The sequence below is a fragment of the Rhodococcus sp. NPDC019647 genome (assembly GCF_044389235.1).
Lineage (GTDB): Bacteria > Actinomycetota > Actinomycetes > Mycobacteriales > Mycobacteriaceae > Rhodococcus_F > Rhodococcus_F oxybenzonivorans.
In genome coordinates this window covers 1-57,671 of record NZ_JBIRXS010000007.1, presented here as the reverse complement: position 1 = coordinate 57,671, position 57,671 = coordinate 1, and the positions used below count along the sequence as shown (strand labels likewise).

Below are 57,671 nucleotides of genomic sequence, written 5' to 3'. Positions count from 1 at the left end.
GCCAAGGACGTACCTCGACTGGCGGCGTACTTCGCCGAGCGCGCCCGCGGCGGTGTCGCCCTGATCGTCACCGGTGGGTACGCCCCCAACCGCACCGGCTGGCTGCTGCCTTTCGGGGCCAAGCTCACCAACCGGGTGGAGGCCCGGCGGCACCGTGCGATTACCCAGGCCGTGCACGACGAGGGCGGCATGATCGCCCTGCAGATCCTGCACACAGGCCGTTACAGCTATCAGCCGTTCAGCGTCTCCGCCTCCTCCATCAAGGCCCCGATCAACCCGTTCCGCCCCCGGAGACTCACCGGCCGCGGCGTCCGCTGGCAGATCCGCAACTTCGTACGGTGCGCGCGGCTGGCACAGCGGGCGAACTACGACGGCGTCGAAATCATGGCGGGTGAGGGCTACTTCATCAATCAGTTCCTGTGCGAACGCACCAACAAGCGGACCGACGAGTGGGGTGGTACGCCTGAGAACCGCCGCCGGATCGCCGTCGAGATAGTTCGCCGCACCCGGGCCGCCGTGGGCCGCGACTTCATCATCATCTTCCGCTTGTCGATGGCCGATCTCGTGGAAGGCGGTCAGACGTGGGACGACATCGTCGCTCTGGCCAAGGACGTGGAAGCTGCCGGTGCCACGATCATCAACACCGACATCGGCTGGCACGAATCCCGCGTCCCCACCATCGTCACGTCGGTGCCGCGTGCGGCGTTCGCCGACATCACCGGCAAGCTCGAGAAGCACGTGAACATTCCGGTGGCCGCGTCCAATCGGATCAACATGCCCGAGGTCGCGGAGGAAATACTCACCCGCGGTGATGCTCAGCTGATCTCGATGGCCCGCCCGATGCTCGCCGACCCCGACTGGGTCCGCAAGGCCGAAGCCGGAAACTCGGACGAGATCAACACCTGCATCGCGTGCAACCAGGCGTGCCTCGACCACGCCTTCGTCCGCAAGCACGTGTCCTGCCTGCTGAATCCACGTGCGGGCCGGGAGACGGAACTGACGCTCTCCCCCACCCGGACCGCGAAGCGCGTCGCGGTCGTGGGCGCCGGCCCCGCGGGATTGTCCGCGGCGCTCGGCCTAGCGCAGCGCGGCCACACGGTGACGCTGTTCGAGGCGGACTCCGAAATCGGGGGCCAGTTCGGCATCGCCCGCAAGATCCCCGGCAAGGAGGAGTTCGCGGAGACCATTCGCTACTACAACCGGCAACTCGCACTCGCCGGTGTGGATGTCCGGCTCGACACCCGCGTCGCAGCGGTCGATCTCGTCGGCCACTACGACGAGGTGGTGATCGCCACCGGCGTCACCCCGCGCCTCCCGTCGATTCCCGGCATCGACCATCCCACAGTGCTCACGTACCCCGAGGTGGTGCGCGGTGGGAAGTCGGTCGGAAAGTCGGTTGCCGTGATCGGTGCCGGCGGCATCGGCGTGGACGTCAGCGAGTTTCTCACCCACGAACACTCACCGACTCTCGACCTGAAGGAATGGAAGCAGGAGTGGGGGGTCACCGAACCCGAGGCCGCGGCCGGCGCCCTCACCACACCCATACCCGAGCCGTCGCCTCGTGAGGTGTACCTCCTCCAGCGTAAGAGCGGGCGTATCGGGGCGGGGCTCGCGAAAACGACGGGCTGGGTGCACCGCGCCGCCCTGAAGAACAAGGGCATGCACGAGTTGTCCGGCGTCAACTACGAGCGCATCGACGACGAGGGACTCCACATCACCTTCGGCGACAAACGCGAGAAGCCCCGCACCCTCGCCGTCGACAACGTGGTGATCTGCGCAGGTCAGGAGTCCGTGCGCGACCTGGTCGACGAGCTGACCGTCGCCGGGGTCAGCACCCATGTCATCGGCGGCGCCGACGTCGCAGCCGAACTCGATGCCAAACGCGCCATCGAACAGGGCACCCGGCTCGCGGCGCGCATCTGACGCACTACGCTGACTGACCGTGAGTTTGCCGAACCCCACCCCCAGTGCCCGCGCCGTCGTCACCGGCGCCTCGTCCGGTATCGGCGAGGCGCTGGCCAGGGATCTCGCCTCCCGTGGTCATTCCCTCATCCTCGTCGCCCGGCGCGGCGAGGTCATGGAGTCGTTGGCGGCGACGCTCCGTGCCGAACACGGTGTCGAGGTGGACGTGCGGGCGTGCGACCTGTCCGATCGTGACGCACGTTCCGCCCTGGTCGACGAGATCGCCGGCCGGGAGATCAGCGTGCTGTGCAACAACGCCGGCATAGCAACGTTCGGCGCGGTCGCCGACCTCGATCCCGCCTACGAACGGGCGCAGGTCGAACTGAATGCCGTTGCCGTTCATGATCTCACCCTCGCCGTGCTTCCGGGCATGCTGGAACGCAAGTCCGGCGCGATCCTGATGGTCGGATCGGCGGCAGGCAACATGCCCATCCCCCACAACGCCACCTACGCGGCTACGAAGGCCTTCGTCAACACCTTCTCCGAGTCGCTGCGCGGCGAACTCAAGGGCTCGGGGGTCGGCGTGACCCTGCTCGCCCCGGGACCGGTCCGCACCGAGGAACCCGACCCCGCGGACGCGTCCATCGTCGACAAGCTGGTCCCCGACTTCCTGTGGATCTCCAGCGAATACACCGCCAAGGTGTCGCTCGACGGCTTGGCCGACAACAAGATGCGTGTGGTGCCGGGCATCATCAGTAAGGCGATGTCCGTTGCGGGACAGTACAGTCCGCGCGCAGTCGTGGCGCCGATCGTGGGAAGTTTCTACAAGAAGTTGGGCAACTAGACGGCGGCGAATGTACCGTTCGACGCTTCCACCGCGCTGAACGGTACGTTCGCCCCGAGCGCAGCCGATGTCAGCGCCGCCGGCGGCGCCCGGTGCCGAAGATGCTGCGCGAGATCTCTCGTCCTGCGGCCGAGGCCGCCGACCTCAGGAAACTCTTGACCGCCGGATTGCCCAGAATCTGCTCGGCCATGTTCGGCCCGACGGGCTCCGCAGGCGCGGGCAGGTCCGGCAGCGATGGCAGATCGATGTCCTCATCGGTCGCAGGTGCTCCCGCGACCTTCGCGGTCAGCTTCTCGTACGCCGATTCGCGGTCGACGGTCCGACCGTATCTCTGCGCCAGCGGGCTCGACGCCGCCGCGCCCCGAATGGCGTCGTTGCCAATGGTGTCCATGAGTGAACGTGGTGGCCGCATCCTGGTCCACGCCACCGGCGTCGGCGCACCCTTCTCGGAGAGCACCGTCACGATCGCCTCGCCGATACCGAGGGATGTGAGCGCCTTCTCCAGATCATAGAATTGCGTCTTCGGGTACGTGCGTACCGTTTTGTTCAGCGCCTTCTGATCGTCCGGCGTGAACGCGCGCAACGCATGTTGGATGCGTGCACCCAGTTGTGACAGCACCGCATTGGGGACGTCCGTCGGTAATTGAGTGCAGAAGAAGACGCCGACACCTTTGGAGCGGATCAGCTTGACCGTCTGCTCCACCTGCTGCAGGAACGCCTTCGACGCGTCGGTGAACAGGAGATGCGCCTCGTCGAAGATGAAGACGAGCTTCGGCTTGTCCAGATCTCCTTCCTCGGGCAACGTTTGAAACAGATCGGCCAGTACCCACATCAGGAAGGTGGAGAAGAGGGCGGGACGGGCGGCCTGCGCGCCCAGTTCGAACAGCGTGATGACGCCTCGCCCGTCACTGTCGAATCGGAGCAGATCTTCGGTGGCGAACTCGGGTTCACCGAAGAAGGTGTCACCGCCCTCCGCCTCGAGATTGACCAGTGCCCTGAGGATCACACCCGCCGTGGCCGGCGACACTCCGCCGATGACCGCCAGGTCGGCCTTGCCGTCGTCGCTGGTGAGGTGAGCGATGACCGACCTCAGATCCTTCAGATCGAGCAGCGCCAGACCCCGAGTGTCGGCCCAGTGAAAGATGAGCCCGAGAGTCGACTCCTGAGTGGCGTTGAGGCCCAGCACCTTACTGAGCAGGATCGTGCCGAATGCAGTGATGGTGGCCCGCACGGGGATGCCGACACCCTCCGTACCCAAGGAAAGGAACTCCACTGGCGAACCCGCCGGCGCCCAGTCACCGTCGCCGGTTTCGGCGGCACGAGCGGTGATCTTCTCGTTCGTCTCTCCCGGCCTCGACAAGCCGGAGAGGTCGCCCTTCACATCGGCCATCACCACGGGAACACCTGCCGCCGACAGCTGCTCGGCCATTCCCTGCAGGGTCTTGGTCTTGCCGATCCCGGTGGCACCGGCCACTAAGCCGTGCCGGTTGATCGTCGCGAGCGGTATCCGGACCCACCCTGGCCGCGGGATCGACAACTCCGTCGACGAGGACGGTACCGAGCTCGAGCGCTACACCAGCCGACGAGTACCCCGTCGCGATTTCTGCGGCAGGCCCCGACAGAGGCGGTGCGGCAGTCGCGCCCTGCGGCTCCGCCTCCCGCGCTTCCTTCTCCGCCACCTCCGCGGCGGCCGCGGCCTCGGCGGCAATCCTCGCCGCTTCGACCGCGGCAGCTCTGGCCGCCTCCGCCTTCTGCGCGGGAGTCGGGGCGGCCCCGCCGTTCTGCGATTGCTGGGTCATCGAAGCCCTCCTCGGATCACGAACGTCGGGAGAAAGTGTCCACCGCAGACCTTAGCCCGTGACCCACGTGACTACTGTGTTCCTGGTGCAGGACAAACTTGTGTGGATCGACTGTGAAATGACGGGCCTCCGGCTCGGTACCGACAAGCTGATCGAGATCGCCGCTCTGGTCACGGACAGCGAGCTGAACGTTCTCGGTGAGGGTGTCGACATCGTCATCCACGCCGACGACGAAGCGCTCGCCGCCATGCCGGATGTCGTGACCAAGATGCATCAGACTTCGGGACTGACCGAGGAAGTCCGCAAGTCGACGGTCACGCTCGCCGACGCCGAGCAGCAGGTGCTGGCCTACATCCGCGAGCATGTTCCCGTGGCGGGCACCGCACCGCTCGCCGGTAACTCCATTGCAACGGATCGCGGATTCATCGCGCGCGACATGCCCGACCTCGACACCTACCTGCACTACCGGATGATAGATGTGAGCTCCATCAAGGAGCTGTGCCGTCGTTGGTATCCCCGGATCTACTTCGGGCAGCCCGAAAAGGGCCTCGCCCACCGGGCCCTCGCCGACATCAAGGAGTCGATCCGCGAACTGCGGTACTACCGAAAAACGGCCTTCGTGCCCGACCCCGGCCCGTCTACCAGCGACATCGCCGCCATCGTCGAAGAACTCGGGCCCGCCTGACATACCGATTGGCTTCTCGGGCATCGGACGCGCTAGTATCTTCCTCGCCGAAGTAACCGCCTCCGGGTGGCTGCCGAAAGCGCATGGTGAGTGTAGTTCAGTTGGTAGAGCACCAGGTTGTGATCCTGGCTGTCGCGGGTTCGAGTCCCGTCACTCACCCCAACAGAAAGCCCCCGGCCTCGGCCGGGGGCTTTCTTGTCTGCGTTCAGTCCCAGGGACTCAGTCGCTGGCGTTGCCCGCCTTCCACACGTTCCAGGGAATGTTCCAGTCGCCGAGGCCGTCGGTGCCCGACAGTGTGCCGCCGACCGTGTTCTTCACGACGACGATGTCTCCCCGCTTGGTGTTGTCGTACACCCACTTCGCGTTGGCGGGACTGAGGTTGAGGCAACCGTGACTGACGTTGGAATAGCCCTGCTGTCCCACCGACCACGGCGCCGAGTGGAAGAAGATGCCGCTGTAGGACATTCGCGTGGCCCAGTCGACGGGCGTCTTGTACCCCTGCGGAGAGTTGACGGGCACTCCGTAGGTGGACGAGTCCATCACGAGATTCGCGAACCGGTCGCCGATGATGTAGACGCCGTTGTCGGTGGGTGTGTCGTCCTTACCCATCGATGTGGGCATCGTCATGATCACTTCACCGTTGCGTTCGAACGTGACCTGCTTGGTGTTGTCGTCGGCCGTCGCGATGAGAGCGTCACCGATCGTGAACGTGGTGTGGACGTCTTCCTGTCCGAACAGTCCGTCTCCGAGATCTCGGCCGTACACGGCGACCTTGACATCGACGGTCGTGCCGGGCGCCCAGAAGTTCTGCGGACGCCACCGCACCTCACGGTTGTTGACCCAGAAGAACGCGCCCTCCACGGGCGGATTCGTCGTGACGGTGATGGCAGCCTCGGCAGCCCGTCGGTCGGGGATGTTTTCGTCGAACTGCACGGCGAGCGGCTGGCCGACGCCCACCACGTCACCATCGCCCGGCATCACGTAAGGCTTGGTGACGTTACCGGGCGCGCTGGTGGTGAACACCGACGACGACGTGGTCGCGCCGCCGAGTCCGTTCGCCTTGGCTTCGAGCCGGTATTCCTTGTCGTAGCCCAGCGGTTCCGTATTGACCCACGACAGACCGTCGGGTGCGATCGCGCCGTCGACCGGCACACCCTCGGGGTTGTACATCGTGACCTCGGCCAGCGTCCCGTCTGCGACCGACACGGTGACCGGCTGACCCGGCGAGAAGCCGACAGCTCCGTCGGTGGCCGATGCGGTCACCTTCGGTTTGATCAACTCGGTGACCGGATTGGAGTCGATCGGCGCCTCCCCTTCCGAGGTGACGGTGCCGGCGTCGGACACCGTGCATCCCGCGATCGACAATGCGAATACGAGTGATGCCGCCACAATCGTCGCGGTCTTCGAGACCGATCGCGCACGCATGCGCCTACCGCGCCCCACACCCATGGTTAACCCCACTTCACGTCCTCGCTCCGATGTCACGTTCAAGCCGGCACGCCCCTCGCCATCGCGAGACGAATCAGCACGTCGAGACCGTGTGGTCTCCAATGATGCCAGCCGCCGGAGACCGGTTCCAACCAAGCGCCGGGCGTGCCAGTAACGTTCGAATATCAATCGTGACCAGCGGTGCTGTTGTTACGGGTTGTATCTCGTGCCGGGGAGGTAAGCGAGGCGTCGACCAGGCGATTTGCATTCCCGAGAAGCGGTCCGCTACTGTTCTGTCTCGCAAGAGCGAGCGCCTATAGCTCAGTTGGTAGAGCAAGTGACTCTTAATCACTGGGTCCGGGGTTCGAGTCCCTGTGGGCGCACTTGCAGGAAAGGCCCTCACCTTCTTCGGAAGGTGAGGGCCTTTCTTCTTGCGCTTGTTGTTCCGCCCGAAAAGCGAACAGCCGCCGGGATGTGCGGTCACAGTCCCGGCGGCGTCACCACGAATCGGTCAGCGCAGCGCCTTGCGGAGCACCAGGAGCCCCACCACCGCACCTACGGCGATCAGTCCGTACTTGACCGCCGGCTCGTTGAACTTCGCGATCAGCGTCTGCTTCGTGTTCTCCACGAGACGCTTCGGGTTGGTGCGGACCGTCAATTCGTCGAGCGTGCTTGCGAGCTGATTGCGCGCGTTCTCGATTTCACGCTCGATGCTGTCGGTGTCCCTGGGCAACGTATCCTCCAACTTGTTCGAATGGTTCGATCAGCGAGAGCGACGCTATCGCGAAGATCCCACACTTGCGTCAACCGTAGACGAGAACACGCCACCCGCGACTCCGTCTCCCCCATTGGATGTACCGCCGGTGTCGGGCCGTCCCGGTAGCGTGACGTGTCGTGACCGACAACAGCAGACTCTCTCCCGGAGACACTCCACCCGCCTTCACCCTCCCCGATGCCGACGGCAACGAGGTGTCGCTCGCCGACTACCGCGGACGCAAGGTCGTCGTGTACTTCTACCCGGCCGCCAGCACCCCCGGTTGCACCAAGCAGGCGTGCGACTTCCGCGACAATCTGGTGGAACTCAACGGAGCCGGCATCGACGTGATCGGCATCTCCCCCGACAAGCCGGCCAAGCTGGCCAAGTTCCGTGACACCGAGGAACTGACGTTCCCGCTCCTGTCCGACCCGGACAAGTCCACACTCGAGGCGTGGGGCGCATTCGGGGAGAAGAAGATGTACGGCAAGACCGTTCAGGGCGTCATCCGTTCCACCTTCCTCGTCGACGAGGAGGGCAAGATCGAGGTCGCGCAGTACAACGTTCGCGCCACCGGCCATGTGGCCAAGCTGCGACGGGACCTTTCCGTCTGAGCGCATTCCGTCCCACCCGGCCTTCGGCGCAGTACGCCCGAACTCCTCCGCGGGCCGGGTGCGACTTTCAGGGGACGTTGAACGCCGCCAACCGACCGGTCTCAGTCGCTCTCGTCGCCGGGTGGTGATGTGGCGGAATTCCTGCCGTCGGCTATTTGTGGGCCATCACATTGTTCGCCCGGGAAACCACCCGATCGGTGGCCACGTCCTGGCAAAACCCGACGAGCCACCGGGACGGGTCTTCGGAATCCGGAGCAAAGACCGATAGCCTGGGGCGGTGGAGTCTTCAGCCAGCAAGCAAGCACCGCGCCGTGTGGACCCGGCGCTGGAGCTGCAGTCGGACCCGCAGGAGCTCCTGCCCCGCCGACGTCCGACCCAGGAACGTAGTCGCCGCAAGTTCGATGCGCTACTCGCAGCGTCGCGGGAATTGCTGGTGGATGTGGGATTCGAGTCGTTCACCTGCGAGGAGGTAGCAGCTCGTGCCGATGTGCCGATCGGCACGCTCTACCAGTTCTTCGCGAACAAGTATGTGATCGTGTGCGAGCTCAACAGGCAGGACCTCGTCGGCGTTCAACACGAACTCGCGCAGTTCAACGGTGAGGTTCCGTCTCTCGACTGGCTACGCTTCCTCAACGCCTTCGTCGACCACATGGCCGGTTTGTGGATGTCGGATCCGTCACGACGCGAGGTGTGGCTGGCGATGCAGTCGACCCCGTCGACCCGCGCCACGGGGGCCATCCATGAGAAGGCGTTCGCGGAGCAGGTCTCGCGGATGCTCGCGCCGCTCACCCCGCAAACCACTCGGGAGCGGCGCACGATGATGGCCGAGGTTCTCGTTCACGTCGTCTACTCGATGCTGAACTTCTCGGTGCAGGACGACCAGAGCCACGCCGATGCCGTCGCCGAGCTGAAACGGCTGATGGTGGCGTACCTGCTCGTCGCCGAAAAGGAATCTCGCACCACTACGACCACCGGCTAGGCCCTCCGGTCCCGTGCGCCTTTCTGGTTGCTCCTGCTACCAGAAAGGCGCACGGGCGCGGAGCGCCTACGCCGCTTCGATCACCGCGAATGCACCGGCGGTGTCGCCGTCGTGCGTGAGCGAGATATGAATCTTCACGTCCGTCAGATGCTCGGCGACGTCTCCGCGTAAGCGGATGCTCGGTCGTCCCCATGCATCCGTCACCACCTCGATCAGGTGGTGGATCATTTCGGGCAGCACCGGCGGGCTGGCGAAGTTGGCGGTGGACCATGCTTTGATCACTGCCTCCTTCGCCGCCCATCGGGCCGCGAAATGCCGAGCCGGATCGGAGCTCCGGGTCACGGCGTCTCGACGCTCACCCGGTGTGAAGTTGTCGAGCATGGCCGTACCTGGCCGGTCCAGCTGCTCGGCGAACTCCGACACCGTGACGAGGTCGAAGCCGATTCCCAGAACTCCCATCGATCCTGTTCCTACTTGCAGCCGGGCAGACCCGAGCTGTACACGTCGTCCGTTCCCAGGCGTGCTGCCTCGGTGAGCAGGACGTCCGCTTCCAGCTGACGGGACGCTGCGGCCGGCACACTGTCGCCGCCGAAGCGACGATCGGCAGGACGCTCGTACAGGCTGCCGCCACCGACCATGGCCTTCACCAGACGGCGCTGACCCTCGACGGAGCGCTTGCGTGCCTGCGCGAGGTACGCCTCCCGCCTGTCCGCCGGGACTGCCTCGACGAACGCCTGCGGGTGCACGACGGCGATCAGTCCGGAGACGTGACCGAAGCCCAGGCTCGTGAGCAGACCGGCCTTCAGGGGGAACTGCTCACCGAATCGGAGCGGCTCCCGAGCCCACACGAGGTGTTCGAACTCGGCCATCTTCTCGTCGACGCAGTCGAGGCTGCGGTTCGGCGGGACGACACCGTTGTCCAGCACCTGGCAGAGACCGATCAGCTGGAATGCTGCGGCACCACCCTTGGCGTGTCCGGTGAGGCTCTTCTGCGAGACGACGAACAGTGGCGCACCTTCGCTGCGGCCGAGGGCCCCGGCGAGACGCTCGTGCAGCTCCGCCTCGTTGGGATCGTTGGCCGCGGTGGACGTGTCGTGCTTGGAAATCACCGAGATGTCGTCGGCACCGAGACCGAGCTTGCCGAGGGACTGAGCGAGCTGCGAATTCGCTCCCCCACGACCCGCACCGAGCGCACCGATTCCGGGAGCCGGGATCGATGTGTGGACACCATCCGCGAACGAGCTGGCGTAGGCAACCACACCGAGGACGGGCAGGCCCATCTCGAGTGCCACGTCACCGCGAGCGAGAAGGATCGTGCCGCCGCCGGCCGACTCCACGAATCCGCCGCGTCGACGATCGTTGGCCCGCGAGAAGCGGCGATCCTCGATTCCCTTGGCGTGCATGTCGTCGGTCTTCGCGGTGGCGGACATGTCACCGAATCCGATGATGCCTTCCGTGCTCAGGTCGTCGAAGCCACCGGCAACGACCAACTGCGCCTTGCCGAGCTTGATCTTGTCGACGCCCTCTTCGACGGACACCGCAGCCGTGGCGCACGCCGCAACCGGGTGGACCATGGCGCCGTAACCGCCGACGTAGGACTGGACGACGTGCGCCGCAATAACATTCGGCAGAGCTTCCTGCAGGATGTCGTTCGGCCGGTTCTCACCGAGCAGCGTGTCGATGTACAGCGACCTCATCGAGCTCATGCCGCCCATGCCGGTGCCCTGGGTGTTGGCGACCAGCGAGGGGTGCACCCACCGCAGCAGTTCGCTGGGCGTGAACCCACCGGTGAGGAACGCGTCCACCGTGGCGACGATGTTCCACAGGCCCACGCGGTCGACGGAGTCGGCCATGTCGGCAGGGATGCCCCACTTCGTGACGTCGAATCCGGTCGGGATCTGACCACCCACGCTGCGCGTGAGCTTCATCTTGCGCGGCACGCGGATTTCGGTACCGGCCCGGCGGGTGACCTGCCAGTCCCCACTGTCCGGGACCGGAGTCGCGACCGTGTTGTCCGGATCGGCCTCGACGAAGGCCAGCGCCTCCGCCTCGGTGCTGACGACGAAGCTCAGGTCCTTGTCGAGGAAGACCGACGTGAGCAGCGGTGCGGTGTTATCGACCATCGCGCCTTCGTCCACGTAGCGGCGGATGCCGCACCGTTCGACGACGGTGTCGTGGTACCGGTCCGCGATCTCGGCTTCCGGAACCAGTTCCCCGGTCTCGGCGTCGTACCACCCGGGCGACGGTGTGGTCTCCCACACGATCAGTCCGGTGTTCCACGCGAGTTCGAGAACGCCTGCCGCCGAAAGTTCTTCGTCGACCTCCATCTCGAAGCGGGTACGTGAGGAGCCGAACGGTCCGAGCTCACCGGCACCAACGATGACCACGAGGTCCTGCGGGGCCGCAGTGACTCCCGACCAGGCCGGTGCCGCCGACTCCGAGACCCGCGGCGGGGCGGGCAGAGCCGCGATGGTGTCGAGCTCGGCCGTGTCCTCGTCGGCCTCGGCAGCAGCAGCTTCCTGAGCCTGCTTCGCCAGCGCGGGCAGGTCCAGGTTCGCCTGAGCGAGTCCACCGGTCAGATCGGCGGCGAGCGGCTCGGCGGACGCGAGGCGACGTGCCTCGGGCTCGCACAACTGCAGCAGCTCGGTGGCCATTTCCTGGGTGGACCAAGTACGGACTCCGGCACCTTCGACGGCCTCGACGAGCGGGTCGTTGCCGCCCATCAGTCCGGTTCCGCGGACCCAGCCGATGAGAGCGTGCACCAGGGTGACGCGTTCGGCCCAGTTGGGCTCGGCCTTCCAGCGGCCGACCACTGCGTCGAGCGCGGCCTTGGCCTCGCCGTACGCGCCGTCGCCACCGAACAGACCGCGGTTCGGGGAGCCGGGCAGAACCACGTGCAGGTGAGTGTCGACGTCACGGTCGTAGCCGATCTTCGACAGTCCACCGATCAGGCGTTCCACCGACCACAGGAGAACTCGCATCTCCATTTCGGCGCGGGCGCCGGCGTCGGCCAGGTCACCGGCCACGCGGGGCGCGGCGAACGGGAACAGCAAGGTCGGGGTGACCGCTTCCTTGATGAGCTTCTTCGATCCACCGGCCGTTTCGTACTGGGCCTCACCGATCCACTCGATGAGCGCGTCGATGTCCGTGTACGACGCCATGTTCGCGGGAACCACCCACAGGGCGGCACCGGCGCGAGCATTGCGGCGGTAGAGGTCGCGGTAGAAGCCGAGACGCTTGTCGTCGAGACGCGAGGTGGTCACGAAGACCGTCGCGCCGCCCGCGAGGAGCTTGCCTGCGACCGCGGCCGCGATGGACCCCTTGCTGGCACCGGTGACGACGGCGACCTGGTCTGCCCATTCCGGGGTCTCTTCGGTGACGACAGCTGCCGACTCCGAACCGATGGCGGCTGCCGCCGCGGCGATACGCCCGTACTTCTCGGCCAGAGCCGCGCGACCCTCGTCGGTAGCGCGGGCCTGCCACCATGCGGCCTGCGCCGCAACGGACTTGCCTGCACCGGCGAAGCTTTCGATCTCGAGCGATTCGGAGCCGGCCGCGTCGATCCACAGACGGGCCAGATCCTCCCGGGCGGATGCCCAGCGGTCGTCGAGCAGGACCGCCCGCTTTCCGTCGAATGCGGGAGCCACCAGTCGCGGCCAGTCCGAACCGAGTTCCGCGGACACGAGGTCGACGAGTTCGGTGTCGGTCGGCGCCGCTGCCGTCGCCGTGTCACCGGCGAAACCGAGCTGCTCGAGCACGAGGCGGGCGGCCGAGGCCAGCACGCCGTCGCGGCCCGTGATGTGCTCGGTGAACTCACCCAGTGCCGCGGCGTCGACGGTGCCACCGGCTCCGCCGCCCGTTGCCGGGAGCGAAACGCTGATCCCACGGCGCGAGGCCACCGCGGCGACTGCGCTGTCGATGACAGCGTCTACTGCGGCGCCGTCGGCGAGACCGCCGCCTGCGAGACCACCGAGGTCACCGCCGCGGATGCTGGAACCGTCGCGGGTTCCGAGCGCCACCTCCGCGGTGACGTGGTGCGCCCAGCCGTCACCCAGCTCCCAGACCTTCTTGACTCGGTCCGCGATGGCCGCGGGACGTCGACCCGACGGGCCGAAGACCTTGCGGAGGTGATCGTTGATCGAGTCGGACAGCACCGGGCCGAAGGGCTTGTACGTACGGGCCAGCGAGTCGACCGTGGCAGCCAGCGAGCCCATGTCGGCGTCGGCGGCACCGTCGATGGCGCCGAGCGAGAGCTCGGATCCGAGGTCGACGAGCAGCTGGTTACGCCGCGAGGACACGCCGTCGCACAGAGCCTCGATCGTGTCGACGGGGCCGACCTGGTCGGGACGCAGCTTGGTCCACAGGCTGATCAGAACCTTGGTGGCGTCGGCTGCCTTGAAGGCGATGTCGTCGGGACGCGGGCCACCCGAAGGGGCTGCCGCGGGGGCCGGAGCGGCAGCGGGGGCTGCCGACGCGGCGGGCGCCTCGGCTGCCGGTGCTGCCGGCTCGTCGTCTTCGACCGGCGCCGGATCCACGTCGGTGGAGTACACGATGGCGGCTTCACGCTCGATGTTGAGGACCTCGACCGGGTAGCCGAAGCGTCCCGGCAACTTGAGGGTCTGCGAGGCGAGGTTCGCGACGGTCGGGACGGAGCCCAGACCGATCTCGACGAAGCGCTCGACACCCAGTCCACCTTCGGACTCGTCGGCGAACAGCAGGTCCTGCGTCTCGATCCACCGGACCGGGCTCGCGAACTGCCAGGCTAGAAGCTCGGTGAGCACGATGCGCGTGAGCTGCGACGGCTGTGCCGCCCACGAGTCGAAGTCCTTCAGAACCTTCTGCAGCGGCTTCGACGGCACGAGGTCCGCGATCTCCTGCACGAACTCACGCTTCAGCGAGAACGGCTTCGGCACGAGGTTCGGAATGTAACGCCCGATCAGGATGGCCGGGTCGATGTCTTGCGGAAGCAGTTCTTCGAGGCGACCACGGAAGTCGTCGACACCGCCGCGCAGAACCGTCGAGTGGAACGGGACGTCGATGCCCGGAACCATGATGTAGGCGCGCTTGCCGCCGAAAGCCTCACGGCGGACGTCGATTTCCTTCTCGAGCGCGTTGAGTCCGGCCACCGTACCCGCGATGGCGTACTGCGAGCCACGCAGGTTCAGGTTCACAACCTGCAGGAATTCGCCTGTTGCCGCGGCGATCTCACCGATGAACGACTCGACGTCCTCGTCCGCGAGACCGATCTGCGACGGCCGGATAGCGGCCATCCGGTAGTCGGAGCGCCCGGCCTCGTCGCGCGGCACGAGGGCGTGCATGGCGGAACCACGCTGGAAGACCACCTCGAGAACGGCTTCCAGGGGAAGCACACCGGCGACCGCCGCGAGGGCGTTGTATTCACCGACCGAGTGGCCTGCGAGCAGGGCACCCTCGACGAAGGCACCGGACTCGCGGAGCTCGGCAACCTGAGCAACACCGAGCGTCGCCATCGCGACCTGGGTGAACTGGGTCAGGTGCAGGACACCGTCCGGGTGCTTGTGCTCGACACCCCGGGCCTTGACGACCGTCGGGTTGTCGCGGACCACGGCGAGGATCGAGAAGCCGAGAGCCTTGCGGGTGTGCTTGTCGGCGCGGTCCCAGATCTCGCGGGCGGCCTTGGAGCGGGCGCGGGCGTCGAGGCCCATGCCGGGACGCTGGATGCCCTGTCCGGGGAACGCGTAGACGGTTTTCGGAGCCGCGGTGCGACCCGTTGCGACCATCACCAGTTCACCGTCGATGCGGCACCCGACCTCGACGATCTCGGCGCCACGATCCACGGCGACGCGGTCCACGCGGACGTCGATCTCGGCGCCGGGGCGGACCATCCCGAGGAAGCGGGCGGTCCAGGCGGTGAGACGGCGCGGCGGCGTCTTGGTCTCGGCCGGGTCCACGGCGGTGACGACCTGCTGGGCTGCGGCCGAGAGCCACATGCCGTGCACGATCGGGCTGCCGAGGCCGGCGAGGAGCGCGGCGTTGTCGGAGGTGTGGATCGGGTTGTGGTCACCCGACACCTGAGCGAAGGAGCCCATGTTGCGGGGCGCGACGATGGTGGTGTCGCGGCGACGACGACGCGGGGTGTCCACGGCCTCGTCACTGAGCGAACCACCGGCGCGGGGCGGATCGGACAGCTCGCCCTTGCCGGTGCGGCCGCGGATGGCGAAGCGCTCCGAGAGGGTGACGACGGCGGGGGCGTCGAGGCCCTCACCGAGCATCGCGCCGACCTCCACCTTGACCTCGACGACGCGGCCCAGGTCGGTGTCGAGCACCGAGGCGACCTCGGCCTTGACGACGAGAATACTGGTCTCCGAGGGCAATTCACCCACGAAGTCGACGCTGTGATCGAGGTGGACCAGGTCGAGCATGCCTTCGATGACCGAGAGCGAGTCTTCGGTCTTCGCGGCACCGAGCACGGCGAACACGGCCGGCCAGCAGGCGCCGACGACCACGTCCGGGACCGCCTTGCCACTGACGCTCAGCGTCGTGGGCAGACCCGAACCGGTGACACCGGCGTGGTCGGCGATCAGATCCGGGGTCCAGGCCAGGTTGAGGCGAGCGACACCGTTCTTGACGGCCGGCAGTTCCTGACCGGCCGCGACCGCGAGGAGTGCGGTCATCGACTTCTCGGCATCGGCCTCGGTGACCAGGGGTGCGCCACCGTCCGCGACGGAGGCCGGAACGGTGATGGTGATCTGGACGGACTTGCCCGCCACCAGCGGAACAGTGAGGAGCACCTGCTCGTCGCCGATCACGGAGAGCTCGGCACCGGTGGTCTCGTGCACCGCGCGGGTGTCGGATTCGACCGACCACTTGTCGAGGTCGCCGAGCCGCCGAACCGGGTTCAGAGTCAGACGCGAGGCCCACTGGATGTCGGGAGCCGACAGGACGGTGTCGAGGAGGCCCCGCGCGATGTCGGCGTGACGGCGCGCGAGCAGCGACAGCGGTGACGCACCGGCGGTGACCAGCTCGTCGTAGGTGGCCTTCTCGAAGCGGTCGAGCAGCTCACCGACGGGCTCGTCGACGCGCGTGATGCCGGCGACGGCGACGGTGCCGGGGATGACGCAGACCTGGTCCGCGGTGTAGCGGGGGTCGTGTGCCTGCCACAGCGAATCGGAGCGCCACCAGCGGCGGACGTCGCCGTCCACCACGGGAACGAAGTTGACCGGCTTGCCGGGCGTCTTGCACAGCGAGACGAAGAACGACACGTCGGCGGGGTGCAGAACCGTGGTCGCGTAGTCCGGGTACTGAGCCTGCAGTGCGCAGATGGCAGCCTCGGGACGCTCCAGGATCGCGTCGTCGGCGAACAGGGTGGGGATCGGTCCGCGGTCGACCGGGTGCAGACGCGACTCGGTGCGCTGCAGCATCTCACCGAAACGCTTGCGCCAGGTGATGTCGAGCCAGGGGCTGGTGGTGGCCTCGTCGATGGCGTCCTGCAGGTCGGAACCGCAGTCGAATGCCTTCGCGGCGTCGATGCCGACGGCCAGTTCGAGGTAGCGGCGCAGCCACTGCTCGTACGTCATCGTCTCGACGTCGCCGAAGTACGGCTTCGCCGTAACGTTCAGTGCCTCGATGATCTCGTCGCGACGCGCGGCAACGGCGTCGGCGTCACCGGCGACCTCGTCCAGCAGGCGGCCCGTGCGGGACGCGGCGTTGTCGATCTCGTGGATGTCGGCGCCGAGCTGGCTACGACCGGAGGCCATACCGCCCTCGGCGGTGCCCGCACCGACCCAGTCCGCGGTACCGGGGGTGTCGACGAGGAGCTGCTTCACCTCGGGAGACGTGGTCGCCTCGAGGGTGGCCATGGCGGCGGTACCGACCAGGATGCCGTCCAGCGGCATCGCCGGGAAGCCGTGCGCGACGGACCAGCGGCCTGTCAGGTAGTCGGCAGCCTGCTCCGGCGTGCCGATGCCGCCACCGACGCACAGGACCAGGTTCGGTCGGGTACGCAGCTCGGCGTAGGTGTCGAGGAGCAGGTCGTCGAGGTCTTCCCACGAGTGGTGACCACCGGCGCGGCCGCCCTCGATGTGGGCGATGACGGGGAACGAGGGAACCTCGTTGGCGATGCGGATCACCGAACGGATCTGCGCGACCGTGCCCGGCTTGAACGCGACGTAGCTGAATCCGGCCTCGGTGAGGTCCTCGATGATCGAGACGGCATCCTCGAGTTCCGGGATGCCGGCGGTGACGACGACGCCGTCGAACGGGGCACCGGCGGCGCGGGCCTTGGGGACGAGGCGCTTGCCACCGACGTGGAGCTTCCACAGGTAGGGGTCGAGGAACATCGAGTTGAATTGCACGGCCCGACCCGGCTCGAGCAGCCCGGTGAGCTCCTCGACGTGGTCGGCGAAGATCTGCTCGGTCACCTGGCCACCACCGGCGAGCTCGGCCCAGTGACCTGCGTTGGCAGCTGCGGCGACAATCTTCGGGTCGACCGTGGTGGGGGTCATGCCGGCGAGCAGGATCGGCGAACGACCGGTCAGCTTGGTGAATGCAGTCTCGACGCCGATACGTCCGCCGGGCAGCGCGACCGGCTTCGGAAGGAATTCGGTCCACGCAGCGGGCACCTCGGGTGCCGCACCCGGAGTGAGCAAGTTGCGGTGGCCGCCGCGGGTGGCAGCGGCGACGATGCCGACGCCCTGCCCTCGCACGCTGGCCGACGTCATGCGGGTGAGGAGGTCACCGGGTCCGAGATCGAGGATCCAGGAGGCGCCGGCGTCGATGGTGCTGTCGACGGCCTCGACCCAGTCGACGGGGTCGACGAGGCAGGCACTCGTGAGGGCGCGAGCCTTGTCTTCATCGAGACCGCAACGGGCGGCCCACTGGCCGACGATATCGACGGCCTCCGCGAGAGCCGGGTGGTGGAAGCCGATCTCGACGGGGAGCGGCTCGAACACGGGCGAGAAGATGGAGCCGCCACGCTTCTTGGCGTCGCGCTCACGGGCTTCGTCCGCCTCGATCTGCTCGCAGCGCTGCTGCACCCGTGCCAGCTGGGCCGGCGGGCCGGACAGCACGACGCGGCGCCGGGCGTTACGGATGCCGAGTACAGCGGCGCGCTCGGGCTCGAGGCCCTCGGCGAGCTCTTCGACGATCTGACGCAGGCGCGCCGGGTCGACGTTGGACACGGCAAGCATCGGGGTGGAGTCGGCCGCAGAGATCACTCCGCGACGACGACCCACCAGTCCGGCAGCGGCACCGATCAGCTGAGCGAGGGCGAGAAGTTCGCCGTCCTTGTTGCCGGAGGTCGCAACGGCCTCCGCAGCGAGAAGTCCTTGGGAGTGGCCGATCACCGACACGGGTGCCGTCACGGTGGGATCGAGGCCCTGAGCCGCCAGCGCACGCAGCGCGGCGATCTGTGTCAGGAAGACACCGGGAAGGGAGACTGCTGCAGACGTGAGAGCAGCGGCTGAAGGTCCGGCCGCCGGGGCACCGTCTTCTTCGTCGGCGAGTTCCTGCTCGAGGATCCACGCGATGGGGTCGAATCCGACCGGACGCACGACGAGCAGCTCCTGCGCCACCGGGGCGAGGTACTCGGCGGCCTCGTTCACGAGCTTGGTCAAAGCCGGCTCGAGACCGTTGTCGCGGCTCAGCTCCTCGAGCGAGCTCAGCCAGGGCGCACCCTGGCCACCGAAGGCGAGGGCATACGATTCGCCGCCGACCAGACGGTCGGCGAGTGTGGTCTTGCTCGACGACCGAGTGTCGTCCCGGTCTACGCCGATGCGCCGCGAACCCTTCGAGTTTCTTCCATTTCCTGCGGGTGTCGTGTCGTCAATCGTCACGCGTAAGTCCTCTCCTGGTCACCCCTACGGGGAGGTGGGGATTGCTGGTCTGCCGCCCTCGGCATCGTGTGCCTGCTGCATCGGCTCTGATCAGCACTTCCGGGCTGTACAAGGTTGACACAGAATCATGAGGAATTCCTCACGTTCGCGGCGAGTGCAGCGCCATGAGCTCGACATGGCGCCACATACGCGTGATGTCGATCACAGAGCGTTCGAAAAGTGACTCTCGGGTAGGTCACGTCGTCGCTGGACGCGGCGGTGCAAGGACGTCCTAGAACCTGAGGAAAGCCTCATATTAATCGTTATCAATCTGTTACCACCTTGACGAAGTGCCTAGGTCGTGCCCATCCGCCGTGACGTCACCGTGTCCGGCCGGCTCGATCCTCGAGCGTGTCGGACCCTCGAACTAATGTTCGAGCCGATCGACGCACACACATCGTTCTCCGGGGGGAAACAATGAGCACTGCACACGTTCGTGACCTGATCGACTACATCGCCGCGGAACTACCTCCGGGCGCATGGCCACACTGGACGGAGGGCTGGCCGCGCGAGATCGAGGCCGGGCTGCTCGACGCGGCGTTCTCCGCCCGCGCCACCTACGGCACGCCGGCTTCCGGGGTGCGTGCCGTCATAGGGCGCTGGCGCGCGCACCGAGGCGTGCCGCTCGACGACCTCGAAGCCCTGTCCGAGTACGCCGACGACCCAGCGGAGCTGATCGCCGTGCTGGGCAACCGGCAGCGGGTCCCGGGCAACTACACCACCAAGGCGGAGGCCGTCGCACTTGCCGCCCGCTCGCTGGTCGCCGCCGGATGCAGGCAGTCCTCCGACTTGCGGGACGACGACGTGCTCCGCTCTGCACTCGTCCAGATCGCCGGTTTCGGCAGCGCCACATGGGAGTGCTTCGTGGTGCAACTCGGCCTACATACCCCCGAAAGCCGTTGCCTCCTACAGGATTTCGTCATCGACGCTGTTGCACCAGAGGTGGAGGTGACGAATGCGATGTCTGAGGAACTCCTCGCGGCCGCCGCCGTCCGTTTCGATGTCACCGCAGCCACCCTCTCCCACGCGATCTGGCGGTACCAGCGAGCTCAGCGACGGCTTACGGGTGCACGGTGAAGTACACCCGGGAGGTTCTCGAGCAGGCGGTCGCAGAATCGACGAGCGTGGCCGGCGTCATCCGTTTTCTCGGGCTACGCCCGTCCGGCGGAATGCAGGCACATTTGAGTCGCCGAATCCGGAAGTTCGGCATCGATACAACGCACTTTACGGGCCAGGCGCACACGAAAGGCAAACCGGCAAAGAACCGAATGACATGGGAGGAGATCCTGATTCGCCGCCCTCCCGGCAGCGCACGGGTTAAGCCACATCTTCTGCGCCGCGCCTTGATCGAAGCCGGAGTCCCCTACAAGTGCGCAATCTGCGGGCTGGACGCGGAGTGGTGCGGAAGCCCTTTAACTCTGCACGTCGACCACATCCGTGGAGACTCGCTCGACTCCCGTCCGGAGGAGGTCCGCTTCCTTTGTCCCAACTGTCACACACAGACTGCAACGTGGGCGGGACGCAACCGCAACTTCGGAAGCGCGTACCCCGACCTGTGAACCAGTGAAGTCTTCACCCGATGGCGTAGTCTGTCCTTCGCGCGCGAGTGGCGGAAGGGCAGACGCGCCACACTTAGGATGTGGTGTCCAATGGACGTGGGGGTTCGAATCCCCCCTCGCGCACGGTCCGGGTCGGTGTGGGCGTGTGACCGCGCCCATACCGCCCACCTCTCCTAGCAGGGCAATCACCGTTTCGGGTACCGTCGTCATCGTGTCCGGAAACCGTAGACGAAGCCGACCTGCACTCGTGCTGCTGGTGGTCGCCGGGGCTGTGACATGCCTCGCGCTGGGTTGGTGGCAGTGGGAGCGCTTCGAAGCGGTGGGGGGCAACGGTCAGAACCTCGGGTATGCGTTCCAGTGGCCTTTGTTCGCGGTGTTCTTCATCTACGCGTATCGGCGTTTCGTGCAGCTCGAGGACGCCGATTCGGCGGAGGCAGAGAAGGCAGCCGACGAGGTGCGGGAAATTCCGGCCGATGTGCTCCCCCCTCGTCCCACGGTCGACGCAGTCGCCGCCGAAGACGGTTCGGATGACCTCGAAATTCTCCAGGTTCAGCAGTACAACGAGTATCTCGCCGAGCTGGCAGCTCGCGAGAACGATAGGAGCACCACGTGAGCACGGGTCAGGACGAGACTGTGTCCGGTTCGGTCGTCGACGCGGACAAGCGTAAGAAGATCGCTCCCGCGCTGCTGCGCTACCGGGTTCTTGCCTATGCCACCGGTGTGTGGCTGCTCGTCCTCACAGCGGAAATGGTCGCCAAGTACATCTTCCAGGTCGAGAATCTGCCCACGTGGATTGCCGTAGTGCACGGTTGGGTGTACTTCGTCTACCTGCTGGTCACGCTGGATCTGGCAGTGAAGGTCCGCTGGCCCGCGGGTCGCACCGTCGGAACACTGCTCGCCGGGACCATTCCGTTCCTGTCGTTCTACGTGGAGCATCAGCGCACCAAGCAGGTCCGTTCCGACTTCGGGATCTGATCAGTGTTCGAATAGTCGGCGTTGATCAGCCGGTCACATGATGACCGGCTGACCTGTAATCACAGCGATCACGTAGACCAACCATCCGAGCGGTGTTTGCGGCACCATCATCGGAGACATGAAACCCTCCCGTCCACATTGGTCGTACCCGACGGGCGTCAGCTCTCGGCGAGCTTGGCCAGCGCGGGAATGAGCTGGGTCAGTGCGCGACCCCGATGTGAGGCCGCGTCCTTCTCCTCCGGCGACAACTGTGCTGCCGAGCGGCTGCTTCCTTCCGGCACGAACACCGGGTCGTAACCGAATCCTCCGTCACCGACCGGCTCGCGGGCAATAGTCCCCCGCCACTCACCGCGGACCACCGTCTCCTCCCCACCAGGCACCACCAGCGCGCACGCGGAGACGAACGCCGCTCCCCTACGGTCGTCGGGAACGTCACCGAGCTGCGCGAGGACCAGCGCCGTGTTGGCCTCGTCGCGGCCGTGCGTGCCGGACCACCGCGCCGACAACACGCCGGGCATGCCGTTCAGGGCATCCACTTCCAAGCCCGAATCATCTGCCACGCAAGCCAATCCGGTGGCCCGAGCCCCGTCGCGCGCCTTCGCCAGCGCGTTCTCCTCGAATGTCGCCCCTGTCTCGGGAGCTTCGGGATAAGAAGGTACGTCATCGAGACCGACCAATTCGACGCCCTGCACCCCCGCGGCGTCGAGTACTCGATGGAGCTCCCGGAGTTTCTTCGCGTTGCGGCTGGCCACGAGCACCCGTGTTCCCGGCACCGGACTAGCTCCCGAACTTTTTCTTCGGCACCACGACCTTGGGTTCGGGAAGGACGCCGGGATACGGCAGTTCCAGTGCCGTCTTCTGGATTTCGAACAATTGCTCGCAACCCGCCAGAGCCGAATCGAGAAGTTTGTCGAGGGTGCTGCGCGGGAAGGTGGCTCCTTCACCGGTGCCCTGGATCTCGACGAGAGTGCCCGTGTCGGTGGCCACCACGTTCATGTCGACCTCTGCTCTGGAATCCTCCTCGTAGGGCAGATCGAGTCGAACACGACCATCGACCACGCCGACACTCACCGCGGCGATTCCGCAGGAAATCGGTTGCGGATCTGCGAGCCGGCCTGCCGCCCGCAGATACGTGACTGCGTCGACCAGCGCGACATAGGCTCCGGTGACGGCGGCGGTGCGGGTTCCCCCGTCGGCTTGCAGGACATCGCAGTCGAGCGCGATGGTGTTCTCGCCGATGGCGGCGAGGTCGATGCACGCGCGGAGGGAACGGCCGATCAATCGGCTGATCTCCTGGGTCCGGCCACCCACCTTGCCCTTCACGGACTCACGTCCGCTGCGGGTGTGGGTGGCAGCGGGAAGCATCGCGTATTCAGCGGTCAGCCAGCCCAGCCCGGAGCCCTGACGCCACCGGGGCACGCCGTCCTCGACGCTTGCCGTGCACATCACTCTGGTGTTGCCGAATTCGACCAACACCGATCCTGCGGGGTGTGTGGTGAAGCCGCGGGTGATCTTGACCTCGCGGAGTTCGTCGTCCGCCCTACCGTCATCTCGTGTTGTCACAGCCGAAAGCCTAGTCGTCCGGTTCGAGAGCCCGGGCACACGGCTTCAGACGTCGTAGACGCCGCTCGCGGTCACCGCGTGAACGGGACCGGAGAACTCGGCCTTGGCCTCGGCGATCACATCTTCCCGCGAGGTCCAGGGTGGGATGTGGGTGAGCAGCAGTTCCCCGACCTCGGCGCGGCGGGCGACCTGGCCGGCTTCGGTGCCGGAGAGATGCACCCCCTTCGGCCGATCCGGGCTGTGCGTCCACGACGCCTCGGCGAGCAGGACGTCGGCCCCGCGGGCCAGTTCGACCACTTCTTCGCACATGCCGGTGTCACCGCTGTACACGAGAGTGCGGCCGATGCCGTCGGTCACGCGGAGTCCGTACGCCTCCGGCGGATGGTTCACGCGGCGGGCGGTGATGGTGAGGTCACCGAAGGTGACGGGAACGCCGTCCGCCCAGTGGCGCAGTTCGATCGTGTCGGAAATGTCGTCGATGTCGCCACCGCATTCCGCTGACGCCACTCCGATTCGGCGAGCGGTGTCAGACGGTCCGTAGACGAGGGCCCGACCTTCCGGCGGGTGCGGATGGTAGCGGCGCCAGACGAGCAGCCCGGGAAGGTCCAGGCAGTGATCGGCATGCAGGTGGGTGAGGAACACGGACACCTCACCGGGATCGGCGAATTTTTGGAGAGCACCGAGGACACCGGGCCCGAAGTCCATTACCAGCGGCGGAGTGTCCGGCGCCGTCAACAAATAGCCCGATGCGGGTGAGTCTGGTCCGGAGACGCTGCCTGAACACCCCAGGACGGTAATGCGCATACCCGCCATGCTGCCATGGCGACCCGTTGCCGAAAAAGCTTCCGGCGGAATTGGCGCGTCGACTTCACAACTGATGACCGACTGTGACCTAGCCGCGAGATTCGGGCGATGTTCGCCCAGGCAAGCCACCCTCGGTAGCCGCCTCCGACCGACTCTCGACTACTGCCGGGCCCGCCGTGGGCAACCGCCCGCTGCCGGGGGTGGTGACCCCGGCGGGCAACAGTCAGGTGAGGGAACGCGGCCCGACCGACTTCTGGGCGCGCTCCCTGCGGGCGTCCGCCGAGAGGGCCCAGGCGGCGAGCACTCCCCCGATCGCGCCGAAGAGGTGACCTTGCCAGGAGACGTGCGGCTGGCTGGGCAGTACGCCCCACAACATGCCGCCGTAGAAGACGAACACCACGACACCGAGCAGAATCTGGCCGAAATGCCGGGTGAACAGCCCGCGCACCAGGAGATACGCCAACCATCCGAAGATCAGAATGGAGGATCCGATGTGGTTGTCGAATGCGCCACCTGTCAGCCAGGTGCCGAGACCCCCGATCACCCAGATGATCCCGGTCGCCGCGAGTCCTCTGGCCACCCCGGACAGCAGCACGAGGAAACCGAGCACGATGAGGGGAATGGTATTGCCGATCAGATGATTCCAGTCGTCGTGTAAAACGGGCGCGAAGAGAATGCCCCACAGACCGTCTACCGATCGCGGCAGTACCCCGTTCCTCTCGAGGACCTCGCCCGAGACCACGTCGACGACCTCGATCGCGTACAGCAGGACGGTGAAGACGCCGATCACGACGGCCGACTGCAGCCACAGCGGCCGCTTCTGCTGCGGCTGCACCGGATCGATCGACGAAGTCATGCTCCACGCACCGTTCTCATCACGCCCACAGCTGCCCTTCCAGTGCTTCCTCGGCTTCTTCGACCGTACCGCCGTACGCGCCGGTGGACAGATATTTCCAGCCGCCGTCGGCCACGATGAAGGCGATGTCCGCGGCTCGTTCGGCCTTCACGGCCTTACGCGCGACTCCGAGTGCTGCGTGCAGGATGGCCCCGGTCGAGATACCGGCGAAAATCCCCTCCATCTCGATCAGCTCACGGGTCCGGCGTACCGCGTCGGCGGGGCCCACCGAGAATCGCGAGGTGAGCACCGCCTCGTCGTAGAGTTCGGGAACGAAACCCTCGTCGATGTTGCGGAGCCCGTACACCAGTTCTCCGTACCGCGGTTCCGCCGCGACGATTTCGATGCCGTCGACGTGTTCGCGTAGGAAGCGCCCGGTACCCATGAGCGTTCCAGTCGTGCCGAGCCCGGCCACGAAGTGAGTGATCTCGGGCAGGTCGCGCAGAATCTCGGGCCCGGTGGTGTCGTAATGCGCCTGTGCATTGGCGGGGTTGCCGTATTGGTAGAGCATCACCCACTCGGGATGCTCGGCGGCCAGTTCCTTGGCCACCGCGACGGCCTGGTTGGAGCCCCCGCGCGCGGGTGAGTCGATGATCTGTGCCCCGAACATGGTCAGAAGCTGACGGCGCTCCACGGACGTGTTCTCGGGCATCACGCAGATCAGTCGGTACCCCTTCAATTTCGCAGCCATTGCGAGGGAGATTCCGGTGTTGCCGCTGGTGGGTTCGAGGATGGTGGCGCCCGGCGCCAGCACCCCGTCCCGTTCGGCCTCTTCGATCATGCGCAGTGCAGGCCGGTCTTTCACCGAGCCCGTCGGGTTACGGTCCTCGAGTTTCGCCCACAACCGGACCGGGGCATCCCCGGTCCAGCGCGGCGACAACCGGGGCAGTCCGACGAGGGGTGTGTTCCCGAGCGTCTCGATCATCGACTCGAACCGGGCCATCGGCTGCGATCAACCTCCCGCGACGGCAGGGAGGATGGTGACCGAGTCTCCGTCGGCCACCTCGGTCTCGAGTCCGCCCGAGAATCGGACGTCCTCGTCGTTGACGTACACATTCACGAATCGGTGCAGACGTCCGTCGTTGATCAGGCGCTCCTTGATGCCGCCGTAGTTGACGTCGAGATCGTCGATGACGGCAGAGAGAGTGGGACCTGTTGCCTCTACTCGCTTTTCACCGCCGGTGTGCGCGCGGAGGATGGTAGGGATCGAAACGGTGACAGCCATGGTCAGCTCCTCGAGGTGTGGGATTTTCCGGCACGGACCCGTCCGTGGAGGACGGCGGGGTCACTTGTCGGGAACGTCTGCCACGGACGTGTGGGCGAACTTGTAACTTTGCACCACATCGACGGGTTCCTCGGTGACCTCGCCGTCGAGGATGCGGTAACTGCGGAGGTCGTGGCTGTCCGGGTTCCGCGTGGAGATCAGCACGTAGTGCGCATCCGGTTCGGACGCGAAGGAGATATCGGTTCTACTCGGATATGCCTCGGTGGCGGTATGCGAGTGGTAGATCACCACGGGAACCTCGTCGGCCTCCTCCATCGCCCGCCACACCCGAAGTTGCTCCCCCGAATCGAAGCGGTAGAACGTCGGAGACCGCTCCGCATTGATCATCGGAATGTGCCGTTCGGGGCGATCGGAGCCCTCGGGCCCCGCGATGACACCGCACGCCTCGTCCGGATGATCCGCCCGGGCATGCGCCACCATTGCGTCGACGAGATCCGCTCGAATCACCAACACGTCAGCCACCTCCGTGAGCGCCATCCTAAATGCGGACGGGCCGGTCGGCCACCGGCCCTCAGGAACGCAGTGCTGAGGGAAACAGTTCGCGGTAGGTGGGAATTCCCGCGACCGCGGTGGCACTCAGAACGGCATCGACGACGGCTCGCTCCACCACGTCTGCGGCGGCCGAACACACCGCGTCGAGAATGCGCAGGTCCGGCGGGAAGGCGTCCGGCACGCCCGCGAGGGGTCCGGTCCGGTGGTATCCCGTGGACACGGCGAAAATCGTGTCTCCGTCGAGGGGGGAATGCGCGGGACGAATCGCGCGGGCGAGCCCGTCGTGGCCCGCGACGGCGATGCGACGACACGCAGCCTTACCGAGGGCTGCGTCGGTGGCAACGACTCCGATGGTGGTGTTGAGGACCGTCCCCTTGGCCACGAGATCGTTGGCCGCAGACAGTTCGGCGGTGGCCGGTACGCGCAGCCCGAATGCGGCGGCGCCGGCGGTGGCGACTCCCCACGGAAGTCCGGTCCTGGGGTCGAAAACGGATCCGACGGGGTTCGCGACGATCAAGGCAGACACCGCGACGCCCTGGGCCGGGCCGTCGGTGATGACCACCCCGGCGGTGCCGACACCACCTTTCACAGCCCCCGCCCGCGCTCCCACCCCGGCGCCCACGGATCCGCAGAGCACCGACGACGAAGCGGAGTTCGATGCGAGGTAACCGAATTCGGCGGTGGGACGTCGAGTCCAGTCTCCCACCGGGAGGTCGAAGATGACCGCACCCGGCACTATCGGAACCACCTGACCCGGCTGACCCATGGCGATTCCGTGGCCGTGTTCCTCGAGCCAGCGCATGACGCCGTCCGCAGCGGCGAGACCGAAGGCGCTGCCGCCGGTCAGAAGGATCGCGTGAATCTTCTGCACGCTGTGACTGGGATCCAGGAGGTCCGTTTCCCGGGTGCCCGGCCCTCCGCCGCGGACGTCGACGGCCGCGGTGACGCCGTGCGGTGCCAGCATCACCGTGCATCCCGTCGCCGCACCGCGGCCGAGCGTGGCGTCGGAGTCCACTTCGTGGTGGTGGCCCACACGCAGTCCGACGACATCGACGAGAGAGTCGGTCCGTCCCGGCGTCGTCGAGGTCACGGAGCGAGTACCTGAACCAGCGAATCCTGCATCCACGTCAGCCAGTGATAGATGTCCAGATGGGGCGCGCGCGGATCGTCGGGATCCAGTTCGTCGGGCGTGTCCGCGTCGATGCCGAGGTTGGTACCCAATGCCAGCCGGACGTCGTTGAGCCCGCTCAGCCAGGCGTCGGCCTGTTCCGGCGTCAGCAGCACCTTGCCGCCGTTCTCCGGAACGGTGTGGAGGATGACGGAGCCGGCGGCCATCTTCGCGTCGATGATCTCCGGCTCGTGGAGTCCACGCAGCGCTCCGTTGATGTCCGCCTTCGCCTCCGCCCGCCCATCCGCGTCGTCCGGCGCGTCGGCACCGGGCCGATGGAAGTCCGGCAACAGCCGCGCGAGCACCTCCTCGTCGGGCGGTGTCGTGTGGCCGGTGCGCATCCCGGTGAGGGCGGCGAGTTCGTCCTCGGGAGCAGAACGGGCGCGTTCGTCGAGGAGGCCGAGGACGGAGGCGACCAGCGACCGCAACACCGTCGCCTCGTGGGCATCCATCTCCGACCGCAACTTCACGCCGCCGAGCGAGTTCTTCCTGGTCCACATCCGCACGTCGGGTACCGATTTCCTCACTGTCGAACGAATAGATCCCTGTCGAACGAATAGATCACTGTCGACTGGATACTTAGCTGCTGTCCCGCTGCATGGTGGCCCAGAGGCCCGCCGCATGCAGCTTGCGTACGTCGTTCTCGACCTTGTCCCGGGAACCGCTCGACACGACGGCCTTGCCTTCGGAGTGCACCTGCATCATCAGTTCCGTCGCCTTGGCCTTGCTGTATCCGAACAGCTTCTGGAATATGTAGGTGACGTAGTGCATGAGATTCACGGGGTCGTCCCACACCACGGTCACCCAGGGGCGATCGCTGACGTCCTCGACCTCGACGGCTTCCGATTCTGCAGGAGTGACCTGCGGCGATGCCGGCACGGCATCCACGAATGGTGCTGTCGTCGAGCGAGAAGCCATGACACCAGGGTACGACGAGCTCACATCCCGCGACACCGCGGCTTAGAGTGGCCGGGTGTCCCGAGACAGCAGCGCATTGTTCACCGATCAGTACGAGTTGACGATGCTGTCGGCGGCCCTCGCCGATGGTTCGGCGCATCGCCGGTGCAGTTTCGAGGTCTTCGCCCGGCGCCTGCCCGACGGTCGTCGGTACGGGGTGGTCGCCGGTACCTCGCGACTGCTCTCCGCCTTGGCGACCTTTCGTTTCGGGGACGCCGAGATCGATGTGGTCTCACGTTTCCTCGACGACGCGACCGTGGCGTGGCTGCGCACGTACCGCTTCACCGGGGACATCGACGGTTACCGCGAGGGCGAGCTCTATTTCCCCGGCTCGCCGATCCTCTCGGTGAGCGGAACGTTCGCCGAGTGCGTAGTGCTCGAAACGCTGATCCTGTCGATCCTCAACCACGACAGCGCGATAGCTTCGGCTGCCGCGCGGATGGTCAGCGCTGCAGACGGTCGCCCCATGATCGAGATGGGCTCGCGGCGCACACACGAGGAGTCTGCCGTCGCGGCGGCACGCGCCGCATACCTCGCGGGCTTCACCGCCACGTCCAATCTCGAGGCTGTACGCAGGCACGGTGTACCCGGCGCGGGTACCAGCGCACACGCGTTCACCCTGCTGCACACCACCGCGGACGGACCCGACGAGGCCGCCGCCTTCCGCGGTCAGGTGGCGGCGCTGGGTGTGGGAACCACCCTGCTCGTCGACACCTACGACATCACGAGTGGCGTGAAGACCGCCGTCGAGGTCGCGGGAACCGAATTGGGCGGCGTCCGGATCGACTCCGGCGACCTCGGTGTCCTGGCCCGTCAGGTTCGCCGACAACTCGACGACCTCGGCGCCACGAAGACCAAGATCGTCGTTTCCGGAGACCTCGACGAGTACGCCATCGCGGCGTTGCGCGCCGAACCGGTCGACGTGTACGGGGTGGGGACCGCGGTCGTCGTGGGCTCCGGTGCCCCCACCGCCGGAATGGTCTACAAGCTCGTCGAGGTGAACGGCATTCCCGTCGAGAAGCGAAGCAGTCTGAAAACGTCCCGGGGTGGCGCGAAGCGGGCGGTCCGCTTCGCCCGCGATACCGGGACCGTCGTGGAGGAAGTGATCTATCCGGCGCGCGCGCCCCGACCCGAACAGAACGGGCTCGAGGCCCGCGACCTGCTCGTTCCGCTGGTGCGCGGTGGCGAGGCCGTCGCGGACGCCGATACCCTGGAAGAGAGTCGATCGCTACTTGCGGCAGGCCTGGTAAGTCTGCCGTGGGAGGGGTTGAAGTTGTCCCACGGCGATCCGGCTGTCCCCACCCGGTTCGCCGACACCGACAGCCGCGCCATCCAGGGAAGGACGTTGTGAGCGACACCGAGAACATCCGAGCGCGCCGTGCGCTACTCGTCGTCGACGTGCAGAACGACTTCTGTGAGGGCGGGGCCCTTGCCGTCCAGGGCGGTTCCGCGGTCGCAGCCGCGATCAGCCGCTTCCTCGACACTGCCGTCTACGACGCTGTCGCCGCGACCATCGATCACCACATCGATCCGGGTCCCCACTTCGCCGACGAACCGGACTTCGTGGACACCTGGCCCGTGCACTGCAAAGTGGGTACGCCGGGAGTGGAATTTCATCCCGACCTGGACACGAGCCGTATCGCCACGGTTTTCTCCAAGGGAGAGTTCTCCGCGGCCTACTCCGGCTTCGAGGGCAGCAATCCCGAGGGCTGGGGACTCGAGAAGTGGTTGCACGACGCCGGGATCACCGACGTCGACATCGTCGGTATCGCCACCGATCACTGCGTGCGAGCCACGGCACTGGACGCAGCGAAGGCCGGGTTCACCACCCGGGTACTACTGCCCCTCACTGCGGGTGTCTCTCCGACGACCGTCGAGTTGGCGCTGACCGAGATGCGCGCCGCAGGCGTGCACCTGCAGGGCCGTGACCGAGACGCCTCTCGCGATGGCGGAGCGATTTCTGACGTAGGTCCCGAGTAACCTGCTCGGGTGCCCGAAAACCTTCCCAACGTCCCCGAGCTGTTGCGCATGGCGGTGCGATCGCTGGGTGGTGCAGAACGATCGAACCAGCTCACGATGGCGTCGGCCGTCGCGCATTCGATCGACACCGGGGAGCATCTGGCCGTGCAAGCCGGAACCGGCACCGGCAAGTCGCTGGCCTACCTGGTGCCGAGCGTGCGGTATGCGGTGCAGAGTGGGAAGACGGTGGTTGTCTCGACGGCCACCATCGCACTGCAACGCCAGCTGATCGATCGCGACATGCCGCGTCTCGCCGACGCCCTCGAGGACTCTCTCGGCAGGCGGCCGCACTTCGCGATCCTCAAGGGGCGCAACAACTATCTGTGCATGAACAAGATCCACACGGGAGCCGCCGACGAACCGCCGACGGACGAGCTGTTCGACCCCTTCGCGGTCTCACGCCTCGGCCGGGAGGTGCAGCGGCTCACCGAGTGGTCCTCGGAAACCGACACCGGTGACCGCGACGATCTGGCCCCCGGCGTCAGCGACAAAGCGTGGCGGCAGGTCAGCGTCACCGCGCGCGAATGCCTCGGCAAGTCCCGGTGCCCGGTCGGTGAGGACTGCTTCGCCGAGCGTGCCCGCTCGGAGGCGTCCCAGGTAGACGTCGTCGTCACCAATCACGCGCTGCTGGCCATCGACGCCATCACGGGAATTGCGATCCTCCCCGAGCACGACGTCGTGGTCATCGACGAGGCCCACGAGTTGGTGGATCGCGTCACGAATGTCGCCACCGCCGAACTCGCCGCATCGACGATCAGCGCCGCAGCCCGCCGGTGCACCAAACTGGTCGAGGAGCAGGACGCGGATCGCCTCGAAGCAGCAGGCGAGGGATGGGCGGCGCTTCTCGAGGAACTACGACCGGAGCGGTGGGAGGCGCTGCCACCGGGTGCGGCACCTGCGCTCGCTGCTGTCCGTGACGCCGCCTGGTCACTGCGCACAGCCATCGGTCCGTCACGTCCGGGCATGGCGCTGAGCGATCCCGAGGCCGCCGCCGCACGTAACACCGCCCTGGCAGCGGTGGAGGAAGTGCACGACAGCGCCGTCCGGGTGCTCAGCGCGTTCGACGAGCCGGATCCCGCCCAGCGACGGGACGTCGTCTGGCTGGCCGCGGACGACAATCGGGGTTCGGTCCGGCGGGTCGTGCGGATGGCTCCGTTGTCTGTGGGCGGCCTCCTACGGTCGCGGCTGTTCGCCGAGTCGACGGTGGTCCTCACGTCCGCCACTCTCACGGTCGGCGGCTCCTTCGACGGTCTGGCGGTCAACTGGGGACTTCCGGCCGAATCGTCCGTCGTCATCGATCCGGCATTGGCCACCGGCACCGAGGCACCGTCGGACGCGGGCACTCTGAAATGGAATGCGCTGGACGTCGGCTCGCCGTTCGATCACGCACGCGCCGGAATTCTCTACATCGCCAAGCACCTTCCGCCGCCGGGTCGCGACGGTCTGGTTCCCTCCTACCTCGACGAGATCGCCGAACTGGTCGCCGCTGCCGGCGGACGCACACTCGGCCTGTTCTCCTCGATGCGCGCGGCCAAGGCGGCCGCCGAGGCCATGCGTGAGCGTCTCGACACTCCCGTCCTCTGCCAAGGTGACGACTCCACCGGAGCCCTGGTCCGAGCCTTCGCCGGCGACGAACCGACATCCCTGTTCGGCACGCTGTCACTGTGGCAGGGCGTCGACGTGCCGGGCCCGTCCCTCAGTCTCGTCATCCTCGACCGCATTCCCTTCCCGCGCCCCGACGACCCCCTACTGGTGGCTCGGCAGAAGGCTGTGGAGTCTCGTGGAGGAAACGGATTTCTCTCGGTGGCGGCCAACCACGCCGCACTGCTCCTCGCCCAGGGAGTGGGCCGCTTGCTGCGCAGCGTCGACGACAAAGGTGTTGTCGCCGTGCTGGATCCACGTCTCGCGACTGCACGATACTCCGGGTATCTCCGCGCGTCGCTGCCGCCGTTCTGGGAGACGTCCGACCCCGAGGTCGTGCGCAAGGCCCTGGGCAGAATTCGGGACTCGCGTAGTTGATCGGCAGACCGGACTCGCGCAGACGCCGGGACCGTCCACACCTATGCTCGTCCGATGGCCTCAGCGATCTCCGTCCGAGCACTGACCAAAAAATTCGGTGACGTCCTCGCCCTCGACGGCCTCGATCTGACAGTGCAGCCCGGCGAGGTGCACGGTCTGCTGGGACCCGGCGGTTCCGGCAAGACCACCACGATCCGGATACTGCTCGGATTGCTCCGCCCCGGCGGTGGCACGGCCAGGGTGCTCGGTCGGGATCCGTGGCGGAACTCGGTCTCCTTACACAGGCGCGTCGCGTACGTGCCGGGCGAGGTGACGCTCTGGCCCGGCCTCACGGGCGGGCAAGCGATCGACGTCCTCGGCCGGCTCCGCGGCGGCCTCGACCCGACCCGATGTCGATCGCTGATCGAACGTTTCGGTCTCGACCCGACGCGCAAGAGCCGCACCTATTCGAAAGGTGATCGCCAGAAGATCGCACTCGTGGCGGCGCTCGCCGCCGAGGCCGAACTGCTCGTCCTCGACGAACCGACGTCCGCGCTGGATCCGATGCTCGCAGCGGTCTTTCGAGAGTGCGTCGCCGAGTTCGCGGCCTGCGGAGGCACGGTGTTGTTGTCGGGCCACAGCCTCGCCGAGATCGACACTCTGTGTAGCGCCGTCACCATTGTTCGCGCCGGCCGCACCGTGCAGGCGGGGAAGCTGTCGGATCTGCGCCGGTGTCACCGAACCACCGTCACCGCCACCACTCGAATTCGACCGCACCCCATCGGCCATGTGCCGGGAGTCCACAATCTGCGCGGCGGCGACGACCCCCACACGGTCACCTTCGACGTCGACCCGGAACAACTCGATCCGGTTCTCACCACCCTGACCGGGTTGGGGATCGTCTCGATCGTCGCGAACCCGCCGACACTCGAGGACGTGTTCCGTCGCGAGAACCGCGAGGAGGCCAAGGTACTGGCCGGCGGACAGTCCCGGTGAGCCGGCTGAGCGGCACCGGGGTTCTCGCCGAACTGGCGGTCCGAACCGACCGGGTTCGACTTCCCGTGTGGACGGTCGCCATCGTCGGGCTCACCGTCCTCGTTGCGTGGAGTTGCTCGACGACCTACCCGACCGCCGTTGCCCGGCAGGCCCGGGCCGCGCTATTCTCCTCCCCCGCCGCGACAGCCCTCGCCGGTCCCGGATACGGACTGGACCACTACACGCTCGGCGCGATGGTGGCCAACGAGGTCGCCGGGATGGCGATGGTGGCGGCAGCCGTCATGTCCGTGCTGCTCGTGACCCGACATCTACGCGGCGAAGAGGAGTGCGGACGCCTCGAGTTGGTGCATACCGGTGTCGTCGGACGCTATGCAAGTATCACGGCCGGTCTGATTTCCGCTGCGCTCGCCAACGTCTTCGTCGGTCTGCTTCTCGTGATCGGACTTCTGGCGGTGGGGCTTCCGCCGGTCGGGTCACTCACCATGTCGGCCGGGGTCCTGGTGGTGGGTCTCGTGTTCACGGCGTTCTCCGCGCTCGCATCCCAGTTCACCGAGCATGCCCGCACGGCGAGCGGTGCCGGCATCGCCGCGATCGGCGTCGCCGTTGCGCTCCGCGCAGTGGGCGATGTCCGGCACGAGCACAGTGGCAGCCTTCTCACCTGGGTGTCGCCGCTCGGATGGTCACAAGCAACCCGTGCCTACGTCGACGACCGATGGTGGCCACTGCTGATCGGACTCGCCGCCTCAGTGGTCTTCGCGGCGGGCGCGTACGCCGCCGTCGACCAGCGTGACGTCGGTTCCGGACTGTTCCCACCCCGGCGCGGTCACGCTCGAGCAGCCCCGTCCCGCGCGGCAATTACGGCTCTGGCAGCACGAGGTCTGCAAGCTCAGGCCCTCGTGTGGGGTCTGGGAGTATTCGCGCTGTCGCTCCCCCTGGGAATCCTCGGTCAACACGGGAAGGTGCTGCCCGCACGCACGACCGTCGACGAGGTATCGGCTCATCACCTGGTAATTCTGGCGGGACTGGCCGCGGCGTACGCCGTGGCTGCGTTCACATCGATATCCGTGCAGGAATCATCCGGCAGGACCGACGAGGCCGTGGCCGCAGCGGGGTCGCGCACGAGGTGGTTCGCGAGCCATGTGCTGATCATCGCCGGTGCGGCCGCCACGATCACTCTGGCCGCGGGCATCGGATCGAGCCTCACCTCGGCCGCTCCAATCGGGGCTGCTCTGAACGTCCTACCCGCACTGTTCCTGATGGTCGGCCTGGGCGCAGCCGTGTACGGGCTCGTCCCGCGGGCGTTGCCTCTGTTGTGGTCGTACCTCGGTTACGTTCTGGTCGCCGCACTGTTCACCCATGTGCTTCCGGAGAGGTTCGGGGTGCTGTCTCCGTTCCACCACACTCCGAACCTGCCGGCCGCGTCCTTGCTCCCGCCGTTCGTGCTTCTCGTGTCCGCGACTGTCCTGGTTCTCGCCGGCGCCGCCGGTTTCCGCCACCGGGACGTCGGCCGCCGCCAGCTACATACTCGGAACCGCCACCAGGCCTAGCTCTGAGGGGTCGACGAGCAGCCTGTGCTTCGGGAGCACTCGCACCGTGTAGCCGACGGACCCCGACAGCGGAAGGGGGGTGTCTGCGACGAACAATTCCGTGGCACCGTCGGACCCGTCGTGCGTCATCGGAACGGTGACGATGTCGCTGAGCTCCTCGTCCAGATCCGTCTTTCCGATGACGGCCTGCACGGTGACATCCTCGACGGACAACGCACCGAGTCGGATATGGGCGCGCAGCACCAGGTTGGCGCCGATCTCCGGGGTGTCGGGAAGTCCCTCGCCGTCCACCTGCAACACCGCAACCGACGGCCAGGCGGCCTCGACGCGATGCCGGAACTCGGCCAGCTCGCGGGCGCCCGCGTAACCGTCGGCCGCCACCGTACGCGCCGAATCCGCTGCAGGCGCGTAGTACTGGACGGCGTAGTCACGCACCATTCGCGAGGCCAGCACCTTGGGGCCCAAGTTCTGCAGGGTGTGCCGGACCATCTCTACCCAGTGCACGGGCAAACCGTCCGGACCGCGGTCGTAGAACCTCGGCAGCACTGCCCGCTCGAGCAGTTCGTACAGTGCGCTGGCTTCCAGGTCGTCCCGGCGCGCCTCGTCGACGACCCCGTCCGCGGTCGGGATGGCCCAGCCGTTCTCGCCGTCGAACATCTCGTCCCACCACCCGTCCCGGATCGACAGGTTCAGTCCACCGTTCAACGCAGATTTCATCCCCGACGTCCCGCAGGCCTCCAGTGGGCGCAGCGGATTGTTGAGCCACACGTCGCAACCCCAATACAGATACCGGGCCATCGACATGTCGTAGTCGGGCAGGAACACGATCCGATGCCGCACGTCCGCTGCGTCGGCGAACCGCACGATCTGCTGGATGAGAGCCTTGCCCCCGTCGTCAGCCGGGTGACTCTTCCCCGCGACCACCAGCTGGACCGGCCGCTTCTCGTCGAGGAGCAGTGCGCGCAGCCGGTCGGGATCGCGCAGCATCAGGGTGAGCCGCTTGTACGTGGGGACCCGGCGGGCGAAGCCGACGGTGAGGACACCCGGATCGAAGACTTGGTCGGTCCATCCCAATTCTGCGGAGGTTGCGCCGCGCTCGATCCAGGACGCCCGCACGCGTCGTCGTACCTCCTCGACCAGTTTGGTGCGGAGGCTGTTGCGCGTGGACCACAGCTCGTCGGCGGACAGTTCTTGCAATCGTTCCCACCCCTTGGCCTCCTCCACCAGCTCGGGTCCGAGGATGCGGGTGGCGAGATCGACCCATTCCGGTGCCGCCCAGGTGGGGGCGTGGACACCGTTGGTCACCGAACCGATCGGGACCTCGTCGGCGTCGAAGTTCGGCCACAGTGGCCGGAACATGGCGCGACTGACGATTCCGTGCAGTTTCGACACTCCGTTGGCACGCTGGCCGAGGCGCAGACCCATGTGCGCCATGTTGAATACCGACGGATCCGGCTCGCTGCCGAGGCCAATGATGCGATCCATCGTCAGCCCGGGGAGCAGCGCAGATTCGTTCTCGGCGTTGTCCCCGCCGAAGTAGTGCCGGACCAGGTCCGCGGGGAATCTGTCGATTCCGGCCGGAACAGGCGTATGCGTCGTGAAGACGGTGCCCGCGCGCACGGTGGCCAGTGCTTCGTCGAAAGCAAGTCCCGCACCGGTCACCAACTCGCGGATTCGCTCGAGTCCGAGGAACCCGGCGTGTCCTTCGTTCATGTGGAAGACCAAGGGATCGGGCAGACCGTACGCCTGAGTGTATGCCCGCACCGCGCGGACCCCTCCGATACCGGCCAGGATTTCCTGCTTGATCCGGTGATCCTGGTCGCCGCCGTACAGCCTGTCCGTGACCCCACGCATCTCGGCGTCGTTCTCGGCGATGTCGGAGTCGAGCAGCAGCAGCGGTACCCGGCCCACCTGAGCGATCCATACCCGGGCGCGCAACACTCGGCCACCGGGCACCGCAACGTGAACGAGGATGGGAGAGGCAGTTCCGGCGTCCGGACCCGACTCCGTCAGCAAACGCAGCGGCAATCCCTGCGGGTCGTAGGCCGGGTAGTGCTCGGACTGCCAGCCGTCCGCGGTCAGCGACTGCCGGAAGTACCCCGATCGGTACAGCAGGCCCACACCGATCAGCGGAAGACCCAGATCGGACGCCGCCTTCAGGTGATCACCGGCAAGAATGCCCAGCCCGCCGGAGTAATTGGGCAGCACTTCGCTGACACCGAACTCCATTGAGAAGTAGGCGATCCCACCACCGAGCGAAACGCCTTTCGCCTGCTGATTCTGGTACCAGCGCGGCCGGGACAGGTACTGGTCGAGATCGGCGGCGGCGGCGTCGAGGCGGGCGAGGAAGGGGACGTCCTCGGCCAGCTCGTCCAAGCGAGCCGGCTCGACTTCACCGAGCATCCGGATGGGGTCGTACTGCACGCGCCGCCACAGGTCCTCGTCCAGCAGCGAAAAGAGCTCTTGCGTGGCCGTATGCCACGACCAGCGGAGATTCGTCGACAGCGGGCCGAGCGCGGCGAGACGCTCGGGAAGGTGGGCTCGGACAGTGAACCGACGCAAGGCTTTCACTTCGCGAACAATAATGCACTTCCGGCCGGGTGGTGTCGTGTCGCGGGATGCGAGCGAGTTCGGCCGACCTGCCGCGGCGCGCGGCCCAGTCTCCAAGCCCCTCCCGCGGGGCGCTGTCGCCAACTGGGACAGGGACCGGTCTGCTCCATTACGGTTGAAACCGGCGGCGGAACGAAGCGTCGTCGGCAACTTCCGACTATGGAACGGAGCCCAGTGTGACAGGTCGACTCGGCATCGACGACGTGATGCCCGACATCTCGGGCGGGCGTTACCCTGCCAAGGCTGTTGTCGGTGAGGTATTTCCCGTGCGGGCGAAGGTGTGGCGGGAGGGGCACGATGCCGTGGCCGCCACTCTCGCGGTGCGAGGACCCCGTACTGCATCATCCGGCGGATCGGCGACCTTTCGCATTCCCATGAACCCTGGACCTGCGCCTGACACCGTCGACGGTTCCTTCACGCCCACCAGTGAAGGAATGTGGACCTTCCGTATCGAGGCGTGGAGCGACCCGATCACCACCTGGAAGCATGCCGTGGAGGCCAAGCTCTCGGTCGGGCAGGGGCCGTCCGAGCTGGCCAACGATCTGGAGAACGGCGCCCGGCTGTTCGAGCGTGCCGCCAAGGGTGTCCCGCGGAACGACCGTTCGCGGCTGATCGGTGTCGCCGCATCGTTGCGGTCCGAGCATCCGCTCGGCGAGCGGGTCGCCCCGGCATTCGGTTCGGACGTCGCCGAACTTTTGCGGGCGCATCCCTTACGTGATCTGGTGACCAGAAGTGAAGCGCACAGTGTCCTCGTCGACCGCACACGGGCGCTCTTCGGGTCGTGGTACGAATTCTTCCCCCGGTCGACGGGAGGCTGGGACGAGAACGGGAAGCCCCGGCACGGCACCTTCGCCACCTCGGCCGCCGCGCTGCCCCGGATCGCGGCCATGGGCTTCGACGTCGTGTACCTGCCGCCCATCCACCCGATCGGCGTGATCAACCGCAAGGGACCCAACAACACGCTGACTCCCGGGCCGGACGACCCGGGCTCGCCGTGGGCGATCGGATCGGCCGAAGGCGGTCACGACGCGATACATCCGGAGCTCGGAACGATGCAGGATTTCGAGGCGTTCGTCGCTGCGGCGCGCGCACTCGACCTCGAAGTCGCCATCGACCTCGCGCTGCAGTGCGCGCCCGACCATCCGTGGGCGCGGGACCATCCGGAATGGTTCACGGTCCTTCCGGACGGCACCATCGCCTACGCGGAGAACCCGCCGAAGAAATACCAGGACATCTATCCGGTCAACTTCGACAACGACAAGGACGGCATCTACGCGGAGGTCCTGCGTGTGGTGCGGCACTGGATCGCCGCGGGGGTGAAGATCTTCCGGGTCGACAATCCGCATACCAAGCCACCGGACTTCTGGGAGTGGCTGATCGCGGAGGTCAAGAAGACCGATCCGGACGTGTTGTTCCTGTCCGAGGCATTCACCCGGCCGGCGCGACTGTACGGACTGGCCCGGCGCGGGTTCACGCAGTCGTACACGTATTTCACGTGGCGAACGGCCAAATGGGAGTTGACCGAATTCGGCAAGGAGATCGCAGCGAAGGCCGACGAGGCGCGGCCCAACCTCTTCGTCAACACCCCGGACATCCTGCACGAGAGCCTGCAAACCGGTGGTCCCGGCATGTTCGCGTTGCGCGCCGCACTGGCCGCGACTCTGTCACCGACGTGGGGCGTCTACTCGGGTTACGAACTGTACGAGCACCTTCCGGTGCGTCCGGGGAGTGAGGAGTATCTCGACTCGGAGAAGTACCAGCTGCGCCCCCGGGATTTCGAAGGTGCCGCCGCCCGCGGTGAGTCCCTCGAACCATGGCTCACCGCGCTCAACCGCATCCGCCGTCAGCACCCGGCGTTGCAGCAGCTACGAAACCTGCACTTCCATCACGTCGACAACGATGCACTCATCGCATATTCGAAGTTCGACGCGACCACGGGTGACGCCGTGCTGACGGTGATCAACCTCAATCCGTTCGGCGCCGAGCAGGGAACGGTGTGGCTCGACATGCCGGCACTCGGACGTGACTGGCACGACCACCTACCCGTGCTCGACGAGGTCACCGGGGAGCAATACCACTGGGGGCAGGCGAACTTCGTACGTCTCGAGCCCTGGCGTTCGGTGGCCCATATTCTGGCTCTGCCGTCCATTCCCTATCCGGCCAGGACGAAGCTGGCATACCGCGGAGGTACATAGTGGCCGTCCAACCGCCCACTGCAATCGCACCCGACGACGCCGATCTGGATCTGCTGGCGCGGTGCATTCACCACAACCCGCATTCTGTCCTCGGGGCACACCCCCACCCCGACGGCACGGTCATCCGTGTTCTGCGCCCGCGGGCGGAGTCCGTCGAAGCGGTGATCGGCGGAAAGAGCTTCCCACTCGAGCACATCGCGCACGGTATGTGGGGAGCGCTGGTTCCCTACCGTGACCTGATCGATTACCGGGTGTCGACGACGTGGCCGGGCGGCCACACCGACCTCGCGGCGGACGGCTACCGCTTCCTGCCGACCCTCGGTGAGCTCGATCTGCACCTCTTCGGGGAGGGCAGGCACGAGCGCCTGTGGGAAGTTCTGGGGGCGCACCGACGCTCGTACGACACCCCGGACGGAACGGTGACCGGCACGTCGTTTGCCGTCTGGGCACCCGCTGCCCGTGGGGTCAGCGTGATCGGCAGCTTCGACGGCTGGGGCGGCGAGACCTTTCCCATGCGGGTGCTCGGCTCCACCGGTGTCTGGGAGCTGTTCATTCCCGGTATCGAGGTCGGCGAGCTGTACAAGTTCCGCGTCCACGGCCGTGACGGAAGCGTGCGGGACAAGGCGGACCCCATGGCGTTCGCCACCGAGGTGCCGCCGGCGACAGCGTCCCGCGTGGCGATCAGTACGCACGAATGGGATGACGCCGAGTGGCTCGAGCAGCGGGCGAGCACCGACCCGACACAATCGCCGATGAGTGTGTACGAAGTGCATCTCGGCTCGTGGCGTCCCGGGTTGAGCTACCGCGACATGGCCGAGGAATTGGCCACCTATGTCACCGAGTGCGGTTTCACCCACGTGGAGTTGCTGCCGGTCGCCGAGCACCCGTTCGGTGGATCCTGGGGTTACCAGGTGACGTCGTACTACGCGCCCACGTCGCGTTTCGGCTCCCCCGACGATTTCCGGTGGTTCGTCGACCGCCTCCACAAGTCGGGGATCGGCGTAATCGTCGACTGGGTACCTGCCCATTTCCCGAAGGACGAGTGGGCGCTCGCCCGTTTCGACGGCACCCCGCTGTACGAGCACGGCGATCCCCGGCGCGGTGAGCAGCTCGACTGGGGAACCTACGTCTTCGACTTCGGCAGACGCGAGGTCCGTAATTTCCTCGTTGCCAATGCCCTGTTCTGGCTCGACGAGTTCCACGTGGACGGGCTCCGCGTCGATGCGGTGGCGTCGATGCTCTACCTCGACTACTCGCGACCGGAAGGTGGCTGGACGCCCAACATCCACGGTGGCCGGGAGAATCTCGAAGCAGTCGACTTCCTTCAGGAAATGAACGCGACGGTCCACAAGCACCATTCTGGGGTCGTCACGATTGCCGAGGAGTCGACGGCGTGGCCCGGTGTCACCCGCCCGACGAACATCGGCGGTCTCGGATTCAACATGAAATGGAACATGGGCTGGATGCACGACACCCTCGGGTATCTCGGTCACGATCCCGTCCATCGGAGCTATCACCACCACGAGATCACCTTCTCGCTCGTCTATGCGTGGAGTGAGAATTATCTGTTGCCCATCAGCCACGACGAGGTTGTGCACGGCAAGGGCACGTTGTGGACTCGGATGCCAGGTGACGACTATGCGAAAGCTGCGGGTGTCCGGTCTCTGCTGGCGTACATGTGGGCGCACCCCGGCAAGCAACTGCTGTTCATGGGGCAGGAGTTCGGCCAGACGCGGGAGTGGTCGGAAGAGCGCAGCCTCGACTGGCACGAGATCGACGATCCCCACACCGGACGCTTGCACGGCGGTCTCCTGAAACTGATCAGCGATCTCAATGCCACTTACAGGGCGCATCCGGCGCTGTGGACGCTCGATACGTCCCCGGGCGGCTATTCGTGGATTGATGCCAATGACACCGCGAACAACGTTCTGAGCTTCCTCCGCTACGGCACCGACGGTTCGATCGTGGCGTGTCTGTTCAATTTCTCGGGTACGCCACACGGCAGTTATAGAGTGGGCTTGCCCGAACTGGGCACATGGCGTGAGATTCTCAATACCGACGCCGAAATCTATGGGGGGTCGGGTTGGGGAAATCTCGGGGCAGTGACGGCAACTTCGCAGCCATGGCACGGGCGGCCCGCCTCTGCCGAGGTGGCATTGCCGGCCAACGGCGCGATCTGGATGAGTCTGGAGCGTTGATGAGAGCACGGCGTTGTTGACCAGACGTCGGCAGTGGGTCGTGGGTATGGGTGTGCTCGCCCTGGTCGTACTGTGCGGCTGCGCGCGATCGATCGACGGTGACGCCGCCTCCATCTACGACGATCCTTTCAAGGTCGCCGGTCTGGACGCCACGTCCGGGCCGAGTGGCGCCCGGAAGGGGGTGCCGGACGCCGACCTTCCCGTCACCGGTACCGACGGCAGCGAGATCGACACGATGGTCGCCAATGCTGTCAGCGACATCGAGTCCTACTGGCGCACCCAGTTCCCCGCTCTGTTCCATCGCGACTTCGAACCAGTCGAAGAACTGATTTCTTGGGACCCCCGGGAATCGGACGGTCCGCGGTTCTGCGGGGACAGCACCGAAGAATTGCTCAATGCCGGGTATTGCAGCACCGACCACACCATCGGCTGGGACCGCGCGCTCCTCCTACCCGAGGTCGTGGAGAAGTTCGGTGTGGTGGCCGCGGTATTCGTCCTCGCCCACGAGTACGGGCATGCCGTTCAGACCAAGGCGGGAATCGCCGAGGTCGAGGTGGGCGGGGGCATCGTGCGCGAGCAGCAGGCCGACTGCTTCGGCGGGGCATTCATGCGGCACATCGCGGAAGACAAGTCACCCCACTTCACGTTGAACACCTCCGACGGGTTGAACAAGGTGCTGGCGTCGGCGGTCGCGATCGGCGATACCGATCCCAGCGACCCCGGCAATGTTCACGGTTCGGCGTTCGAGCGGGTCACCGCCACGCAGATCGGATTCACCGACGGCCCCGCACCCTGTACGCGCATCGACGAGAAGGAGATCGATTCTCGCCGTGCCGACCTCCCTCAGTTCTTCGCCGATGAATCCGACGACGGTGAACTACCCGTCACCGAGGAGTCGCTGGAGGCGTTCTTCACGTCGTTCCAGCAGATCTTCGACCTCAGCGATCCGCCGGAGCTGAACTTCGACGGCGCGGACCTCGGTTGCAGAGACGCCGAGGTCACCGAGCCGGTGTCGTTCTGTCCGGCGAGCAACACCATCGGCGTCAGTGTCGATGCCCTTGCCGAGCGTGGCACACCGGGCCGGCTGGGCCGGCGTGAGCTGTTCCAGACCGATCTGACCGGCGACTACAACGCATACGTTCTGCTGGCGTCGCGGTACACCCTGGCCCTGCAGAAGGACCGTGGAGACGACCTGCATTCACCGCAGACAGCTCTGCGCGCCGCCTGTTTGTCCGGCGTCATCACCACGGCGCTGAGTCCGGAAAATCCGGCCACCCTGGAGGAGGGCAGTGTGTGGCTTTCCCCCGGCGACCTCGACGAGGCAGTGTCGGGGCTGCTCACCGACGGACTCGCCGCCAGCGATGTCAACGGCGAGACCGTCCCGAGTGGGTTCTCCCGGGTCGACGCCTTCCGCACCGGGGTGCTGGGCGGCGAGCAGGCTTGCGAGGGACGCTACCGCTGACCGGCCCAGAGCACCGGTCAGTACAGCGCGGCCGCGAGTTTCCTGCGTGCCGCCATGACCACCGGTTCGGCAGGGTCGAACAATTCGAACAGCTCGACCAGGCGGGTACGGACCCTCGTCTTGTCGTCGCCGGCGCTCCGGGCAATCACACCGATCAACCGGGCGAAAGCAGCTTCCGGCGCCTGCGAGTAGAGCTCCACGTCGGCGGCCTGCAGCTGAGCATCGATATCGTCGGGCGCCGCATCCGCCGCCGCGACGGCAGAGGGATCCACCGATTGCACGCGGGCGAGGAAACGAACCTGCCGCAGCGCACCCTGCGCTTCGGCGTTGGCGGGTTCCTCGTCGAGGATGCGCTGGAATGCGGCTTCTGCGCCGGCCAAATCGCCTTCGTCGAGGGCTGCCTCGGCAGCAACGAAGCGGGGGTCCTCCGGTTCCGGCTGGTCGGCGTCTGCGCCATCCGACGGAGGGCCGCTGAGCTTTCCGGCGACTGCCTGCGCAATGGCGGCCAGCCACTGACGCAGTTGCGGTTCGGGCTGCACACCCTGGAAGTCCGCCAGGGGCTGCCCCGCCGCGATGGCGACGACCGTCGGGACCGACTGGACCCCGAATGCCTGGGCGATGCGCGGGTTGGCATCGACGTCGACCTTGGCAAGCACCCAGGTGCCACCCGCCTCGTGAGCCAACTTCTCGAGCAGCGGCGAGAGTTGCTTGCACGGCTCACACCAGGTGGCCCAGAGGTCGACAACGACCGGGACCTGCTGGGACCGGACGAGCACCTCGGCTTCGAAGTTGGCCTCGGTGACCTCGACGACCGGGGCGAGTCCGGAACCGGCGGCCGACGGCGCGGCTCCGTTTCCGGAGGGTGCAGGGGGCGGGGTGGTGGCGCGCTCCTTGAGTGCTGACAGATCGACTGCGCCGGTCATGGCGGCGGCCACTGCAGAGGAACGCGCGGGAGGACGAGAACCTGGTCGAGTCACGCACCCAGTTTGTCACGATTCGTGGGCGTACCGGAAAGCGGGCACACGACCCGAGGGAGGCGCGACCTCCTACGGCCTCAGACGAGCGAAGGCGTGTTCTTCGCTGCGCTCTCGTCGGACAGTTCAGCCATGCGACCGGCGCGAACGGCCCAGACCTCGAACACGACCGTGCCGAAGGGGGGAATGCTGGCAACGAGCGCCCAGAACGTGGTGAGCAGAGACCAGCTCAGCTTGCGTGCCGTCCACAGCGCGATCAAGACGTACAGGACGAATACACCCCCGTGGAGGGGGCCGAAGATCTTCACACCGATCTCGTTGCCGTCGGCGGGCAGATACTTGAAAGCCATACCGATGAGGAGGCCGAGCCAGGTGATTGCTTCCAGAATTGCGACAAATCGGAAGCGCTTGGCCGTGGTGCTGAGATCGAAGACGTTCGCCATGGCGACCATTGTGCCCGACTATCTACGACGGTCCGTAGTGGTGTGAGATACACCACCACGGCCCGTCGCCCATCTACTTCTTGGGGACGCGGACGATCAGGGCGTCACCCTGACCGCCGCCGCCGCACAGCGCGGCCACACCCACACCGCCGCCGCGGCGCTGCAGCTCGAGGGCCAGATGCAGGGTGATCCGCGCCCCGGACATGCCCAGCGGATGCCCCACAGCGATCGCCCCGCCATTGACGTTGACCTTCGCCGGATCCAGCCCCAGCTCACGGGTCGAGACGATCCCGACAGCCGCGAAGGCCTCGTTGATCTCGACGAGGTCGAGATCCTTCGGGTCGATGCCCTCCTTCGCGCACGCCTTCGCGATCGCCCGCGCCGGCTGCGACTGCAACGTCGAGTCCATACCCGCAACCACGCCGTGCGGGCCGATCTCGGCCAGCCACTCGAGACCCAACTCCTCGGCCTTGGCCTTGCTCATCACGACCACAGCCGCCGCACCGTCGGAAATTTGCGACGCGGACCCGGCCGTGACCGTCCCGTCCTTCGCGAAGGCCGGACGCAACTTTGCCAACGTGTCGATCGTGGTGTCGGCGCGCACCCCTTCGTCGGCAGCGAAGACCACCGGATCGCCCTTGCGCTGCGGGATCGACACCGGCACCACCTCGTCGTCGAACAACCCGTCCTTCCACGCCCGGGCCGCGTTCTGGTGCGACGCCGCCGCGAACGCGTCCTGATCTTCGCGGCTGACCGGGACACTGTCGGACTTGTTCCGCGCCTCCGTCAGATTTCCCATGGCCTGATCGGTGAAAATGTCGTGCAACCCGTCGAACGCCATGTGATCGCGCATCGTCACATCGCCGTACTTGAACCCCTCCCGCGACTTCTCCAGCAGATGCGGCGCCCGCGACATCGACTCCTGCCCACCGGCAACAACCACCTCGAACTCCCCCGCCCGGATCAACTGATCCGCCAACGCGATCGCATCGATCCCCGACAAACACACCTTGTTCACCGTCAACGCCGGCACATCCATCGGAATCCCGGCCGCGACCGCCGCCTGCCGCGCCGGCATCTGCCCCGCCCCCGCCGTCAGGACCTGACCCATGATCACGTACTCCACCTGATCCGGCGCCACCCCCGCCCTCTCCAGCGCACCCTTGATCGCGATCCCACCCAGATCCGAACCCGAGAAATCCTTCAACGAACCCATCAACCGACCCATCGGCGTACGGGCCCCGGCAACAATCACAGAACTGGTCACGTTTTCCTCCGCGGATCCTTCGATTTCTGTCGGCCGATCACGTCCGGGCGAACACGTCTGCGTGCACAGCACGACGGAAGTCACATCCCGACGAGAACTACAGAAACGGTAGCGCTAACGTCGAGGGTATGACACAGACCTCCCCCTCTCAGCCCCCGTCGCCGCTGTCTTCGGACCTGGTGACCGCCATCGACCACGTCGGTATCGCCGTTCCCGACCTCGATTCGGCCATCGCGTGGTACGCGGAGCATCTCGGCATGGTGTCGACCCATGAGGAAGTGAACGAGGAGCAGGGCGTGCGCGAGGCGATGCTCAGCGTCGTCGGCGCGCCTGAGGGCAGCACCGCGCTGCAGCTGCTCGCCCCGCTGAACGAGAGCTCGACCATCGCCAAGTTCATCGATCGGAGCGGTCCCGGTCTCCAGCAGTTGGCGTACCGCGTCACCGACATCGACGCCCTCTCCGCGCAGCTCCGCGATCGTGGCGTACGCCTCCTCTACGACGCTCCCCGCCGCGGGACCGCGGACTCGCGGATCAACTTCGTCCATCCCAAAGATGCCGGCGGAGTCCTCATCGAGCTCGTGGAGCCGTCGTCAGGCCACTGATGCTGTAGGCCCGGTGGCCTGCGCCGGAGCGGTGAAGGCCAGGTAGGCCGAGAGACAAGCATGGCTTTGCCCAGGTAGATTGGCGGCCATGGTAAACGAGCAGGACCGCGGTTCGATCCCCCTTCCGTTCTCCGTGGCGCGTAAGGGCTTCGACCGGGACGAGGTGCGCAACTACTTCGAGCGTTTCGATGCAGAGTTGCGCGTGACGGCGGCCGACCGGGACGCGGCGGCGGCGCAGGCACGCGATCTCGCGAAGCAGCTCGACGATGCGCGGGACGAGATCGACGAGCTCCGCAAGGACGTCGATCGCCTGTCCGTTCCCCCCACTACCGCGGAGGGTATGAGCGACCGCATCTCGCGGATGCTCCGCCTGGCGTCCGACGAAGCCTCGGAGGTGCGCGCCAAGGCGGAGGCCGATGCTGCGGAGATGATCTCGATCGCCGAGCAGGAGGCCGCTCAGCTTCGTGGCCAGTACGAGTCGCTGGTCGCCGAACTCGAGGACCGTCGTAGCGCCCTCGAGACCGAGCACACGCAGACCATGGCCAAAGCCCGCACCGAGGCGGCGCGCATCGTCGAGGCGGCGCAGGCCGAGCGTGACCGCCTCGCGGCCGAGGCCGATCTGCGCCGGGCGCAGGTGCAGGAAGATTTCGACCTCTCCATGTCCGAGCGCAGGCAGAAGACGATTGCCGCGGTCAACGAACTCGAGGCGACCAGCAAGGCCGAAGCTCAGCGACGGCTCGCCGACGCCACGCACGAGGCGGAGCGCAGGCTGCAGGCGGCCACCGACCAGTCGGAGCGCAAGATCGCCCACGCCAAGGAACTTGCCGAGGAGCTTCGCGTACTCCGCGGCCGAATCCTCGCTCAGCTGCTGGGCATTCGCGGTCAGCTCGATTCGGTTCCCGCCATGCTGGCGTCCGTCAACCGAGAGAGCGAACTACTGGACGCCCACCCCGAGACCGCCCCGCAGTCGAACGCACGCTCCAACGAGAGCAACGACTCCCGGTCTGCGCAGAAGAACGCTCCCGCGCGAAACGAGTCCACCTCAGCTCGGGTCGAGTCCGACGACAAGGCAGACGATCACTCGGATGCCGACGCCGACACCGCAGTCCTGTCGGCGGTCGACGAGGAATCGAACGCCGACTCGGCGGATCAGCGGACGGTCAAGACGGGCAGCTAGGACCACCGGCGCGTAAGGCCCCGGGTGCTGCGTCCCGACCAGCACCCGGTGTGCCAGTGCCGCCGGTCATCGGCCCCGCCGTATTCCGCGGGCCACGTCACGAGATGGGGTACCCCCGGCCGGATGTCGTGATCGCAGCCCGGGCACCGGTAGGTCTTGGTGGCGCGTGACCCCGGGATTGTGCGCACGACGTAGTCCTCCTCGCTGTACCCGCCGGGGCCCGATTCCCGGCGTGTCAGTGCATCGCCGAACCCGGCTTCGTCGCGGTTCGCATTGGACGCACCTCGGCGCGTGTTCCTGGGTTGGGGTTTGCGACGGGGCACGAATCCAGCCTAGGCCTCAGAAAAGCCGGAACTCGGTGCTCTCGGTGCCCCGGAGCGCTTCGTAGTCGAGCACCAAGCATCGGATCCCGCGGTCCGTGGCAAGAGTTTTCGCTTGAGGCTTGATCTGTTGGGCGGCGAAGACTCCGCTCACGGGCGCGAGCAAGGGGTCCCGGTTGAGAAGTTCGAGGTACCGCGTCAACTGTTCGACTCCGTCGATGTCACCTCTGCGCTTGATCTCGACGGCGACGGACGCGCCATCGGCGTTGCGGCACAGGAGGTCGACCGGGCCGATGGCCGTCATGTATTCCCGACGCACGAGGGTGTATCCGGTGCCGAGGGTTTCGACGTGTTCGGCAAGCAGTTCCTGCAGGTGCGCTTCGACGCCGTCCTTGACGAGCCCGGGATCGACCCCGAGCTCGTGGCTGGAATCGTGCTCGATGTCCTCGATCGTGATGCGTAGTTCCTCACCGGCCTTGTTGGTGACAACCCACAGTGCTCCGCCGTCGTCTGCGGCTCCTTCGACGAGCCAGCACGGCGGGCTCATCCAGTTGAGCGGCTTGTAGGCGCGGTCGTCGGCATGAATGCTCACCGATCCGTCGGCCTTGATCAGCAACAGACGACGCGCAGTGGGAAGATGTGCCGTCAAGCGGCCTACGTAGTCGACTCGGCATCTGGCAATCACTAGGCGCACTCGATCACCCTAAGGGATCGCGCCGACTAGTCTCGAATGACTATGCGCCGCCCTCGCAGATCTGTCGCCCCGCTGGGGTCGTGGTTGCTCGGATCGCCGGATGAAAGCCCGCGCCGCCGCCGCGTCCGCGTCCAATTACTGCTCACCGCTCCGTTGGTGGTCACCAACCTCATCGGGGCACTGATTGCGTGTCTGCTCATCAGCGTGGTCGTCCCAGGGCCGAGCGTGTGGTCCGGTGAATTCATGCTCGCCAATTTCGTCGCGGTCCCTGTATTCGTGCTGACAGCAGTGTTGATCGGGGTGACGTGGGGCACTCGGCGGATCGTCTCCGACCTTCGATGGTCCACAGTCGACCGGAACCCCACCGAGAGCGACCGTGCAGCTGCGTTCCGGGCACCGTGGCGGCTGACGCGAGTCCAGGCGGCCCTGTGGGGGCTGGGATGGGTGTTCTTCACCGCGCTGTACGGCATCATCAACCCGCAAACAATCCCCAAAGTGGCATTCACCGTTGCCTTTGCCGGAATAACCATCTGCGCGTTCTGCTATCTACTCACCGAATTCGCCCTGCGCCCCGTCGCGGCCCGGGCGCTGAGTTCAGGGGAACCGCGGACCCGCCGGACCCTGGGTATCACCGGTCGAACCGTGCTCGCCTGGGTCCTCGGAACCGGAGTGCCACTGCTCGGACTGATGCTCATCGCTGTGTTCAGTTTCATTCGCTACGCCAGTCCCACCAGCCTTGCGGTATCGATCCTCGCGCTCGGTGGTGTAATCCTCTGTTTCGGCCTGCTGCTCGTCGTGATCAGTGTGCGGGCCACCGAGGCTCCGATCCGTTCGGTGCAGTTGGGGATGGCCGAGGTCGCCGACGGGAAGCTGGACGCCGAGGTGATCGTGTACGACGGCACCGAACTGGGCGAGCTGCAGACCGGCTTCAACCGCATGGCCGAGGGCCTGCGCGAGCGCGAGAAGATCCGCGATCTCTTCGGGCGACACGTCGGGCAGGAGGTTGCGAGCAATGCGCTTCGCCACCGGCCGGAGCTGGGCGGTGAGGAGCGGGATGTATCCGTGCTCTTCGTCGACATCATCGGATCGACCACCTTGACCGCCACCCGCTCCCCCGCGGAGGTTGTCGAGTTACTCAATCGATTCTTCAATGTCGTGGTCGACGAGGTGGACCGCCGATGCGGGTTCGTCAACAAATTCGAAGGTGATGCCGCGCTTGCCATCTTCGGTGCACCGGTCGCGCTCGACGATCATGCGGGTGCAGCACTGTCCGCCGCTCGTGCTCTGCGCAAACGGCTCGCCGCCGAGGTCCGCGAGTGCGAGGCGGGCATCGGAGTTGCGACCGGGCGCGCGGTCGCGGGCAACATCGGCGCGCACGAACGATTCGAGTACACGGTGATCGGCGATCCCGTCAATGAAGCGGCGCGTCTGTCCGAGTTGGCCAAGAACGTCCCCGGACGGCTTGTGGCGTCCCAGCGTGCCACCGACGAAGCGGGCGAGGACGAACGGCGGCAGTGGACCCTCACCGACAGCGTGACTCTTCGTGGTCGCGTGGAACCCACCCGGCTGGCTGTTCCCACGGCGCTACTCGAGGGAGCGTCCACCGTTTCGGATCAGGGCGCCGATTCCGTCGAGTAGGCGGGCGAGACCGAATTCGAAGGCATGGTCGGGGGCGAAGGCGGCGTTGTGGTGTTCGCCGGCCGAGGCCCCGACTCGGGCGGCAAGCGGAAAGCGGTCGGGGTCGAACACCTTCTCGAAATGCGGCGCAACGCTGCGCCACCATTCGCTGTCGGCGTCTCCCCGAGCAGCCAGTGCTGCCGCTTCGGCGGCGGCCCGCGCGGCGCCTACCGCGAAACTGTCGACCAGGGTCACCACGGAGTCCATCTCGAGGTCTGAGAGTCCGAGCCCTTCGACCGCAGCCAGCTCGCGCTCGTACTTCGCCATAGCTCCGGGTCCCAGCACCGGCCGGCTGAGTGTGACGACGTTCAGCATCCACGGATGGGCGCGGAGAAGCTCGAAATAGCCGCGTGCTGCCGCGGCGAGCCGATTCCGCCACGCTGCGACCGGGTCGGCGCTGCCGTCAGGGGCGGCGTGGAGGGTGGACAGCACCCGGTCGGTCATCACATCGACCAGTTCCACCTTGCCGGGAACGTGCGTGTACAGCGACATCGCCCCGGCTCCGAGCTCAGCTGCGAGGCGGCGCATCGAGACAGCATCGAGTCCCTCCGCGTCGGCGAGGCCGATCGCGACGTCGACGATGCGGTCGAGGTTCAGCGCCGCATGTCCCCGACGGGGCCGCGACACGGGCGCACTGCCACCGCCCCACAGCAACTCCATGGTTCGAGCCGGGTCGCCGCCCTGTGGTGTCGCGATTCCAGCCATGCCGGAATCTTCCCATGACGTCTCGGGAACTCGAGGGATCACCGCGTCGTTGACGTACGACGTACCGCATGAGGCGCTGGTATGAGGGGCGATGTCGCCTGCACGCCGCTGGGAAGGGTGAAGTTGTGACAGTAGAACCGGCTCTCACGAGCTACGCGGCCACGTTCGTACCCGCCGAAGTTCCGCGGAACGCACACCTTGTCTTCTGGAACGACGAACCAAAGGGTGCCCCTCCCCCGAACTCGGACTCGTACACGCGCCTCGCCGTCGGCGAGCATGCGGTAGCCAGCCTTCCGACGCGGCGAGTGTCCCTGCGCGACGCGCTCCCCATTCTCTTGGCCCTGCCGGCCGAGGCCGAGGTCCACCGGTCGGTCGCCTTCTTCGCCGCCTGCGGTCGGACCGCCGTCGGGTATCTCGCGAAGGGTTCGATTCTTCCGTCCGTGACCGCGAGCGGACAGGACGTGTGGCGACTCGGCGTCCTCGACACGGACGAGCAACGCCACCTCAGCAGCCTTGCCGCTGCCCTTCCACCCGAGGCCCGCGCGATCCCCTCGGGTGAACTGTCCGAGGACGCGAGGGCGGTCCTGCTTCCGGCTGCGTCGGAGGTGGTGCGCGGCTTTGTGACGTCCGTCCTCGATGCGCTTCCCAGGGTGTGCGCCCCCGCCGAGTCCGACGCCTTACCGTATCTGGGATGGAACACTGTCGGCGTTCCCCGACTCAGGGCCTGGACCGCCTCCCACGCACCCACGACCGTGGCTCTGTCCCTGCGCATCGATCCTGTTCCGGCCATGGGAACCGTCGATCTGGTGGACAGCGATTTCGACGCCACTCTCCAGGTGCATGGGGTGGACAGGCCCGGAATCGTCTGCGACGCCGTGGATCTCTGGCGTCATCCGAGCATGGCGGAGTCCGCGTTCATGGTCGACCCGCGGATTGCGGTACTCGAAGCTCTCCGTCGTGCCGCGCTTCGGTGGACACCGCTCGAGGATCTCCTGCGTTCCGAGGCGCCGGATCGGATCAGGCTCGACGACAACGACGTCGCATCACTTGCCGGTGACGCCGGCGCTCGTCTGCGCGATGAAGGCATCGAGATCCACTGGCCGCGGGAGCTGATGACGCAGACATCGACCCGCATGGTTCTGGGCGAGTCCGCGGTGAGTGAGGGGCCCACCGCGTTCAGTGGTGACCACGCCTTCCGGTTCGACTGGCGGGTGGCGATCGGCGACGAGGTGCTCACCCGGGAGGACATGGAGAAGCTGGTTGCTTCCGAACGCGCCGTGGTGCGACTGCGTAATCGCTACGTCGTCGCCGACTCGGCGCTCGTGCGGAAGACCCTGCAGCGGCGAACCGGCACGATGCCGATGGTCGAGGCACTACGCGCCTCGTTGACAGGCCGAACCGGCCGCGGCGAGGGAGAGTGTCGTGTCGATACCTACGGATCACTCGCCCGCACGGCCCGAGAACTCACCGACAAGATCGCCCTCGACGTGCCGGTGCCGGCCGCGCTGCGCGCACAACTGCGGGACTACCAACTTGCCGGCTTCCGATGGCTTGCGGCGCTCACCTCCCGCGGGCTGGGGGCTTGCCTGGCCGACGACATGGGACTCGGTAAGACGTTGACCCTCATAGCACTTCACGTCCACCGTCAGCAGGAAGTCGAGACCTCGGGACCCTCCCTCGTCGTCTGCCCCGCATCCTTGTTGGGCAACTGGCGCCGCGAGATCGAACGCTTCGCCCCGGATACGAGAGTCTTCATCCATCACGGCCCGAGACGATCAGCGCCGAGTGAGTACGTCACGGACAGCGCCGACGCGGTCGTGCTGACCACGTATGCGACGATGCGGCTCGACGCCGGCGCCCTCGCCGCGACCGGGTGGGGACTCGTCGTCGCGGACGAGGCCCAGCATCTGAAGAATCGCAATGCCTCGGTCACGAGAGCTCTGCGCACTGTCACGGGCCGGGCTCGCGTCGCCCTCACCGGAACGCCGGTGGAGAACAGACTCAGCGATCTGTGGTCGATACTCGACGGCGTCACGCCCGGTCTCCTCGGCACATACGCACAATTTCAGCGGCGCTACGACAACCCGAGCGGCGGCGACGGAGTGGATCGTGCCAGCGAGCTGGCCGGCCTCATCGCACCGTTCGTCTACGCCGAAAGAAGTCGGATCCCGGCATAGCCCCGGAGCTTCCGCCGAAAACCGAAATCGACGTGGATGTCAGGCTCACTCCAGAGCAGGCTGCGTTGTACGAAGCGCTCGTCCGGGAGGCTCTCGAACAGATTCACAGCAGCGACGGCATACAGCGTCGCGGCGGTATCGTGTCCCTGCTGACCGGCCTCAAACAGATCTGCAACCACCCAGCGCAGTACCTCGGGCAACAGCCCACGTCCCTGGGGGGCCGCTCCCAGAAGATCGACCTCCTCGACGACCTGGTCGACACCACTCTGTCGGAGGACGGCCGATCGCTGGTCTTCACCCATTTCACTGCGATGGGGCGACTTCTGCGGCAGCACCTGAGCTCCCGCGGTATCGAGTGCGAATTCCTCCATGGCGGCACCTCGGTAGCTGCCAGGGAAGAACTGGTGGAACGGTTTCAGAATGGCGACGTTCCGGTCTTGATTCTGTCCCTCAAAGCCGCGGGGACCGGACTCAATCTGACCCGAGCGGATCACGTCGTCCACTTCGATCGCTGGTGGAATCCGGCCGTCGAAGACCAAGCAACCGATCGTGCCTACCGGATCGGCCAGCACCAGCCGGTCGTGGTCCATCGCTTCATCACCGCGGGCACCATCGAGGAACGTATTGCCGGCATGCTCGACAGCAAACGAGCGCTCGCGGACTCGGTCCTACTTCGTGGTGCCGCCGCCTTCACCGAACTGACCGACGGAGAACTCACCGAATTCGTGGCATTGAGCCCCGACTATCATTTCGGAGGCATTCTGTGACGACGACCGCGTTGACACTTCCCCCCTTCGGGGTCCAAAAGGGCAAACGTACTCGCGGTAGGACCTGGTGGGCCCAGCAGTGGGTGAACGATCTCGAGCAGTCTGCACTCGACTCTCACACGCTGAAGCAGGGACGCGCTCATGCCCGCGGCGGAATGGTCGGCCCGCTGACCTTCGCCGCCGGACTTCTTTCCGCCGACGTGCATTCCAGCGACGAGCTGCTGCACGTGCGCATTCGTGTCGATGTGCTCGACGATGCAGAGTGGGAGCGGGTATCTGCCGCGCTCAGATCGAGGAGTGGCCACATCGCCCAGTTGTCCAGCGGAACGCTTCCGCGCGAACTGCACGAAGATCTCGCGGCAGTCGGCATATCGCTCCTGCCTTCGATGTTCGATGCGGACGCGACATGCACGTGTGAGGAGTGGGACGCGCCTTGCCGACATGCCTCGGCGGTCCTGTACCAGGCCGCGTGGATACTCGACGACGACCCGCTGCTGGTGTTTCTGCTCCGCGGTCGCGAGGGTCGGCAACTGCTCGACTTGCGGCACGAATCGCACCAGGAGAACCTTTCGGACTCCTCGTTCGCCGCCACGTCGAGGCCTACGCCGGCCGCCGACGCCTACGCTGACGTCCCCGGTGACTTGCCGACGATGCCCACTACCGAGGGGGCCGCCCCACTGCGCCCAGGTTGGCTGGACGATGCGCCGCCCGAAGTTCACGCAGACGCCATCTGGTCGACGATGCTCACTGCGATTTCGCGATACGGAGATCCTGTCTGACGCCGTTCGTCAGTCCCGGCACGACGCTCGGGTCGACGACCCTCGCCCCGGTCGCCGGATACGGCGTACAGATCTTCACGTCATGCACGAAGCACCAGCGCCAGTTGTCCCCGGGATGCAGAGACTGTGCGATCGGATGCCCGCTGGTCTGTGCGTGGTGTCTGGCATGGCGCATTGGTGACGAGTCACTACAGCCGACGTACCCACACGTCAGGCACAGCATCAGGTGTGCCCACCGGGTGCCGAGTTCGAGACAGCCCTCGCACCCGTCCGACGTATGCGCGACGACGTCGCGAATCATGTTCAGATCAGGATCGTGCCAGGTATCGGATTGGATCATGTCGCCACCCCTCATCCCCAAGATTGACGCCTGCGGGCGCGCACCACATGGTCACGGCGGAACGAAAGAGTCTGACGGGAATCGGCACGGATGCACACCCTTGGGGGTTTCGACCCTGGATATCCGGGGTAGATCAAGGCATGGATCTGGAAGCATCCCCAGACCCCAGGGTGGTCGACACTCCTCGGGCATCCGACCTCTGTTCCGTTCTGGCACTCACAGCGGACATGCATGACTCCGGTGATCGGGACATTATCCTCGGCGTGATGCGGGAGGCCCTTGGTCACTTGGGACCGTTCACAGTGGAACCGGTGGCAGGAGATGCGGACGGATTCTGGCGTCAGCGCATTCTGTTCGACGACCCTTCGGTCGACACCATCGCGCTGATGATCAGGGCCGCTCGTCCACCAACCCAGAGGGAAGTCACTCTTCTCGAACTGCTGATTCAGCACACCATGTCTGCCCTGCGTTCCGCCTCCCGCGCCTTGCGCGCAGAAGCGCAGGCACGCAGTGTGCGAGAAGCTTCCGACAAAGTGGCCGCAGTGACGGATCAGCTGGCCGCAGTGTCGGAGCAGCTCGAGCGACTCCAGTCCGAAGCGAGGATCCGTGAAACGCTCGATCGGCTTTCTCTCGCGGGCGCGTCCGAAGCGGTCATCGCGGATACCCTCCATCAGCTGACCGGACTACCCGTGGGGGTCGAGGACCAATTCGGCAACCTCCGAGTCTGGGCCGGTCCTGGAAAGATGCCGCGATATCGTCGGATTGGGGGCCGGAATCGAGTCGACGTCGTGCGCCGAGCCACTATGGAGGGCAAACCGCTGCGGGATGACAACCGGATCCTGCAGATCGTACGACCCCGTCAAGCTCTGCTGGGGATCGTGTACCTCTACGACCCAGAACACGAGGCGACGGACTTGGACACGTTCGCGCTGGAACACGCCGCGACGGTCCTCGCCATCGAGATGGCGCACGAACGGTCGTTGGCGGAGACCGAGGCACGGTTGAGCCGCGACCTCGGGGACGATATTCTCTCTGGAACCGACGACGACAGTGCCTACTCGCGTGCCGAAGCACTTGGCTACGACCTTCACGAACCGCAGCGCGTTCTGGTGGTCGAGTGGGGTTCGGAGACGAATGCCGATACCGTGTCCGACGCCCTACACCGATACTTCGCCTCGACCGATTCCGCGGCCCTTCTCATGCACCGCAGCGACCACGGTTCGGGGGTCGTCGCCGCGATTACACAGTCGAAAACCGATGCGGTTGAAGCGTTCCGAACTGTGGAGAAGACCCTCGGGCCGGCGAGCGGAGTGATGGGTGTCGGATCAGAATGTTCGTCACCCAGTGAGATACCTCAGTCGTACAGCAACGCGGTACGAGCTCTGGAAATACGAAAGCAATCACTGTCGCCCTGGGGCGTGGCACATTTCGACGAATTGGGCGTGTACCGCATCCTCGACGCGCACGCGACGACACGCGACGTCGAAAATTTCGTTCAGGAATGGCTCGGGCCGCTCCTCGACTACGACCGGGACCACCACAGCACCATGACAGCCACCTTGGCCCAGTATCTGGACTGCGGTGGCAAGTACGACGAAACCGCTCGCGCTCTCCGAATTCACCGCAGTACCTTGCGATACCGCATGTCCCGTATACACGAACTCACCGATCGTGATCTCCGGAGCGTCGATACCCGGTTGAACCTTCATCTCGCCACGCGGGCTTTGCAGGTACTCGCCGGCGCTACCCGATCATGAGGGTCACGGGACCATAATTTTGTGGTGGAATGCCGGAAGCCCCCCAACAGGTGTTGGGGGGCTTCCGGTAACGGATGTTCGGCGGTGTCCTACTCTCCCACACCCTGTCGAGTGCAGTACCATCGGCGCTGGAGGGCTTAGCTTCCGGGTTCGGAATGGGGCCGGGCGTTTCCCCTCCGCTATGGCCGCCGTAACTCTATGAAACTGTCACACCCATCGTCCTCCGGAGGGAAAAATTTTCGAGTGCACGCGGAACCCATCCACAAAAGCGTGGGGGGCTTCGCCCGCACCCGATTCCCCGAAGAACATGGTGAATCGTGTGTGTTGTTTCAGATACTGCACAGTGGACGCGTAGCTTCTTTGTGGTAAGTCCTCGGCCTATTAGTACCAGTCACCTACACCCATTACTGGGC

General features: G+C 66.3%; 46 protein-coding genes, 3 tRNA genes, 1 rRNA gene and 1 pseudogene (1 of these 51 running past the window's edge). 27 read left to right on the top strand and 24 right to left on the bottom strand.

Translation table 11 applies throughout. From position 1 onward, the window contains the following. Both ACH49N_RS16035 and cmrA read left to right on the top strand, forming a co-directional pair. Positions 1–1,923: the 3' portion of an NADPH-dependent 2,4-dienoyl-CoA reductase gene (locus ACH49N_RS16035; RefSeq protein ID WP_358274563.1), read on the top strand. It extends 102 nt beyond the left edge of the window; the window shows 1,923 of its 2,025 coding nt (coding positions 103–2,025); the start codon falls outside the window, past its left edge; its stop codon occupies positions 1,921–1,923. A gap of 19 nt (positions 1,924–1,942) precedes the next feature. Continuing rightward, positions 1,943–2,746 (top strand): mycolate reductase, encoded by an 804-nt coding sequence (gene cmrA / locus ACH49N_RS16030; protein ID WP_159921274.1) that lies wholly within the window; start codon positions 1,943–1,945, stop codon positions 2,744–2,746. Between the two features lie 70 nt (positions 2,747–2,816). Here cmrA and ACH49N_RS16025 read toward each other — a convergent pair. Beyond that, positions 2,817–4,545: pseudogene (locus ACH49N_RS16025) on the bottom strand (helicase HerA-like domain-containing protein). An 85-nt stretch (positions 4,546–4,630) separates the two neighbouring features. Here ACH49N_RS16025 and orn point away from each other — a divergent pair. Continuing rightward, positions 4,631–5,230, top strand: a complete 600-nt coding sequence (orn, locus tag ACH49N_RS16020; protein ID WP_109334998.1) for an oligoribonuclease — start codon at positions 4,631–4,633, stop codon at positions 5,228–5,230. Between the two features lie 86 nt (positions 5,231–5,316). Beyond that, positions 5,317–5,392 (top strand) — tRNA-His (locus tag ACH49N_RS16015). A 57-nt stretch (positions 5,393–5,449) separates the two neighbouring features. On the opposite strand, the gene ACH49N_RS16010 is transcribed toward ACH49N_RS16015, so the two are convergent. Next, positions 5,450–6,679 carry an Ig-like domain-containing protein gene (locus ACH49N_RS16010; RefSeq protein WP_358274625.1) on the bottom strand — a complete coding sequence of 410 codons (1,230 nt, stop codon included), beginning with the start codon at positions 6,677–6,679 and terminating at the stop codon, positions 5,450–5,452. A gap of 289 nt (positions 6,680–6,968) precedes the next feature. Here ACH49N_RS16010 and ACH49N_RS16005 point away from each other — a divergent pair. Then, positions 6,969–7,041, top strand: a tRNA-Lys gene (locus ACH49N_RS16005). A gap of 128 nt (positions 7,042–7,169) precedes the next feature. On the opposite strand, the gene ACH49N_RS16000 is transcribed toward ACH49N_RS16005, so the two are convergent. After that, positions 7,170–7,391, bottom strand: a complete 222-nt coding sequence (locus ACH49N_RS16000; RefSeq protein WP_109334997.1) for a DUF3618 domain-containing protein — start codon at positions 7,389–7,391, stop codon at positions 7,170–7,172. Positions 7,392–7,552: 161 nt separating this feature from the next. Between ACH49N_RS16000 and bcp the strand changes: the two genes are divergently transcribed. Then, on the top strand, positions 7,553–8,026 hold the full coding sequence (gene bcp / locus ACH49N_RS15995; protein WP_159921272.1) for a thioredoxin-dependent thiol peroxidase: 474 nt from the start codon (positions 7,553–7,555) through the stop codon (positions 8,024–8,026). Between the two features lie 277 nt (positions 8,027–8,303). Continuing rightward, positions 8,304–9,005, top strand: coding sequence for a TetR family transcriptional regulator (locus ACH49N_RS15990; protein WP_109328783.1), 702 nt, complete (start codon positions 8,304–8,306; stop codon positions 9,003–9,005). Between the two features lie 66 nt (positions 9,006–9,071). Here the strand turns inward: ACH49N_RS15990 and ACH49N_RS15985 are convergent, their stop codons facing one another. Next, on the bottom strand, positions 9,072–9,464 hold the full coding sequence (locus ACH49N_RS15985; protein ID WP_109328781.1) for a holo-ACP synthase: 393 nt from the start codon (positions 9,462–9,464) through the stop codon (positions 9,072–9,074). Positions 9,465–9,475: 11 nt separating this feature from the next. Next, positions 9,476–18,817, bottom strand: coding sequence for a fatty acid synthase subunit beta domain-containing protein (locus tag ACH49N_RS15980; RefSeq protein WP_358277807.1), 9,342 nt, complete (start codon positions 18,815–18,817; stop codon positions 9,476–9,478). A 456-nt stretch (positions 18,818–19,273) separates the two neighbouring features. Here ACH49N_RS15980 and ACH49N_RS15975 point away from each other — a divergent pair, with 456 nt between their 5' ends. The 5 genes from ACH49N_RS15975 to ACH49N_RS15955 all read left to right on the top strand — a co-directional run bounded on the left by ACH49N_RS15975 (position 19,274) and on the right by ACH49N_RS15955 (position 21,390). Next, positions 19,274–19,933, top strand: coding sequence for a hypothetical protein (locus ACH49N_RS15975; RefSeq protein WP_358277805.1), 660 nt, complete (start codon positions 19,274–19,276; stop codon positions 19,931–19,933). Beyond that, positions 19,930–20,415: an HNH endonuclease gene (locus ACH49N_RS15970; protein ID WP_249353841.1), complete on the top strand. Its 486-nt coding sequence runs from the start codon at positions 19,930–19,932 to the stop codon at positions 20,413–20,415. Before ACH49N_RS15975 ends, ACH49N_RS15970 begins: the two co-directional genes overlap by 4 nt. A 41-nt stretch (positions 20,416–20,456) precedes the next feature. Then, positions 20,457–20,538 (top strand) — tRNA-Leu (locus ACH49N_RS15965). 88 nt (positions 20,539–20,626) lie between these two features. Further along, positions 20,627–21,028 carry a transcriptional regulator gene (locus tag ACH49N_RS15960; RefSeq protein ID WP_358277803.1) on the top strand — a complete coding sequence of 134 codons (402 nt, stop codon included), beginning with the start codon at positions 20,627–20,629 and terminating at the stop codon, positions 21,026–21,028. Then, positions 21,025–21,390, top strand: coding sequence for a DUF3817 domain-containing protein (locus ACH49N_RS15955; protein ID WP_109328772.1), 366 nt, complete (start codon positions 21,025–21,027; stop codon positions 21,388–21,390). Before ACH49N_RS15960 ends, ACH49N_RS15955 begins: the two co-directional genes overlap by 4 nt. Positions 21,391–21,548: 158 nt before the next feature. Here ACH49N_RS15955 and rdgB read toward each other — a convergent pair whose 3' ends face one another. The 10 genes from rdgB to clpS all read right to left on the bottom strand — a co-directional run bounded on the left by rdgB (position 21,549) and on the right by clpS (position 28,515). After that, positions 21,549–22,163 carry an RdgB/HAM1 family non-canonical purine NTP pyrophosphatase gene (gene rdgB, locus ACH49N_RS15950; protein WP_358277801.1) on the bottom strand — a complete coding sequence of 205 codons (615 nt, stop codon included), beginning with the start codon at positions 22,161–22,163 and terminating at the stop codon, positions 21,549–21,551. A gap of 4 nt (positions 22,164–22,167) precedes the next feature. Then, a complete protein-coding gene (gene rph / locus ACH49N_RS15945; protein ID WP_159921260.1) occupies positions 22,168–22,953 on the bottom strand; it encodes a ribonuclease PH in 786 nt (261 codons plus the stop codon). A 45-nt stretch (positions 22,954–22,998) separates the two neighbouring features. Then, entirely contained in the window at positions 22,999–23,757 is a 759-nt protein-coding gene (locus ACH49N_RS15940) for a cyclic nucleotide-degrading phosphodiesterase (protein WP_358277799.1), read from the bottom strand. Between the two features lie 223 nt (positions 23,758–23,980). After that, complete coding sequence (locus tag ACH49N_RS15935) at positions 23,981–24,613, bottom strand: rhomboid family intramembrane serine protease (RefSeq protein WP_159921256.1); 633 nt, start codon at positions 24,611–24,613, stop codon at positions 23,981–23,983. A gap of 19 nt (positions 24,614–24,632) precedes the next feature. Then, entirely contained in the window at positions 24,633–25,595 is a 963-nt protein-coding gene (locus ACH49N_RS15930; protein ID WP_358277797.1) for a cysteine synthase, read from the bottom strand. A 9-nt stretch (positions 25,596–25,604) separates the two neighbouring features. Next, positions 25,605–25,877: a MoaD family protein gene (locus ACH49N_RS15925; protein ID WP_109328760.1), complete on the bottom strand. Its 273-nt coding sequence runs from the start codon at positions 25,875–25,877 to the stop codon at positions 25,605–25,607. 60 nt (positions 25,878–25,937) lie between these two features. Beyond that, complete coding sequence (locus tag ACH49N_RS15920) at positions 25,938–26,414, bottom strand: Mov34/MPN/PAD-1 family protein (RefSeq protein ID WP_201453551.1); 477 nt, start codon at positions 26,412–26,414, stop codon at positions 25,938–25,940. Positions 26,415–26,448: 34 nt separating this feature from the next. After that, positions 26,449–27,519, bottom strand: coding sequence for a P1 family peptidase (locus ACH49N_RS15915; protein ID WP_358277794.1), 1,071 nt, complete (start codon positions 27,517–27,519; stop codon positions 26,449–26,451). Next, positions 27,516–28,103 carry a DUF2017 domain-containing protein gene (locus tag ACH49N_RS15910; protein WP_109328756.1) on the bottom strand — a complete coding sequence of 196 codons (588 nt, stop codon included), beginning with the start codon at positions 28,101–28,103 and terminating at the stop codon, positions 27,516–27,518. Before ACH49N_RS15910 ends, ACH49N_RS15915 begins: the two co-directional genes overlap by 4 nt. Positions 28,104–28,176: 73 nt before the next feature. Then, the gene (gene clpS / locus ACH49N_RS15905) at positions 28,177–28,515 is read right to left on the bottom strand and encodes an ATP-dependent Clp protease adapter ClpS (RefSeq protein WP_159921250.1); all 339 of its coding nucleotides are present in this window, start codon (positions 28,513–28,515) and stop codon (positions 28,177–28,179) included. Positions 28,516–28,570: 55 nt separating this feature from the next. Between clpS and ACH49N_RS15900 the strand changes: the two genes are divergently transcribed. The 5 genes from ACH49N_RS15900 to ACH49N_RS15880 are packed head-to-tail and all read left to right on the top strand — an operon-like array spanning position 28,571 to position 35,114. Next, on the top strand, positions 28,571–29,905 hold the full coding sequence (locus ACH49N_RS15900) for a nicotinate phosphoribosyltransferase (protein WP_358277792.1): 1,335 nt from the start codon (positions 28,571–28,573) through the stop codon (positions 29,903–29,905). Further along, positions 29,902–30,534: a nicotinamidase gene (locus ACH49N_RS15895; RefSeq protein ID WP_358277790.1), complete on the top strand. Its 633-nt coding sequence runs from the start codon at positions 29,902–29,904 to the stop codon at positions 30,532–30,534. The genes ACH49N_RS15900 and ACH49N_RS15895 overlap by 4 nt, the downstream gene beginning before the upstream one ends. A 9-nt stretch (positions 30,535–30,543) precedes the next feature. Then, complete coding sequence (locus ACH49N_RS15890) at positions 30,544–32,592, top strand: ATP-dependent DNA helicase (RefSeq protein WP_358277788.1); 2,049 nt, start codon at positions 30,544–30,546, stop codon at positions 32,590–32,592. A 54-nt stretch (positions 32,593–32,646) separates the two neighbouring features. Continuing rightward, entirely contained in the window at positions 32,647–33,567 is a 921-nt protein-coding gene (locus ACH49N_RS15885) for an ABC transporter ATP-binding protein (RefSeq protein WP_358277786.1), read from the top strand. Beyond that, positions 33,564–35,114 (top strand): anibiotic ABC transporter, encoded by a 1,551-nt coding sequence (locus tag ACH49N_RS15880; protein WP_358277784.1) that lies wholly within the window; start codon positions 33,564–33,566, stop codon positions 35,112–35,114. The genes ACH49N_RS15885 and ACH49N_RS15880 overlap by 4 nt, the downstream gene beginning before the upstream one ends. Here the strand turns inward: ACH49N_RS15880 and glgP are convergent. Beyond that, the gene (gene glgP, locus ACH49N_RS15875; RefSeq protein WP_358277782.1) at positions 35,085–37,685 is read right to left on the bottom strand and encodes an alpha-glucan family phosphorylase; all 2,601 of its coding nucleotides are present in this window, start codon (positions 37,683–37,685) and stop codon (positions 35,085–35,087) included. The genes ACH49N_RS15880 and glgP overlap by 30 nt on opposite strands. Positions 37,686–37,900: 215 nt before the next feature. Between glgP and ACH49N_RS15870 the strand changes: the two genes are divergently transcribed. From ACH49N_RS15870 to ACH49N_RS15860, 3 genes are read left to right on the top strand one after another with little or no spacing between them, the layout of a single operon-like run. Beyond that, entirely contained in the window at positions 37,901–39,919 is a 2,019-nt protein-coding gene (locus tag ACH49N_RS15870; protein WP_159921240.1) for an alpha-1,4-glucan--maltose-1-phosphate maltosyltransferase, read from the top strand. Further along, positions 39,919–42,117: a 1,4-alpha-glucan branching protein GlgB gene (gene glgB / locus ACH49N_RS15865; RefSeq protein ID WP_358277780.1), complete on the top strand. Its 2,199-nt coding sequence runs from the start codon at positions 39,919–39,921 to the stop codon at positions 42,115–42,117. Before ACH49N_RS15870 ends, glgB begins: the two co-directional genes overlap by 1 nt. Positions 42,118–42,163: 46 nt before the next feature. Continuing rightward, positions 42,164–43,579: a neutral zinc metallopeptidase gene (locus tag ACH49N_RS15860; protein ID WP_358277813.1), complete on the top strand. Its 1,416-nt coding sequence runs from the start codon at positions 42,164–42,166 to the stop codon at positions 43,577–43,579. A gap of 17 nt (positions 43,580–43,596) precedes the next feature. Here ACH49N_RS15860 and ACH49N_RS15855 read toward each other — a convergent pair whose 3' ends face one another. The 3 genes from ACH49N_RS15855 to ACH49N_RS15845 all read right to left on the bottom strand — a co-directional run bounded on the left by ACH49N_RS15855 (position 43,597) and on the right by ACH49N_RS15845 (position 46,263). Continuing rightward, positions 43,597–44,502, bottom strand: coding sequence for a tetratricopeptide repeat protein (locus ACH49N_RS15855; protein WP_358277778.1), 906 nt, complete (start codon positions 44,500–44,502; stop codon positions 43,597–43,599). 131 nt (positions 44,503–44,633) lie between these two features. Further along, positions 44,634–45,005 (bottom strand): DUF3817 domain-containing protein, encoded by a 372-nt coding sequence (locus ACH49N_RS15850; RefSeq protein WP_159921236.1) that lies wholly within the window; start codon positions 45,003–45,005, stop codon positions 44,634–44,636. Positions 45,006–45,069: 64 nt separating this feature from the next. Beyond that, a complete protein-coding gene (locus ACH49N_RS15845) occupies positions 45,070–46,263 on the bottom strand; it encodes an acetyl-CoA C-acetyltransferase (RefSeq protein WP_358277776.1) in 1,194 nt (397 codons plus the stop codon). 128 nt (positions 46,264–46,391) lie between these two features. On the opposite strand from ACH49N_RS15845, the gene mce reads away from it, so the two are divergent. Further along, positions 46,392–46,865: a methylmalonyl-CoA epimerase gene (gene mce / locus ACH49N_RS15840; protein WP_109328733.1), complete on the top strand. Its 474-nt coding sequence runs from the start codon at positions 46,392–46,394 to the stop codon at positions 46,863–46,865. Between the two features lie 88 nt (positions 46,866–46,953). Further along, complete coding sequence (locus ACH49N_RS15835; RefSeq protein ID WP_250771203.1) at positions 46,954–48,042, top strand: hypothetical protein; 1,089 nt, start codon at positions 46,954–46,956, stop codon at positions 48,040–48,042. On the opposite strand, the gene ACH49N_RS15830 is transcribed toward ACH49N_RS15835, so the two are convergent. Together ACH49N_RS15830 and nucS are read right to left on the bottom strand one after the other, a co-directional pair. Next, on the bottom strand, positions 48,039–48,365 hold the full coding sequence (locus ACH49N_RS15830; RefSeq protein ID WP_358277773.1) for an ATP/GTP-binding protein: 327 nt from the start codon (positions 48,363–48,365) through the stop codon (positions 48,039–48,041). The genes ACH49N_RS15835 and ACH49N_RS15830 overlap by 4 nt on opposite strands. 16 nt (positions 48,366–48,381) lie before the next feature. Further along, positions 48,382–49,056, bottom strand: coding sequence for an endonuclease NucS (nucS, locus tag ACH49N_RS15825; RefSeq protein ID WP_109328727.1), 675 nt, complete (start codon positions 49,054–49,056; stop codon positions 48,382–48,384). Between the two features lie 42 nt (positions 49,057–49,098). Between nucS and ACH49N_RS15820 the strand changes: the two genes are divergently transcribed. After that, positions 49,099–50,694 (top strand): adenylate/guanylate cyclase domain-containing protein, encoded by a 1,596-nt coding sequence (locus ACH49N_RS15820; protein WP_358277811.1) that lies wholly within the window; start codon positions 49,099–49,101, stop codon positions 50,692–50,694. Here ACH49N_RS15820 and ACH49N_RS15815 read toward each other — a convergent pair. Next, positions 50,641–51,438, bottom strand: coding sequence for a TetR/AcrR family transcriptional regulator (locus ACH49N_RS15815; RefSeq protein ID WP_358277771.1), 798 nt, complete (start codon positions 51,436–51,438; stop codon positions 50,641–50,643). The genes ACH49N_RS15820 and ACH49N_RS15815 overlap by 54 nt on opposite strands. 125 nt (positions 51,439–51,563) lie before the next feature. Here ACH49N_RS15815 and ACH49N_RS15810 point away from each other — a divergent pair, with 125 nt between their 5' ends. From ACH49N_RS15810 to ACH49N_RS15800, 3 genes are read left to right on the top strand one after another with little or no spacing between them, the layout of a single operon-like run. Beyond that, complete coding sequence (locus ACH49N_RS15810) at positions 51,564–53,615, top strand: SNF2-related protein (RefSeq protein WP_358277769.1); 2,052 nt, start codon at positions 51,564–51,566, stop codon at positions 53,613–53,615. Positions 53,616–53,647: 32 nt separating this feature from the next. After that, a complete protein-coding gene (locus tag ACH49N_RS15805; protein ID WP_358277767.1) occupies positions 53,648–54,382 on the top strand; it encodes a C-terminal helicase domain-containing protein in 735 nt (244 codons plus the stop codon). Continuing rightward, positions 54,379–55,161 (top strand): SWIM zinc finger family protein, encoded by a 783-nt coding sequence (locus ACH49N_RS15800; RefSeq protein WP_358277765.1) that lies wholly within the window; start codon positions 54,379–54,381, stop codon positions 55,159–55,161. The genes ACH49N_RS15805 and ACH49N_RS15800 overlap by 4 nt, the downstream gene beginning before the upstream one ends. Here the strand turns inward: ACH49N_RS15800 and ACH49N_RS15795 are convergent. After that, positions 55,127–55,462, bottom strand: a complete 336-nt coding sequence (locus ACH49N_RS15795; RefSeq protein WP_358277809.1) for a UBP-type zinc finger domain-containing protein — start codon at positions 55,460–55,462, stop codon at positions 55,127–55,129. The genes ACH49N_RS15800 and ACH49N_RS15795 overlap by 35 nt on opposite strands. Before the next feature lie 179 nt (positions 55,463–55,641). Between ACH49N_RS15795 and ACH49N_RS15790 the strand changes: the two genes are divergently transcribed. Beyond that, complete coding sequence (locus ACH49N_RS15790) at positions 55,642–57,258, top strand: helix-turn-helix domain-containing protein (RefSeq protein WP_358277763.1); 1,617 nt, start codon at positions 55,642–55,644, stop codon at positions 57,256–57,258. A 76-nt stretch (positions 57,259–57,334) separates the two neighbouring features. On the opposite strand, the gene rrf is transcribed toward ACH49N_RS15790, so the two are convergent. Further along, a 5S ribosomal RNA gene (gene rrf, locus ACH49N_RS15785) occupies positions 57,335–57,451 on the bottom strand. Positions 57,452–57,671: the final 220 nt, after the last annotated feature.

What these genes read in the sequence shown, in the direction of transcription:
- ACH49N_RS15815 (WP_358277771.1), bottom strand. Translation starts at nt 51,438, where the DNA reads ATGGCTGGAATCGCGACACCACAGGGCGGCGACCCGGCTCGAACCATG.
- ACH49N_RS15835 (WP_250771203.1), top strand. Translation starts at nt 46,954, where the DNA reads ATGGTAAACGAGCAGGACCGCGGTTCGATCCCCCTTCCGTTCTCCGTG.
- ACH49N_RS15855 (WP_358277778.1), bottom strand. Translation starts at nt 44,502, where the DNA reads ATGACCGGCGCAGTCGATCTGTCAGCACTCAAGGAGCGCGCCACCACC.
- mce (WP_109328733.1), top strand. Translation starts at nt 46,392, where the DNA reads ATGACACAGACCTCCCCCTCTCAGCCCCCGTCGCCGCTGTCTTCGGAC.
- ACH49N_RS15795 (WP_358277809.1), bottom strand. Translation starts at nt 55,462, where the DNA reads ATGATTCGCGACGTCGTCGCGCATACGTCGGACGGGTGCGAGGGCTGT.
- ACH49N_RS15850 (WP_159921236.1), bottom strand. Translation starts at nt 45,005, where the DNA reads ATGGTCGCCATGGCGAACGTCTTCGATCTCAGCACCACGGCCAAGCGC.
- ACH49N_RS15920 (WP_201453551.1), bottom strand. Translation starts at nt 26,414, where the DNA reads ATGGCGCTCACGGAGGTGGCTGACGTGTTGGTGATTCGAGCGGATCTC.
- ACH49N_RS15790 (WP_358277763.1), top strand. Translation starts at nt 55,642, where the DNA reads ATGGATCTGGAAGCATCCCCAGACCCCAGGGTGGTCGACACTCCTCGG.
- clpS (WP_159921250.1), bottom strand. Translation starts at nt 28,515, where the DNA reads ATGGCTTCTCGCTCGACGACAGCACCATTCGTGGATGCCGTGCCGGCA.
- ACH49N_RS15860 (WP_358277813.1), top strand. Translation starts at nt 42,164, where the DNA reads ATGGGTGTGCTCGCCCTGGTCGTACTGTGCGGCTGCGCGCGATCGATC.
- ACH49N_RS15975 (WP_358277805.1), top strand. Translation starts at nt 19,274, where the DNA reads ATGAGCACTGCACACGTTCGTGACCTGATCGACTACATCGCCGCGGAA.
- ACH49N_RS15985 (WP_109328781.1), bottom strand. Translation starts at nt 9,464, where the DNA reads ATGGGAGTTCTGGGAATCGGCTTCGACCTCGTCACGGTGTCGGAGTTC.
- ACH49N_RS15930 (WP_358277797.1), bottom strand. Translation starts at nt 25,595, where the DNA reads ATGGCCCGGTTCGAGTCGATGATCGAGACGCTCGGGAACACACCCCTC.
- ACH49N_RS15935 (WP_159921256.1), bottom strand. Translation starts at nt 24,613, where the DNA reads ATGACTTCGTCGATCGATCCGGTGCAGCCGCAGCAGAAGCGGCCGCTG.
- ACH49N_RS15925 (WP_109328760.1), bottom strand. Translation starts at nt 25,877, where the DNA reads ATGGCTGTCACCGTTTCGATCCCTACCATCCTCCGCGCGCACACCGGC.
- ACH49N_RS15820 (WP_358277811.1), top strand. Translation starts at nt 49,099, where the DNA reads ATGCGCCGCCCTCGCAGATCTGTCGCCCCGCTGGGGTCGTGGTTGCTC.
- ACH49N_RS15885 (WP_358277786.1), top strand. Translation starts at nt 32,647, where the DNA reads ATGGCCTCAGCGATCTCCGTCCGAGCACTGACCAAAAAATTCGGTGAC.
- ACH49N_RS16010 (WP_358274625.1), bottom strand. Translation starts at nt 6,679, where the DNA reads ATGGGTGTGGGGCGCGGTAGGCGCATGCGTGCGCGATCGGTCTCGAAG.
- ACH49N_RS15940 (WP_358277799.1), bottom strand. Translation starts at nt 23,757, where the DNA reads ATGCGCATTACCGTCCTGGGGTGTTCAGGCAGCGTCTCCGGACCAGAC.